This is a genomic window from Martinezella tropici, assembly GCF_008370325.1.
GTDB classification, from domain to species: domain Bacteria; phylum Pseudomonadota; class Alphaproteobacteria; order Rhizobiales; family Rhizobiaceae; genus Rhizobium; species Rhizobium tropici_B.
Genome location: NZ_VNIP01000006.1, coordinates 623,704 through 679,411, shown reverse-complemented (window position 1 = coordinate 679,411; position 55,708 = coordinate 623,704). Strand labels below are relative to the sequence as shown.

General features: G+C 60.5%; 55 protein-coding genes. 31 read left to right on the top strand and 24 right to left on the bottom strand.

The features are described from left to right. Window positions 1–174 precede the first annotated feature (174 nt). The 5 genes from FP026_RS11680 (at window position 175) to FP026_RS11660 (ending at window position 5,423) form a co-directional block, all read left to right on the top strand. Window positions 175–792: a 50S ribosomal protein L25/general stress protein Ctc gene (locus FP026_RS11680; RefSeq protein ID WP_149634778.1), complete on the top strand. Its 618-nt coding sequence runs from the start codon at window positions 175–177 to the stop codon at window positions 790–792. A 247-nt stretch (window positions 793–1,039) separates the two neighbouring features. Further along, window positions 1,040–3,406, top strand: coding sequence for a putative bifunctional diguanylate cyclase/phosphodiesterase (locus FP026_RS11675; RefSeq protein WP_149634777.1), 2,367 nt, complete (start codon window positions 1,040–1,042; stop codon window positions 3,404–3,406). A 14-nt stretch (window positions 3,407–3,420) separates the two neighbouring features. Continuing rightward, entirely contained in the window at window positions 3,421–4,152 is a 732-nt protein-coding gene (locus tag FP026_RS11670; protein WP_149634776.1) for a substrate-binding periplasmic protein, read from the top strand. Between the two features lie 73 nt (window positions 4,153–4,225). Continuing rightward, window positions 4,226–4,942, top strand: coding sequence for an aminoacyl-tRNA hydrolase (gene pth, locus FP026_RS11665; RefSeq protein ID WP_149634775.1), 717 nt, complete (start codon window positions 4,226–4,228; stop codon window positions 4,940–4,942). 1 nt (window position 4,943) lies between these two features. Further along, entirely contained in the window at window positions 4,944–5,423 is a 480-nt protein-coding gene (locus FP026_RS11660) for a GNAT family N-acetyltransferase (protein WP_149634774.1), read from the top strand. Window positions 5,424–5,541: 118 nt separating this feature from the next. Here the strand turns inward: FP026_RS11660 and clpS are convergent, their stop codons facing one another. Then, window positions 5,542–5,853 (bottom strand): ATP-dependent Clp protease adapter ClpS, encoded by a 312-nt coding sequence (clpS, locus tag FP026_RS11655; protein WP_069612856.1) that lies wholly within the window; start codon window positions 5,851–5,853, stop codon window positions 5,542–5,544. Window positions 5,854–6,086: 233 nt separating this feature from the next. Here clpS and ychF point away from each other — a divergent pair, with 233 nt between their 5' ends. Next, window positions 6,087–7,190, top strand: a complete 1,104-nt coding sequence (gene ychF, locus FP026_RS11650) for a redox-regulated ATPase YchF (protein WP_149634773.1) — start codon at window positions 6,087–6,089, stop codon at window positions 7,188–7,190. A 121-nt stretch (window positions 7,191–7,311) separates the two neighbouring features. On the opposite strand, the gene FP026_RS11645 is transcribed toward ychF, so the two are convergent. Further along, entirely contained in the window at window positions 7,312–8,436 is a 1,125-nt protein-coding gene (locus FP026_RS11645; protein ID WP_149634772.1) for a hypothetical protein, read from the bottom strand. A 185-nt stretch (window positions 8,437–8,621) separates the two neighbouring features. On the opposite strand from FP026_RS11645, the gene FP026_RS11640 reads away from it, so the two are divergent. After that, complete coding sequence (locus FP026_RS11640) at window positions 8,622–9,086, top strand: MaoC family dehydratase (protein ID WP_149634771.1); 465 nt, start codon at window positions 8,622–8,624, stop codon at window positions 9,084–9,086. Continuing rightward, a complete protein-coding gene (locus FP026_RS11635; protein ID WP_149634770.1) occupies window positions 9,083–9,550 on the top strand; it encodes a MaoC family dehydratase in 468 nt (155 codons plus the stop codon). Before FP026_RS11640 ends, FP026_RS11635 begins: the two co-directional genes overlap by 4 nt. 46 nt (window positions 9,551–9,596) lie before the next feature. Here FP026_RS11635 and FP026_RS11630 read toward each other — a convergent pair whose 3' ends face one another. The 4 genes from FP026_RS11630 to petA all read right to left on the bottom strand — a co-directional run bounded on the left by FP026_RS11630 (window position 9,597) and on the right by petA (window position 13,017). Next, complete coding sequence (locus tag FP026_RS11630; RefSeq protein WP_149634769.1) at window positions 9,597–10,139, bottom strand: adenine phosphoribosyltransferase; 543 nt, start codon at window positions 10,137–10,139, stop codon at window positions 9,597–9,599. Window positions 10,140–10,255: 116 nt separating this feature from the next. Further along, the gene (locus tag FP026_RS11625; protein ID WP_149634768.1) at window positions 10,256–11,122 is read right to left on the bottom strand and encodes a cytochrome c1; all 867 of its coding nucleotides are present in this window, start codon (window positions 11,120–11,122) and stop codon (window positions 10,256–10,258) included. Window positions 11,123–11,143: 21 nt separating this feature from the next. Beyond that, window positions 11,144–12,424, bottom strand: a complete 1,281-nt coding sequence (locus FP026_RS11620) for a cytochrome b (protein ID WP_149634767.1) — start codon at window positions 12,422–12,424, stop codon at window positions 11,144–11,146. A gap of 14 nt (window positions 12,425–12,438) precedes the next feature. Continuing rightward, on the bottom strand, window positions 12,439–13,017 hold the full coding sequence (petA, locus tag FP026_RS11615; protein ID WP_149634766.1) for a ubiquinol-cytochrome c reductase iron-sulfur subunit: 579 nt from the start codon (window positions 13,015–13,017) through the stop codon (window positions 12,439–12,441). A gap of 468 nt (window positions 13,018–13,485) precedes the next feature. Between petA and FP026_RS11610 the strand changes: the two genes are divergently transcribed. Continuing rightward, window positions 13,486–14,457: an endonuclease/exonuclease/phosphatase family protein gene (locus FP026_RS11610; RefSeq protein WP_149634765.1), complete on the top strand. Its 972-nt coding sequence runs from the start codon at window positions 13,486–13,488 to the stop codon at window positions 14,455–14,457. Between the two features lie 12 nt (window positions 14,458–14,469). Here the strand turns inward: FP026_RS11610 and FP026_RS11605 are convergent, their stop codons facing one another. Both FP026_RS11605 and FP026_RS11600 read right to left on the bottom strand, forming a co-directional pair. Continuing rightward, window positions 14,470–16,332: an ABC transporter ATP-binding protein gene (locus tag FP026_RS11605; RefSeq protein ID WP_149634969.1), complete on the bottom strand. Its 1,863-nt coding sequence runs from the start codon at window positions 16,330–16,332 to the stop codon at window positions 14,470–14,472. A gap of 142 nt (window positions 16,333–16,474) precedes the next feature. After that, window positions 16,475–18,328 (bottom strand): ABC transporter ATP-binding protein, encoded by a 1,854-nt coding sequence (locus FP026_RS11600; protein ID WP_149634764.1) that lies wholly within the window; start codon window positions 18,326–18,328, stop codon window positions 16,475–16,477. Between the two features lie 392 nt (window positions 18,329–18,720). Here FP026_RS11600 and FP026_RS11595 point away from each other — a divergent pair, with 392 nt between their 5' ends. Beyond that, entirely contained in the window at window positions 18,721–19,218 is a 498-nt protein-coding gene (locus FP026_RS11595; protein ID WP_149634763.1) for a tRNA (cytidine(34)-2'-O)-methyltransferase, read from the top strand. A gap of 77 nt (window positions 19,219–19,295) precedes the next feature. Beyond that, window positions 19,296–20,453, top strand: coding sequence for a hypothetical protein (locus FP026_RS11590; protein WP_149634762.1), 1,158 nt, complete (start codon window positions 19,296–19,298; stop codon window positions 20,451–20,453). Between the two features lie 89 nt (window positions 20,454–20,542). Here the strand turns inward: FP026_RS11590 and FP026_RS11585 are convergent, their stop codons facing one another. Further along, on the bottom strand, window positions 20,543–20,800 hold the full coding sequence (locus tag FP026_RS11585; RefSeq protein WP_149634761.1) for a hypothetical protein: 258 nt from the start codon (window positions 20,798–20,800) through the stop codon (window positions 20,543–20,545). 174 nt (window positions 20,801–20,974) lie between these two features. Between FP026_RS11585 and hemF the strand changes: the two genes are divergently transcribed. From hemF to FP026_RS11570, 3 genes are all read left to right on the top strand, one after another. Further along, complete coding sequence (gene hemF, locus FP026_RS11580; protein ID WP_149634760.1) at window positions 20,975–21,886, top strand: oxygen-dependent coproporphyrinogen oxidase; 912 nt, start codon at window positions 20,975–20,977, stop codon at window positions 21,884–21,886. A 189-nt stretch (window positions 21,887–22,075) separates the two neighbouring features. After that, window positions 22,076–22,354: a hypothetical protein gene (locus FP026_RS11575; protein ID WP_149634759.1), complete on the top strand. Its 279-nt coding sequence runs from the start codon at window positions 22,076–22,078 to the stop codon at window positions 22,352–22,354. A gap of 145 nt (window positions 22,355–22,499) precedes the next feature. After that, window positions 22,500–22,685 (top strand): DUF1059 domain-containing protein, encoded by a 186-nt coding sequence (locus FP026_RS11570; protein WP_149634758.1) that lies wholly within the window; start codon window positions 22,500–22,502, stop codon window positions 22,683–22,685. A 129-nt stretch (window positions 22,686–22,814) separates the two neighbouring features. Here the strand turns inward: FP026_RS11570 and FP026_RS11565 are convergent, their stop codons facing one another. Genes FP026_RS11565 through FP026_RS11555 form a run of 3 tightly spaced genes read right to left on the bottom strand, consistent with a single transcriptional unit; the run spans window position 22,815 to window position 25,323 of the window. Continuing rightward, complete coding sequence (locus tag FP026_RS11565) at window positions 22,815–24,071, bottom strand: CCA tRNA nucleotidyltransferase (protein WP_149634757.1); 1,257 nt, start codon at window positions 24,069–24,071, stop codon at window positions 22,815–22,817. After that, entirely contained in the window at window positions 24,068–24,703 is a 636-nt protein-coding gene (locus FP026_RS11560) for a CoA pyrophosphatase (protein WP_149634756.1), read from the bottom strand. Before FP026_RS11560 ends, FP026_RS11565 begins: the two co-directional genes overlap by 4 nt. Beyond that, a complete protein-coding gene (locus FP026_RS11555; RefSeq protein ID WP_149634755.1) occupies window positions 24,700–25,323 on the bottom strand; it encodes a DUF1285 domain-containing protein in 624 nt (207 codons plus the stop codon). Before FP026_RS11555 ends, FP026_RS11560 begins: the two co-directional genes overlap by 4 nt. A 167-nt stretch (window positions 25,324–25,490) precedes the next feature. Here FP026_RS11555 and FP026_RS11550 point away from each other — a divergent pair, with 167 nt between their 5' ends. Genes FP026_RS11550 through FP026_RS11530 form a run of 5 tightly spaced genes read left to right on the top strand, consistent with a single transcriptional unit; the run spans window position 25,491 to window position 32,775 of the window. Next, window positions 25,491–26,504, top strand: coding sequence for an AAA family ATPase (locus FP026_RS11550; RefSeq protein ID WP_149634754.1), 1,014 nt, complete (start codon window positions 25,491–25,493; stop codon window positions 26,502–26,504). A 26-nt stretch (window positions 26,505–26,530) separates the two neighbouring features. Next, window positions 26,531–27,451: a DUF58 domain-containing protein gene (locus tag FP026_RS11545; RefSeq protein WP_149634753.1), complete on the top strand. Its 921-nt coding sequence runs from the start codon at window positions 26,531–26,533 to the stop codon at window positions 27,449–27,451. Beyond that, window positions 27,448–30,273, top strand: coding sequence for a DUF4159 domain-containing protein (locus FP026_RS11540; protein ID WP_149634752.1), 2,826 nt, complete (start codon window positions 27,448–27,450; stop codon window positions 30,271–30,273). The genes FP026_RS11545 and FP026_RS11540 overlap by 4 nt, the downstream gene beginning before the upstream one ends. A gap of 1 nt (window position 30,274) precedes the next feature. Beyond that, window positions 30,275–32,347 carry a hypothetical protein gene (locus FP026_RS11535; RefSeq protein ID WP_149634751.1) on the top strand — a complete coding sequence of 691 codons (2,073 nt, stop codon included), beginning with the start codon at window positions 30,275–30,277 and terminating at the stop codon, window positions 32,345–32,347. 5 nt (window positions 32,348–32,352) lie between these two features. Next, the gene (locus FP026_RS11530) at window positions 32,353–32,775 is read left to right on the top strand and encodes a GNAT family N-acetyltransferase (RefSeq protein ID WP_432444117.1); all 423 of its coding nucleotides are present in this window, start codon (window positions 32,353–32,355) and stop codon (window positions 32,773–32,775) included. Window positions 32,776–32,815: 40 nt separating this feature from the next. Here FP026_RS11530 and FP026_RS11525 read toward each other — a convergent pair whose 3' ends face one another. Continuing rightward, a complete protein-coding gene (locus tag FP026_RS11525) occupies window positions 32,816–33,388 on the bottom strand; it encodes a GNAT family N-acetyltransferase (protein WP_149634749.1) in 573 nt (190 codons plus the stop codon). Between the two features lie 347 nt (window positions 33,389–33,735). On the opposite strand from FP026_RS11525, the gene FP026_RS11520 reads away from it, so the two are divergent. Further along, the gene (locus FP026_RS11520; protein WP_149634748.1) at window positions 33,736–34,725 is read left to right on the top strand and encodes a glutathione S-transferase family protein; all 990 of its coding nucleotides are present in this window, start codon (window positions 33,736–33,738) and stop codon (window positions 34,723–34,725) included. Window positions 34,726–34,740: 15 nt separating this feature from the next. Here the strand turns inward: FP026_RS11520 and FP026_RS11515 are convergent, their stop codons facing one another. Continuing rightward, window positions 34,741–35,232, bottom strand: coding sequence for an NUDIX domain-containing protein (locus FP026_RS11515; protein WP_149634747.1), 492 nt, complete (start codon window positions 35,230–35,232; stop codon window positions 34,741–34,743). 50 nt (window positions 35,233–35,282) lie between these two features. On the opposite strand from FP026_RS11515, the gene FP026_RS11510 reads away from it, so the two are divergent. Continuing rightward, window positions 35,283–36,221 carry a metallophosphoesterase family protein gene (locus FP026_RS11510; protein WP_149634746.1) on the top strand — a complete coding sequence of 313 codons (939 nt, stop codon included), beginning with the start codon at window positions 35,283–35,285 and terminating at the stop codon, window positions 36,219–36,221. A 91-nt stretch (window positions 36,222–36,312) separates the two neighbouring features. Beyond that, window positions 36,313–36,879, top strand: a complete 567-nt coding sequence (locus tag FP026_RS11505; RefSeq protein ID WP_149634745.1) for a tetratricopeptide repeat protein — start codon at window positions 36,313–36,315, stop codon at window positions 36,877–36,879. A gap of 11 nt (window positions 36,880–36,890) precedes the next feature. Here FP026_RS11505 and FP026_RS30190 read toward each other — a convergent pair whose 3' ends face one another. Next, window positions 36,891–37,055, bottom strand: a complete 165-nt coding sequence (locus tag FP026_RS30190; protein WP_188112552.1) for a hypothetical protein — start codon at window positions 37,053–37,055, stop codon at window positions 36,891–36,893. 32 nt (window positions 37,056–37,087) lie between these two features. Between FP026_RS30190 and FP026_RS11500 the strand changes: the two genes are divergently transcribed. The 4 genes from FP026_RS11500 (at window position 37,088) to FP026_RS11485 (ending at window position 40,869) form a co-directional block, all read left to right on the top strand. Next, window positions 37,088–37,600: an RNA polymerase sigma factor gene (locus FP026_RS11500; RefSeq protein ID WP_149634744.1), complete on the top strand. Its 513-nt coding sequence runs from the start codon at window positions 37,088–37,090 to the stop codon at window positions 37,598–37,600. A 3-nt stretch (window positions 37,601–37,603) separates the two neighbouring features. Continuing rightward, on the top strand, window positions 37,604–38,446 hold the full coding sequence (locus FP026_RS11495; RefSeq protein ID WP_188112551.1) for an anti-sigma factor family protein: 843 nt from the start codon (window positions 37,604–37,606) through the stop codon (window positions 38,444–38,446). A gap of 101 nt (window positions 38,447–38,547) precedes the next feature. Continuing rightward, window positions 38,548–38,751 carry a hypothetical protein gene (locus tag FP026_RS11490; RefSeq protein ID WP_149634742.1) on the top strand — a complete coding sequence of 68 codons (204 nt, stop codon included), beginning with the start codon at window positions 38,548–38,550 and terminating at the stop codon, window positions 38,749–38,751. A 273-nt stretch (window positions 38,752–39,024) separates the two neighbouring features. Next, entirely contained in the window at window positions 39,025–40,869 is a 1,845-nt protein-coding gene (locus FP026_RS11485) for an ABC transporter ATP-binding protein (protein ID WP_149634741.1), read from the top strand. A gap of 119 nt (window positions 40,870–40,988) precedes the next feature. Here FP026_RS11485 and leuA read toward each other — a convergent pair whose 3' ends face one another. Together leuA and FP026_RS11475 are read right to left on the bottom strand one after the other, a co-directional pair. Beyond that, window positions 40,989–42,695, bottom strand: a complete 1,707-nt coding sequence (leuA, locus tag FP026_RS11480; RefSeq protein ID WP_149634740.1) for a 2-isopropylmalate synthase — start codon at window positions 42,693–42,695, stop codon at window positions 40,989–40,991. Window positions 42,696–43,023: 328 nt separating this feature from the next. Continuing rightward, window positions 43,024–44,259: a benzoate/H(+) symporter BenE family transporter gene (locus FP026_RS11475; RefSeq protein WP_432444116.1), complete on the bottom strand. Its 1,236-nt coding sequence runs from the start codon at window positions 44,257–44,259 to the stop codon at window positions 43,024–43,026. A gap of 143 nt (window positions 44,260–44,402) precedes the next feature. On the opposite strand from FP026_RS11475, the gene FP026_RS11470 reads away from it, so the two are divergent. Genes FP026_RS11470 through FP026_RS11460 form a run of 3 tightly spaced genes read left to right on the top strand, consistent with a single transcriptional unit; the run spans window position 44,403 to window position 46,744 of the window. Beyond that, complete coding sequence (locus tag FP026_RS11470) at window positions 44,403–45,188, top strand: DeoR/GlpR family DNA-binding transcription regulator (RefSeq protein ID WP_149634738.1); 786 nt, start codon at window positions 44,403–44,405, stop codon at window positions 45,186–45,188. Between the two features lie 22 nt (window positions 45,189–45,210). Beyond that, a complete protein-coding gene (locus FP026_RS11465; protein ID WP_149634737.1) occupies window positions 45,211–46,395 on the top strand; it encodes an MFS transporter in 1,185 nt (394 codons plus the stop codon). After that, entirely contained in the window at window positions 46,361–46,744 is a 384-nt protein-coding gene (locus tag FP026_RS11460) for a VOC family protein (RefSeq protein WP_149634736.1), read from the top strand. The genes FP026_RS11465 and FP026_RS11460 overlap by 35 nt, the downstream gene beginning before the upstream one ends. 222 nt (window positions 46,745–46,966) lie before the next feature. Here the strand turns inward: FP026_RS11460 and FP026_RS11455 are convergent, their stop codons facing one another. Further along, window positions 46,967–47,554, bottom strand: coding sequence for an ATP-dependent Clp protease proteolytic subunit (locus FP026_RS11455; protein WP_149634735.1), 588 nt, complete (start codon window positions 47,552–47,554; stop codon window positions 46,967–46,969). A gap of 232 nt (window positions 47,555–47,786) precedes the next feature. Between FP026_RS11455 and FP026_RS11450 the strand changes: the two genes are divergently transcribed. Continuing rightward, window positions 47,787–48,599, top strand: coding sequence for a DUF2076 domain-containing protein (locus tag FP026_RS11450; RefSeq protein ID WP_149634734.1), 813 nt, complete (start codon window positions 47,787–47,789; stop codon window positions 48,597–48,599). 62 nt (window positions 48,600–48,661) lie between these two features. On the opposite strand, the gene queF is transcribed toward FP026_RS11450, so the two are convergent. Both queF and FP026_RS11440 read right to left on the bottom strand, forming a co-directional pair. After that, window positions 48,662–49,126, bottom strand: coding sequence for a preQ(1) synthase (gene queF / locus FP026_RS11445; protein WP_149634733.1), 465 nt, complete (start codon window positions 49,124–49,126; stop codon window positions 48,662–48,664). Between the two features lies 1 nt (window position 49,127). Next, window positions 49,128–50,042, bottom strand: a complete 915-nt coding sequence (locus FP026_RS11440; protein ID WP_149634732.1) for a cation diffusion facilitator family transporter — start codon at window positions 50,040–50,042, stop codon at window positions 49,128–49,130. Between the two features lie 402 nt (window positions 50,043–50,444). Here FP026_RS11440 and bluB point away from each other — a divergent pair, with 402 nt between their 5' ends. Next, window positions 50,445–51,185 carry a 5,6-dimethylbenzimidazole synthase gene (gene bluB, locus FP026_RS11435; RefSeq protein ID WP_246665310.1) on the top strand — a complete coding sequence of 247 codons (741 nt, stop codon included), beginning with the start codon at window positions 50,445–50,447 and terminating at the stop codon, window positions 51,183–51,185. Window positions 51,186–51,221: 36 nt separating this feature from the next. Here the strand turns inward: bluB and FP026_RS11430 are convergent, their stop codons facing one another. The 4 genes from FP026_RS11430 to FP026_RS11415 form a co-directional block, all read right to left on the bottom strand. Next, entirely contained in the window at window positions 51,222–51,857 is a 636-nt protein-coding gene (locus tag FP026_RS11430; RefSeq protein WP_149634731.1) for a glyoxalase superfamily protein, read from the bottom strand. Window positions 51,858–51,975: 118 nt separating this feature from the next. After that, on the bottom strand, window positions 51,976–52,683 hold the full coding sequence (locus tag FP026_RS11425) for a TIGR02117 family protein (RefSeq protein WP_432444115.1): 708 nt from the start codon (window positions 52,681–52,683) through the stop codon (window positions 51,976–51,978). Window positions 52,684–52,814: 131 nt separating this feature from the next. Next, the gene (locus tag FP026_RS11420; RefSeq protein ID WP_149634729.1) at window positions 52,815–55,004 is read right to left on the bottom strand and encodes an anthranilate synthase; all 2,190 of its coding nucleotides are present in this window, start codon (window positions 55,002–55,004) and stop codon (window positions 52,815–52,817) included. Between the two features lie 267 nt (window positions 55,005–55,271). After that, the gene (locus FP026_RS11415; RefSeq protein ID WP_149634728.1) at window positions 55,272–55,637 is read right to left on the bottom strand and encodes an antibiotic biosynthesis monooxygenase; all 366 of its coding nucleotides are present in this window, start codon (window positions 55,635–55,637) and stop codon (window positions 55,272–55,274) included. Window positions 55,638–55,708: the final 71 nt, after the last annotated feature.

Here is a 55,708-nt window from a genome sequence, read left to right as displayed (position 1 = left end):
AAGCTTCGCATTCCGGGGCGCTTGCACCTTTGGCCGCTTTGTATTATACGCCACGCGTCCGCGTAGACACCCTTGGAGGCAACGCGGATGAGGTAGGCACGCCCTCCTCCAGTTCAGCTGACACGGCACTGGCCGATCGGATGAACTCTCCAAATAACCTCGAAAGGAATAGCTATGAGCCACGAAAGCTACGAGCTCAAGGCCGAGGCGCGCGAACGGGTTGGTAAGGGGTCCGCCCGTGAACTTCGCCGCAATGGTCTCATTCCCGCTGTCATCTATGGTGACAAGCAGGCCCCCATTTCCATCGCTCTCAACACCAATGAGGTGACGAAGCGCATCCATGCCGGCGGTTTCCTCACGACGATCGCAACGATCGACGTCGACGGCAAGAAGATCAAGGTTCTGCCGAAGGACTACCAGCTCGATCCGGTCCGTGACTTCACGGTTCACGTCGATTTCCTGCGCGTTTCCGGCAACACCGCGGTCACCGTCGAAATCCCGGTTCACTTCGAAAACCACGAGAAGTCCCCGGGCCTCAAGGCTGGCGGTGTGCTGAACATCGTTCGCCACGAAGTCGAAGTTCATTGCCCGGCCGATGCGATCCCGGAATTCTTCACCGTTGACCTCTCCGGTCTGAAGAGCGGCGACAGCATCCATATCTCGGCCGTCAAGCTGCCGAAGAACGTGACCCCGGTCATCGCCGACCGCGACTTCACGATCGCAACGATCGTTGCCCCGGCAGCCGGTCTTGCTGAAGAAGAAACAGAAGGCGGCGAAGAAGCCAGCGCCTGATTGGCATCTTCAACCTGAAGCATCGAAACCCGCCTCCCTTTTTTGGGGAAGGCGGGTTTTTCATGCTCGAAAACAAATATTAGAGAAAGTAAAAATATAAACGTCTTGAAATCTATACTATCGTTGATTTCCATTAACCCCAGAATTTCAGCAACATTTAACAGATTCATGAAAATCTACGCGAAAGAGTTGTAGAAAGCGGCACCCCAAGATCCGCCGGTCTATGGCTTGGGGAGCAAACGGAACAATGAGCCATTCGGTCGAAAACAGGTTTTTCGCGATCGTCTGCGGTGCGCTGCTGGTTTTCGTAGCGCCGCTCTTCATCCTTTTTCTTTTCCTGTCGTCCGAACGCGCTGAGAAGGAAATCAAGGATCATATTACCGTCCTGCTCGTCGCCAATGCCCAGGCGCTTGCCAAACCGCTGTGGGATCTGGATGAGGATAGCGTTACCCAGATCAGCGCAACGACGGTCGCCGAAGGCGCAATCGTTCGGGTCAATGTGCGCGATCTCTCCGGCCAGCTCGACGTCACGCAATCCACCATTCCGAAATCCTACAAGGGCAATCTGGAGTCCGTCGCGCGGCCGATCGTCTACAACGGCGTGGACGGCACCAAGAGGCTCGGCACCATCACGGTCTTCTATCCCCAGCTCGGCCTCTTCGATGGTTTGAAGAACGAGGAAATCGTCTTCATTTCCATCTTCATCTTCGCCGTGCTGACGGTCTTCGGCGCGGCGCTGATCGGCAACCGCATTTTCGTCATCCAGCCGCTGATGCGCCTGACGCATGCCATCGAAGCTACGCGGCGGCTCGGCTCTCGCCATCATGTCGACTGGCAGTCGAACGACGAAATGGGGCGGCTCGCCAGCAGCTTCAACGATATGCAGAGCAAGCTGCAGCGCGACGAAACCGAACTGAAGCTTGCCCATCGCCGCGCCACCGATACGTATAATCTGACGCCCGCCATGCTTTTCTCCCTCGACAAGGACGATTGCATCGCCGCCGTCAGCGACTACTGGCTCGCCGCAACCGGCTACGGCCGCGCCGAAGTGATCGGCCGCGAGTTTGCAAGCCTGGTCCTGCCGGAATCGCGGGCGCGATACGCCGAGCGCAAGAACGGCAATCCCGATACCGCCGCCCGTCTTGCGGTCACCGTCAAGTTCCTGTGCCGGAACGGACGGGTGATGGATGTCCTCATTCTGGAGACCACCGCGATCCAGGACGGCCTGTCGCTTTCCGTCATGACCGATGTCACCGAACTTAAGCAGTCCGAGGACAAGAACCTCCGGCAGGCAATCACCGATCACCTGACCGGCCTCCTCAACCGTCAGGGCTTCGAGACCGCGTTGGACGCCAAGATCAACGAGGCCGATCTGCGCAAACGCGAACTTGCCTGCCTCTTCATCGATCTCGACCGGTTCAAGTGGATCAACGACAATATGGGCCATGCCGCCGGCGATGCGGCCCTGCGCGAGCTCGTCTCCCGCCTCCAGACGTGCCTGAAGTCGGGTGACATCGCCGCCCGCCTGGGCGGCGATGAATTCGCGATCCTGCTGCTGGCGGAAAATGCCGAAGCGAGAGCTATGGACATGGCCTCCCGCATCGCCGAGATCTTCGAAGCGCCCTTCCATGGCGATGCGCGCCTCAGCGCCAGCATCGGCATCGCCATTTACCCGCGCCATGCGGCCAATGCCGCCGAGCTGCTGCTGAAGTCCGATATCGCCATGTATGCCAAGAAGCGCGACGGCAAGAACGGCGCACAGATCTTCGACAATGGCATGCTCGACGACTCGCGCCGCCGCGCCGAACTGGAAAGCCATATCGAGGCCGGCCTCGCAGAGGACTGGTTCGAGGCCTATCTGCAACCGGTGGTAAATATCGACGATCGTTCGATCGCCGGCTTCGAGGCGCTGATGCGCCTGCACCACCCGCAGAAGGGTATCCTGCCTCCCGCCCGCATCATCGAGGTTGCCGAAGAGACCGGCTCGATCATTCGCATCGGCAACCGCATCATGGAAAAGGCGATCGCTGATTTCGCGCGCCTATCGCGTCTCGACGGCATGCAGGACACCTACCTCGCGATCAACTTCTCGCCTCTGCAATTCGAGCCCGAACTGCCGCTGCGCATTGCCACTCTGCTTTCGCGCTATGACGTTCCCGCCTGGCGCATCGTCGTTGAAATTACCGAAGCCGTGCTCATGGACGACAATCCGGAGACGCGCATGGTCATCAACGAGATCTGCCGCTACGGCTGCCGCATCGCGCTCGACGATTTCGGCACGGGCTATTCGTCGCTCAGCTACATCAATCGCTTCCCGGTCGATATCATCAAGATCGATCAGTCCTTCATCCGCGCGATCAACGATACCGCATCCGATGTCAGCGCCAAGAGCCGCATGCTCGTCGAAAGCATCACCACGCTATCGCACAAGATGAACTGCACGGTCATCGCCGAAGGCGTGGAAACCGAAGAGGAATGCGCGACCCTGCGCACCATGGGCATCGACTACGGCCAGGGCTATCTGTTCTATCGGCCGATGCATCCGGACACCCTGGCAAAGACGCTCGTCAGCCAGCAGCAGGATTATCCTTCCCCCATAGCACAGGCGTCATAGCGATGAGAAACCGCATGCGAAAGCCGCTGCTCACGATTGCAATCAGCCTGTTTTCGCTATCCCTTTTCTCTCCCGCTCGCGCCGAAACCATTCATTTCACCACCGAGGAATATCCGCCCTTCAACTATCGCGACGGCAAGACGGCTGTCGGAGCCGTCACCGAACAGGTGCAGAAGGTGATGGCCGATATCGGCGCCGACTATACCATCGCCATCATGCCCTGGGCGCGGGCCTATAATCAGGCGCTGGCGGAACCCATGACCTGTGTCTTTGCGACCGCCCACAATGAAGAACGCGATCCGCTCTTCAAATGGGTGCAACCGTTACTGATCGATCGCAATATCCTGATCAAGCATAGCGGCTCGAAGATTGCCGCCACTACCATCGACGAAGCCAGGCAATATCTCGTCGGCACCTGGCGGGAGGATTATACGGAGACGATACTGCGCCGGAACAGTTTCCCGCGCATCGACGTGGGCAGCGATTTCAAGGCCACGCTCAAGAAACTGATGAGCGATCGAATCGACCTGATGCCGATTTCGGAATTCTATTTCGACAAGCTGAAAGCCCAGGGTAATGCGGTGGAGAAGGTGACCATCCTTTCCCAGCAGCCCATGGGGATCGCCTGCCAGAAGGACTTCCCAACCGACCTTTTAAACAGGATGCAGGCTGCGCTGAATGCGCTGATCGCCGACGGAACGCAAAAGCAGATTTTCCTGAAGTACGGCCTCCACCTTGGTGACTGACCGCATCCCGCCTTGACTTTGCCGTCAAATCGCTGTGGTGAAGGGCATCGGTATTTTCCAAGGGGTGAAGCGCATGCTTCTCATCGCGGGCCTCGGCAATCCGGGCGCCAAATATCAGGGCAATCGCCACAATATCGGCTTCATGGCCGTGGATGCGATCTACCGCCGCCACAGCTTTTCGCCCTGGTCGAAGAAGTTCAAGGCGGAGATTGCCGAAGGCGAGCTCGGCGGCCAGAAGGTGCTGCTCATCAAGCCGCAGACCTTCATGAATCTCTCCGGTGAAGCCGTCGGCGAAGCCATGCGCTTCTACAAGCTCCAGCCCTCCGACCTGGTAGTGATCTACGACGAACTCGATCTGCCGGCCGGCAAGGCGCGGCTGAAGACCGGCGGCGGCCATGGCGGTCACAACGGCATCAAGTCGATCGATGCTCACTGCGGCAAGGACTATCGCCGCCTGCGCCTCGGCATCGGCCATCCTGGCGTCAAGGAGCTCGTGCACAATCACGTTCTCGGCGATTTCGCCAAGGTGGATCAAAGCTGGCTGGAACCGCTGTTCGACGCACTTGCCGACAATGCCGACATGCTGGTACGCGGCGAGGATTCGCAGCTGATGAACAAGATCGCGCTTGCCCTGGGCGGCAAGGCGGAAGAAGGCGCCCCGAAGCCACAGAAGAAGGCGCCGGCCAAATCCCATATTCATCAGGCACGCAATCACAGCCAGCCGAAGATCCCGGAAACCGGCCCCATGGCGGAAATGCTGAAGAGGATGTTCGGCAAGAAGGACAATTGAGATGTCGGAGACAGCAGTCGAAGATACCGCAGATATCGTCATTCGGTCGGTCGTGATGGCGGACCTGCCGACGCTGCTTGCACTTTACCGGCACCTGAACGCCGAAGATCCGGTGCTGGAGCTAGGACTGGCGGATAACCGCCTTACGGAAATCCTTGCCCATCCCGGCATGACGATCTTCGCTGCCTTTGACGGCGATACGGCCGTCTCTTCCGTGACGCTGGTCGTCATTCCCAATCTCACGCGCGGCGGCACGCCCTATGCCTTGATTGAGAATGTGGTGACCCACGCCGATTACCGTCGGCGTGGCCTCGCCGGCACGGTCATCCGCAAGGCATTCGCAAGCGCCTGGGAAAGGAGCTGCTACAAGGTCATGCTGCTGACCGGCTCGAAAAACCCCGCAACGCTGCGCTTCTACGCCAATTGCGGCTTTACGCAGGACAAGACCGGCTTCCAGGTCCGCCGTCCCTTGGCTACCTAGAACATTTCCAGGAAAAGTGCGCAGCGGTTTTCCGTCCGGAATGCGTTGAGAAACAAGAAGATAGAGCGTTTTCGCGATTCGAAGAAAAGCGGAAATGCTCTAACGGCAGCAACCGCTCCTATTCTTCCGGCTCGGTCGTGAACATCAACGGGAAACCGGCGCTTTTGGCAAGATCGACCGCCTCCTGCGCCTTCGTCTCGGCAATATCCCGCGCACAGACCATGACCACGCAAGTGCCGAGCTTGTGCGCCGTCATCATGACGCGATAGCCAGTCTCCTCGCTCATGCGGAAGACGGCCTTCAGCACCATGATGACGAATTCCCGCGGCGTATAATCGTCGTTCACGAGAATGATCTTATAGAGCTTCGGCCGCTCGACCTTCGGCTTTGTTTTAGTCTTTGGTTTCAGGACAACGTCATTGTCACTCATCGGCATCACCGTTGACGACAGAGAAAGAGGCTTTGGGTTAATAGCGGAATTATAGTGCAGCGCACTACACCGTTCAAGGACGACAGCGTCTCCCAGGTAATGCAAAGGAGCATTCGAGCGACTTCCGCCTCTCTTTCAGCAGAAAAAAGCCTCCTTGCCCGCACAAGACTTGACCCGCAACGACCCTTCCCCCATAGGCACTGCAAAGATTTTCAAGATATGGACAAGGTGCCATGGGTTTCAAATGCGGTATCGTCGGGCTGCCGAACGTCGGCAAGTCCACTCTGTTCAACGCGCTGACCAAGACGGCGGCGGCGCAGGCGGCGAACTATCCGTTCTGCACGATCGAGCCGAACACGGGTGAAGTCGCGGTTCCCGATCCGCGCATGCGCAAGCTTGCAGACGTCGCCAAGTCGAAGGAGCTGATCCCGACGCGCATCTCCTTCGTCGATATTGCCGGCCTCGTGCGCGGCGCATCGAAGGGTGAGGGCCTCGGCAACCAGTTCCTCGCCAATATCCGCGAAGTCGATGCCATCGTGCATGTGCTGCGCTGCTTCGAAGACAGCGACATCACCCATGTCGAAGGCCGCATCAATCCGGTCGCCGATGCCGAGACGATCGAGACCGAGCTGATGCTCGCCGACCTCGAGAGCCTCGAGCGCCGCACCGAGCAGACACGCAAGCGCGCCACCGGCAAGGACAAGGAATCCATGGCGATGCTGCCGATCATGGACGCGTCGCTTGCATTGCTGCAGGAAGGCAAGCCGGTCCGCACGCTGCTCTCGAAGCTGGATGCCGAAGAAACCCGCATCCTCAAAAGCCTGAACCTGCTGACCTCGCATCCGGTGCTCTACGTCTGCAACGTCGCCGAGGGCGATGCCGTATCGGGCAACGAGCACACAGCAGCCGTCGCCGCCATGGCAAAGGAGCAGAATTCGGAAGTCGTCATCATTTCCGCTGCCATCGAGGCGGAAGTGGCGCAGCTACCGGAAGAAGAAGCCATCGAATTCCTCTCCGCGCTCGGCCTTGACGAAGCCGGTCTCGACCGTCTGATCCGCGCCGGCTACAAGCTCTTGCACCTCATCACCTACTTCACCGTAGGACCGAAGGAAACGCGCGCATGGACCATCGAAACGGGCACGAAGGCTCCGCAGGCCGCAGGCGTCATCCATTCCGATTTCGAACGCGGTTTCATCCGCGCCAACACGATCGCCTATGACGATTATATCGCCTACAACGGCGAAACCGGCGCAAAGGAAGCCGGCAAGGCCCGTGACGAAGGCAAGGAATACGTCGTCCAGGACGGCGACGTCATCCACTTCCGCTTCAACACCTGATTGCTTTTCAGATGCCGGCGCCTAAGCAATTCCAGGAAAAGTGCGAAGCGATTTTCCGTTCGGAATTGCGTTAAACAAAAGGATAGAGCGTTGTCACGATTCGAAGAAAAGCGGAAAAGCTCTATCTCAGCGCCGGCAATCTCGCCTGTATGTCTGCAGGCAACCGCCGCACGATGACACGGCGCAGATCGGTCCAGCCGATGCCGATCACGAGCACGACCAGCCCTACGATCATCAACACCAGGAAGCCGACCTTATCGAGGCCGGCATTGTTGTGCCTGAGGATGGCTGCCGTCGCCAAGCCCAGCGATACGAGGCCGGCGGTCACGAAAGCGCGGCGATCGATGACAAGCCCGATCAGCATCATCACCAGAACCGCCACCAGGACGGTCACCGCCTGCAGATAGCCCCCGAAGAGGGCATCGGTGAGATTGGTGAAGACGATGCCACTGCTGGCGAGCTCGAGGCGCAAGGCCAAGAGGATCGTCGAGTAGAGCAAGGCCGGCGCCGTTGCGAGATGCAGCCAGAAGGCCACGTCGGACCGGCGCGTCACTCTCTGCGGATCGCTGAGATCATAGCGCATTGCCAATGCAAAGCTGCCAAGAGCGGTCACCAGCAAGATCATCATCGTCTGGATGGGGTAATCTGCTGGCACATTCGAAGAGCCAGTTACCGTGCCGGCGACATAGAAGACCGCGGCGAGAAACAGGCCGAACAGCGAAAACAGGAATAAGGCCAGCGACAGCGGCACGCGGTAGCGCCAGTAAAACAATGCCAGCGACAGCGGGAATGGTGCCACCAGGACGATTGCGCCGATCGTAAAATTATCGCTCAGCGTCGGTGTGGAACTCACATAGCTCATCACCATGTAGAAAACCCAGACAACGAGCGCGACGGTCAAGACCACGGCCGGAAGCGCCAGCCGCTGGCGGCGCACCAGGATCTCGGCGAGGACGACGATTGCCAGCAAGGGCGCATAACGGTTCGCCAGCCCCCATAGCCCGATGAGCAGAACGACGAGACCGATGGTGATGAGCACATCGTGAAAGCCTCGCACGAAACGCGGCGCTTCCGTATCTTCCAGAGGATTGGGATCATCCGGAAAACGCGGTGCCGAGAGACCCTGTCCGGTCGGCAACGCACCGATGTTCTTGTCCGCCAGATAGGGCAGCAATCGTTCGGCCTGACTGGAGGAAATGATCCCCGCGCCTGCTGCCTCTTCCAGTGCGACTTTGAGTTCGCTCATTCTAGCTCTCATATCATCTTGCCACGACCCAAGCCTCAACATATCGCCGGCATACAATCAAGGGCTGTCGGCGGCCAATAGACAGTCATCGTCGTCCCTCCCTCATATTGCCCGTGAAAATACTTGCGCCACCACAGCCGGCTATGCCATTGCCGATAAACGAGACGTGGAGGACGACAGAAGACATGACGAAATTCGTCTACGAAGACTTTCAGCCGGGACGAGAATTTCCGCTCGGCCCAAAACATGTAACGACGGCGGAGATCATCGAATTCGCCAAGGAGTTCGACCCGCAACCGATGCATCTGGATGAGGAAGCAGGCCGCGCCAGCATTCTCGGCGGCCTCGCCGCATCCGGCTGGCATACATCGTCCATGTTCATGCGCATGATGTGCGATTCCTACCTCCTCGCCACCGATGCGCAGGGCGCGCCTGGCATCGATTTCATGGAATGGAAGAAGCCGGTTGTGGCTGGTGATACCCTCTCGGGCCGGTCCATCGTCGTCGAGATACGCCCCATGCGTTCTCGTCCCGGCATCGGAATCGTCAAGTTTCGCCACGAGGTCGAGAACCAGCGCGGCGAGCTCGTTTGCCTCGGAGAAAATGCAACGATGATCCGCATGCGCGCCGGCGCGGAGATATCCGCATGAAGATGAGCGAGCTTTATGCCATCGGCGAACGCATCGAAATCGGCAGCCATACCTTCACGCCGGAAGGTATCGTCCACTTCGCATCACGCTTCGATCCGCAGATCTTCCACATGGATGCGGAAGCGGCGAAGCAATCCCTGTTCGGCGGGCTCTGCGCCTCCGGTTGGCATAGTTGTTCCATGTGGATGCGCATTTTCGTGGATTACTGGAAATCCGAAACGGCGAGATTGATCGCCGAGGGCAAGACACCGCCCAATCTCGGCCCCTCGCCCGGCTTCAAGAACCTGCAATGGCTGCGGCCGGTCTTTGCCGGCGACACGATCAGCTATGGTGTCACGATCCTCGGCAGCCGGCCACTCGCCTCGCGCCCCGGCTGGGCGCTCTATACGCTCGCCTGTGACGGCGTAAACCAGCATGGCAACCCGGCGCTGCGCTTCGAAAGCACCGTGCTGGCCTTCGAATAGCGACGGCGGAGCCGTCGTCGCGGCCCCGCTCGTCTGATGAGCACACTCAGTGTCCGGCGAATTCCACCAGCGTATGCACCGGTACATCAAGCTCCTCGAGCTTCTTGCGGCCGCCGAGATCAGGCAAATCGATCACGAAGCAGGCGGCGACGATTTCGGCGCCGATCTGCCGCAGAAGCTTCGTCGCGCCGACGGCGGTGCCGCCCGTTGCGATGAGATCGTCCACGAGAATGACCCTCTCGCCCGGATTGACGGCATCGCGATGCATCTCCATCTCGTCCACGCCATATTCCAGGCTGTAGGCGATGCGGACGATATCGTGCGGCAGCTTGCCCTTCTTGCGGATCGGCACGAAACCGGACGACAATTGATGCGCCACGGCGCCACCCAGAATGAAGCCGCGCGCTTCCATGCCTGCGACCTTGTCGATCTTTGTGCCGGCATAGGGATGCACCAGCGCATCCACGGCGCGACGGAATGCCCTGGCATCGCCAAGCATCGTGGTGATGTCGCGAAAGATGATGCCGGGCTTGGGATAGTCCGGAATGGAGCGGATGCTGGCAGCGAGCTCCGAAGCAATGGTGTTCATGAAGTAAGTACTCTCAGGCTATGATAGGGCCGGCCGCACCCTATCAAGACCAGCGCTCTATACCAACAAAAAAGGCGGCCTCGACGGGCCGCCTTTTCGTTGAAGCATCACAATACTCAGTGAGCGCCGGCCTTGGCATAGACGGAGCGCTTGGTGAGATAGATCAATATCGAGAAGATCAGCAGGAACACCATGACCATGAAGCCGAGATGCTTGCGGTCTTCCAGATGCGGTTCGGATGTCCACATCAGGAATGCAGACACATCGCGCGCATACTGATCGACCGTCTGCGGCGCGCCATCGTCGTAGGTCACCTGCCCATCCGAAAGCGGCTTCGGCATCGCAAAGGTCGCGGCCGCATCGAAATACGGGTTGTAGTGCGAGTTTTGCGGCACCTTGAAACCGGCCGGCGGCTCTTCATAGCCAGTCAGCAGCGAGTAGATATAGTCTGGGCCGCCTTCCTGATACTGGGTGAAGATATCGAAGATGAACTGCGGGAAGCCGCGTTCGACTTCACGCGCCTTGGCAAGCAGCGACATGTCTGGCGGCACCGCTCCGTTGTTTGAGGCCGCGGCAGCCTCGTCGTTCGGGAACGGCGAGTTGAAATGGTCCGACGGCAGTGCCTTGCGGGTGAACATCTCGCCCTGGGGGTTCGGCCCGTCCTGCACTTCATAATTGGCGGCAAAGGCCTTCACCTGGGCTTCCGTATAGCCGAGATCTTCCAGTGTGCGGTAAGCCACCAGCTTCATCGAATGGCAGGCAGAACAGACTTCCGCATAGACCTTGAGACCGCGCTGCAGCTGGGCCTTGTCGTAAGAGCCGAACGGGCCGGCGAAGGTCCAATGCTGCTCGCGCGGCTCCTTCAGCGGATAATGCGGCGTTTCGTTCTCTGCGGCAGGTTTCGTCTCCGCCGCCATGGCGGCTACCGTCAAGGAGCCGCCGATCAGGGCAAGCGAGAGGAGGCCGGCAACAATCTTTTTCATCGTTTTCTTCCTTCCAACCGCTCAAGCGCTCATCGCGACGGCGTCTTTTTTATCGCCGCCCTGCTTTTCAAGAACCGCCTCCGTAATCGAATTCGGAATGCGCCTCGGTGTCTCGACTATGCCAAGCACCGGCATGACGACGAGGAAGAACAGGAAGTAGAACAGCGTCGCGAACTGCGCAGCCGTGGTGTAGATGCCTTCCGCCGGCTGCGAGCCGAGCCAGCCGAGCAGGACGGCGTCGGCAATGAACAACCAGAAGAACAGCTTGTACCACGGGCGATAGACGGCCGAACGAACCTTCGACGTATCGAGCCAGGGCAGGAAGAACAGCACGATGATCGCACCGAACATCGTCAAGACACCGCCGAGCTTGGAATCGATCGGCCCGATGTTGAAGGTGATCGAGCGCAGCATCGCATAGAACGGCAGGAAGTACCATTCCGGAACGATGTGGGCCGGCGTCTTCAGCGGATTGGCCGCGATGTAATTGTCGGCGTGGCCGAGGAAGTTCGGCAGATAGAAGACGAAATAGGCGAAGACCAGCAGGAAGATGGAGACGCCGAGTGCATCCTTCAGCGTCGCATAGGGCGTGAAGGCCACGGTATCCGTCTTCAGCTTGACTTCGACGCCGGTGGGGTTCGTCTGGCCGGTCACATGCAGCGCCCAGATGTGCAGGATGACAACGCCCGCAATCATAAACGGCAGCAGGTAGTGCAGCGAGAAGAAGCGGTTGAGCGTCGGATCGTCGACGGCAAAGCCGCCGAGCAGGAAGGTCTGGATCCAATCACCGACCCATGGGAAGGCCGAGAAGAAGCCGGTGATAACAGTCGCACCCCAGAAGGACATCTGGCCCCAGGGCAGAACATAGCCCATGAAGGCAGTCGCCATCATCAAGAGGTAAATGATCACGCCGAGAATCCAGAGGATTTCACGCGGCGCCTTGTAGGAGCCGTAGTAGAGACCGCGGGCGATGTGGAGATAGACGGCCACGAAGAAGAAGGACGCGCCGTTGGCATGCATGTAGCGCAGAAGCCAGCCGTGGTTGACGTCGCGGACGATCTTTTCGACCGAATTGAAGGCGATCGCCGTATTGGCCGCGTAATGCATGGCGAGAACGACGCCGGTCAGGATCTGCAAAAGCAGCATGACGGCCAGCATGGCGCCGAACGTATAGGCATAGTTCAGATTGCGCGGGACCGGATAGGCGATGAAACTATCATAGACCATACGCGGCAGCGGAAGCCGCGCGTCGACCCATTTTTCGAGCCCTGTGGATGGCTCGTAAGACGAATGACCACTCATGATTCAGCTCCCCCTCAACCGACCTTGATCTTCTTTTCCGACGTGAACGCATACTGCGGTATGAAGAGGTTCTGCGGCGCAGGCCCATGGCGGATGCGACCGGCAGTATCGTAAACCGAACCGTGGCAGGGACAGAACCACCCGCCATATTCCCCTGCCTGACCGAGCGGAATGCAACCGAGATGGGTGCAGACGCCGATCATCACGAGCCAGTTTTCCTTGCCCTCGCCTGCCGAACGGGCAGCATCCGTTGCCTGTGCGTCAGCCGGGAGGTTGGCATTGCGAGCGACCGGATCCTTCAGGTCCGAGAGCTGCGTACCCTTGGCATCGTCGATTTCTTTTTGCGTGCGGTTACGGATGAAGACGGGCTTGCCGCGCCACTTCACCGTCAGGGACATGCCAGGCTCCAGGCTCGACACGTCGACTTCGATGGATGCAAGAGCGAGTGTCGATGCGTCCGGCCGCATCTGGTCGATAAACGGCCACGCGACGGCAACTGCACCCACAGCGCTAGCCATACCTGTCGTCAAATAAAGGAAATCGCGACGAGTCGGCTCGCCGGTGGACTCAACTGTCGTACTATGCTCGCTCAAGGCTGCACATCCTCTTCCCGCAAACCACGGCAAAACCGTGGTACCCCTCTCACTAACGGCGAATCATCGCGACCATAATTCCGCCATAGATTCCTCCGTAACCCGCTGCGTTCTAAGCTTCATCGCAAATTATGTCCAGTCTTGGCAAGGGGAGAGGGCACAATGTCGCGGCAAAATCGCGCTATGGCGTCGCAGGCCCGAAGCTTAAGCTCCCTCTCGCGGCAGCCCGAGGTTAAACGCATGAAAAAACAGTGGATTCACATAGTATTTTTTCGTATCGCATTGCAAAATAAGCAATAATTTCAACGCTGCATTGCAAAAACTGCCACGATCATCGCATCTTCGTTCTATCGTCGGCATGAGCCTTTACCTCTTAAAACCAAATGGATTTGTCTTGCGATTTGTGGACGATTGTCACCGTTGCCTTGTGCCGTCAAAGCATCGGAACATGAAGCACGAGACCTTGCCATGAGACACACGATTTATTGCGTTCTATGCGTTCTCGCCACGCTGGCACTGGGAATCCTTGCGGCGCGCTATGTCGCCGATTCCTGGTTGCTGGCCTTCTTCGAAAGCCTGCAGACCCACATAAGCCTCTTTGCGATCCTGCTTGCCTTGATCACATTCGTCTTCAAGCGTCACTGGTACGCGCTATTCCTGACGGCGGCCGGAACCGTGCTGCTGGTCCATTCGGTCCTCATGCTCCAGGAATATTCGGCATCTTCCCTCGTCGCCTCGGCAGAGGCAGGCGGCGGAAATTTCAGGCTCCTATCGTTCAATATCGAGGACAGCAATTTCGAAAACGGCGCCCGCATCGCCGATTTCGTTATCACCTCGAAAGCCGATGTCGCCGAAATTTTCGAGGCGGGACCAATCCTTTCCGAGATGGACCGTATCACCAAGGTCTATCCTTACCGCATCGGTTGCGGCGTAATGACCACCGACTGCGACTCCTTGCTGTTGTCGAAAAGGCCGTTCCGGAGCCAGCTAATGCGCAGCCTCGGCAGCCTTTGGGACAATCGCTTCATTCTGGCCGCCATCGATATGGACGGCCAGCCCGTGAATTTCGCCTCCGTTCATCTGAGCAAGCCCTATTTCGATGCATTCCACCAGATCGAGCTCGGTCTCCTCGCTGCTGCCCTCAACGACGTGAAAGAGCCATTGATTCTCGCAGGAGACTTCAACGCGTCGGTCATCGCTCCCGACATGCGCGATTTTCTGGCCGCGACCGGCCTTCGCCATGCCTTTCCCGAACCTGCGACCTGGCCGATCGCTTTCGGTCCCTACGGTGTCAGCATCGATCACGTCTTCGCCCGTGCGCCGCTTCGGCTGATATCGGTCAAGCAGATTCGCGACGCGATGGGCTCGAACCATTTTGGCTTGATGACGGAGTTCAGCGTGCCTCGCACCGGTGGTTCAAACGACGCCGCAATCAATTAGGCCCGATGCCAGTCAATCGGCATCCGCCGCGATGAAGCCGCCGGACTGGCGAGCCCAGAGCTCGGAATAGAGGCCACCGCGGGCAATCAGCTCATCATGCGTCCCCTCTTCGATGATCTTACCCTTGTCGATGACGATTAGCCGGTCGAGCTTGGCAATGGTCGAGAGCCGGTGTGCGATGGCGAGAACCGTCTTGCCCTTCATCAGCCTATCGAGGTTGGACTGCAGCACGGCCTCGGCCTCCGAATCCAGCGCCGATGTCGCCTCGTCGAGCACGAGGATCGGCGCGTCCTTCAGCATGACGCGCGCGATCGCGATGCGCTGGCGCTGACCACCTGAAAGCTTGACGCCGCGCTCGCCGACATGGGCGGCATAGGCAGTGCGTCCCTTCTGATCCTCCAGAGCGGTAATGAAGCGATCCGCCTCGGCCTGTCGCGCCGCTTCCACCATCTGCTCGTCCGTGGCATCGGGGCGGCCGAAAAGGATGTTGTCGCGAACGGAGCGATTGAGCAGCGCCGTGTCCTGCGTCACCATGCCGATCGCGCCGCGCAGAGATTCCTGCCGCACGGCGGCGATGTCCTGGCCGTCGATCAGGATACGACCGCCTTCAAGGTCGTAAAAGCGCAGCAGCAGATTGACGAGCGTCGTCTTGCCCGCACCCGAGCGGCCGACGATGCCGACCTTCTCGCCGGCAGCCACATTGAGGGAGAAATTGTCGATGACGCCGCCGCCCCGCCCATAATGGAAGGTGATGTTGTCGAAACGGATTTCCGGGCCGGTGACGGCCAGATCCTTGGCATCGGGCCTATCGACCAGACCGATGGGCTCGGAGATCATTTCGGCCGAATTCTGGATCGTGCCGAGATTGCGCATGATGGCGTTGAATTGTGCCATCATACGGCCGAAGAGCATGTTCAGCCGCAGCACCATGCTGAGCGTGAAGGCGACGCCGCCGGTCGAAATGTAGCCCGAAAGCCAGAGATGGACAGCCAGCGCGCCGATGGTGGTGATCATGACGCCGGAGAGCAGCGCCAGCGACGAACGCACGCCGGTCAGCAACCGCGTAAACGGCATGACGGCCGCTTGAAAGCGGTCGAAGCCATTGCGGATGTAATGGTCGTTCTGTTCTTCGCGGCCGAAGAGCTTCAGCGTCTGAATATTGGCATAGGCATCGACCATACGGCCGTTCAGCATCGAGGAGGCTTCGGCCGCGTTGCGCGCATGCCGGCGAATGCGCGGCACGAAATAGCGCGCAAGCATGGAGAAGACGCCGATCCAGACCGCGATCACAAGCGCGAGCCGCCAATCCAATCCACCGACCAGTGCGATGGTCGAAGCGGCATAGATGATGATGAACCAGACCACCTGCAGCAGCGAGACAACGAGATCGCCCGTCGCCTGCCCTGCCGACCAGACTTTGGTGACGACACGGCCGGAAAAATCATTCTGGAAGAACTCAACCGATTGTCTCGCCACATGCCGATAGGCCTGCCAGCGCACAAGGTTGAGAAAGCCGGGCACGACCACCTGCTCCTCGACCAATGCGCCGAGACTGACGACCACGAAACGCACGACAAGCACGACGAAAACCATGCCGAGCAGCGTCGCGCCGTGGCCGGCAAACAGCCCGCTCCACCCCTCGCCCGGCTTCACCTTGTCGAGAATATCGACCAGATGTCCGACGAACCAGAACAGCGCCGCCTCGAGCATAGCCACGGCACCGCCAAGCACCGCCATTGCCAAGAAGGGACCCTTGGCCTGGCGGACATAATACCAGATGAAGGCGCTAAGCGACCGCGGCGGCCGAAGATCGCCGCTGCGGTAATAGGGATCAATCCAGGTCTCGAAGAGACGGTATACGGAGCGGATGAGCATGCCAGCGATATAGGGAATTTCCCAAGCGACGCAAAGGAAATGGCCGCGTGGCAAAGGTTATATTTTCGTTAGAATTCCGCCGAGCGTCCACCTCTTGCGTCCTGCAAACGGAAAGGGCGGTTTTCGCCGCCCTTTCTCATCTTTATTGCGCTGCCGCCTCGACCTCTTCGTGATCGGCCAGGAAGCCGCCGGATTGCCGGCTCCAGAGTTCGGCATAGATACCGCCATTCTGGACCAGCTCCTGGTGCGAGCCCATTTCGATGATTCGGCCCTTGTCGAGAACGACGAGGCGGTCCATCTCGGTCAGCGTCGACAGGCGGTGGGCGATGGCGATCACTGTCTTGCCGTGCATCAAGGCGAAGAGGTTTTCCTGGATCGCCGCTTCCACTTCGGAATCGAGCGCCGAGGTAGCCTCGTCCAGCACCAGGATCGGCGCGTCCTTCAGGAAGACGCGGGCGATCGCGACACGCTGTCTCTGGCCGCCGGAAAGCTTGACGCCACGCTCGCCGACCTGCGCATCCAGTCCCGTGCGACCCTGCATGTCGACCAGGCCTTCGATGAAGTCCCAGGCATTGGCGCGCTTGGCCGCCTGGATGATTTCCTCATCGGTCGCATCCGGACGGCCATAGGCGATGTTGTCGCGGATCGAGCGGTGCAGCAGCGACGTATCCTGCGTCACCACGCCGATCATCAAGCGAAGGCTGTCCTGCGTGACGCCTGCGATATCGTGGCCGTCGATGGTGATGCGGCCACTCTCCAGATCGTAGAAGCGCAAGAGCAGGTTCATCAGCGTCGTCTTGCCGGCACCGGACCGGCCGACGAGGCCGACCTTTTCGCCGGCGCGGATGTCGAGGCTCAGATCCTCGATCACACCCTTCGCCTTGCCGTAGTGGAAGCGGATGTGGTCGAAGCGGATCGCTCCCTGCTTGGCCGCGATCGGCGAGGCAGCCGGCTTGTCGATGATATCATGCGGCTTCGTCATCATCTCCATGCCGTCATAGACGGTACCGATGTTTTCGAAGAGCGCCGAGACCTCCCACATCACCCATTGCGACATGCCGTTGACACGCATGGCAAGGCCGATGGCAATAGCGATGGAGCCGACCGAGATCGAACCGCTGAGCCAGAACCAGATCGACAGAGCCGAGACGATGAACAGCGCCGCGCAGTTGTTGAAATAGACCGAGGCGTGGAACAGCGTCACCTTGCGCATCTGCTTGTGTACGGTATCGAGGAATTCCTCCATGCCGGCCCTGGCATAGGTCTCCTCGCGGCCCGCATGCGAGAACAGCTTTACCGTGGCGATATTCGTGTAGCTGTCGACCACGCGGCCCGTCATCGTCGAGCGCGCATCGGCCTGCTGCGCGGCGATCTTGCGCAGCACCGGCACGAAATAGGCAACGATCGCGACATAGACGCCGAGCCAGACCAGGATCGGAATCATCAGCCGCCAATCGGCAGCTGCAATGACGAGGATCATCGACAGGAAGTAGGTGACGACGTAGACGAAGACGTCGAGGATCTTCATGACGGTTTCGCGCACGGCAAGCGAAGTCTGCATCACCTTGGTGGCGACTCGGCCCGCGAACTCGTTGGCGAAAAAGGTCATGCTGTGGCGCAGCAGGAAGCGATGCATCTGCCAGCGCGCAATCATCGGATAGTTGCCGAGCAGCACCTGGTGCATGATGAAGCTGTCGAGGATCGCCGCAGCCGGCAAACCGATCAGCACCATTGCCTCCATCCAGAACAGCTTGTGCCATTCCGTCTGCAGGAAGGTCGCCTTATCCGCATGTGTCAGCCAGTCGACGATATCGCCGAGGAACTGGAACAGCGCCACCTCGCCGATCGCGATCGACATGGTGAGGATGCTCATGGCGATCAGCCACGGCAGGGCCGGCTTGGAATAGTGCCAACAGAAGGCAAAGAGGCCCCGCGGCGGCGTATCCGGCACCTCGCTCGGGAATGGATTTAGTCGGCGTTCGAACCAGCTAAACATTGAAATGCTCCAGAGACTCGACCCTTCGACCACCCACTGCACTGAAAGATCGCAGACTCATATGGTGGCCGGGTGATAAAACAACGAGGCCATGCCGGCCGCGTAATGACTTAAAGAAGGGGGGTACTTGCGAATACGCGCCTTGTAGCGCCCGTCAGATCCGTGGATTCACGGCCCGGAGGCGCATCATCACAAACAAGATATCCATCTGAGCCTCCTTCTTTCGCAAGTTGTAGAGCGCTCGTCTTTTAGCGCGACTTTTTTTGTTTGAAAAGCGAAATATGCCTGAAAAATGGGCTAAATCCTTCAATTCTGTTTATGAGAGGCATCACAGAAATGAAGGGCTCGCGAAAAACGAAGACAAATCCAGCCGGTTTCGCTAGTTGCAGCGCATGACCAAGCTCCGCATCGCCCTCTATCAGCCCGACATCCCTGGCAACACCGGCACGATCCTGCGGCTTGCCGCCTGCCTCGGCCTCGGCGTCGACATCATCGAGCCGGCCGGCTTCGACATATCGGACCGCAATCTCAAGCGCGCCGGCATGGATTATCTTGCCGCCGTCAGCCTGACCAGGCACGTCAACTGGGAACGCTTCGAGGCGTGGCGGCGGGAAAGCGGACGGCGGCTGGTGCTTGCCTCGACGAAGGCGGCACAGCGCTACACGGATTTTGCTTATCGCGACGACGATATTCTCCTCTTCGGCCGCGAAAGCGCCGGCGTGCCGGAGCATGTGCACGAAAAGGCCGATGGCCGCGTCCTGATCCCCATGGTCGAGGGCCAACGCTCCATCAATGTCGCGATGTCGGCCGCCATGATATCGGGTGAAGCCTTGCGGCAAACGCAATGGCTGCCAGGCCTCACATCGAGCCTGAATATCGCACCCGAATAGGCGTTGGCACGCCGGATAAAGTGTGAGAAGCTTCTCTCTGGAATGCTCTAACTCAGGCAACCTTGGCGAGGTGACCCATGTTCCAGACGGCATTCACGCTTTCCCTGACGCAGTTCGCACGTACATTGAGCCTCCCCGAACGGCTCCAGCATTCCCCTGTGCGCAATCTCGCGCTTGAAGGCCTTCGCCAGCGCAACCTCGCTCTCGATGCGCTGTTTTACGACGTCACGGTCATCACGCCGGAGGAAGCCTTCTACATCAGTGACTCGCTCGCCGCCGAAGGCGCGATCATGATCGTTCCGCCCAGCGGTCTTGGGGCGCTCACCCTCTGCGAAACCATCGATGAATTCGTCTTGCGCGGTGGCGGTGATGCCCGGGCGCTCGCAGTCGCCGGCATCGGCGGTTCCGCGCTCGGCGCGGCCGCCTTTGCCCGCAACGTGGCCGATGCGATCGACGCACCGGTCGCAGTCGTCGTCTCGGGCTATGGTATCGCCGATGTCATCACCGAAGCCTTCGGCGGATTGTTTTTCTTCGGACACCTGAAAGGCCTGCGGCCCTTTCTCGAAAGCCTGGACGACCTTGCCGGCCGCCCCAAGGTCGGGGCGCAGGCTGAGGCGACAGCTGCCCGCGCCAGTCTCGATACGAGAACCGTGCAGGCGCTTCTCGCAGACTCCCGCTTTTCCTTCCGCCTGCTGACGGGCCATTCCAAGGGAAACCTCGTGCTGTCAGCCGCACTGCATAACCTCTGGAAACAGGACGAAATGCGGGTCGCCGAACTGGCGCGACATACCAAGATCGTGACGATCGGCACACGCATCGCCATGCCCCCGATATTCACCGATGTCGTCGATGTCATGGGCGAGTGGGACTGGTTCGGCGAGATCAATTCCCGACGGTTCATCCACGCCGATCAGCACGTCGCGCATGCATGGCATCACACGAACACCGACTTAGGCGGCCACCTGCCGGTAACCATCACGCTGATGGAAATTCTTGCGGCATCGCCCATCGTCGAAGATCAGAAGACCGGGGAACGCCAAGCTGCGAACCTAGGTGCCGTGGCCGAACCGCCGGCAATGCCAGAGACAAGGTCTCCCTCACCTCCGGCTCCGGGCAGCGGCAACGCGACTACGATCGAAAAGGTCAAGAAAGCTTTCTCCGCCGGGCCTATGCCAAGCGCTCAGCCGCCCGCATTCGGCCGGTCGGATGAGGCACAACCACCCGAGCCGCATTGAGCGGGTGACGCATCGCCAGCCAGCCGCGGGGAAACGAGAACGCACTTCGGTGGCTATCACCCGCCGATGCGGGCACCATGTCGTTCAGGTCAATCCGCTGAGGGCAGGCGCCGCATGGTGAACTCGATGCGATCGCCGTCGACCTGACGCCAGCTTTCGACTTCGGTCCAATAGGCAGCTTTCGGGAATTCATCAAACCATTCGCGCGCCTTTTCACGCGCTTCGGGGCGGCTTAGACAAAAGGTCTCGCGAACGAATTCGCTCTTCCCGCCTGCAGGATGTTCCTGCCGGTAACGGAATATTCTGCGTCTCAACCCATCCAGGGGCGGCGGTGCAGGTATCCTCATGATAAAACCTCGCCTTTGAGAGAGGGAACATAATACCGCATTGTGAAATTTGCGAGTCGATTCTCCTGCGACGTTGCTGCACTGGCTGCGCCGCAATCTTGCTGATATTCCAACTCACGATACATACAGTGCGAATCGCGGGCCGCCGGCTGCTCGCACCGTCGGAGAGCATGCATGGAACGACCCAATCTTCCCAAGGGATTACCCGAGGATATTGAAGAAAAGAAAGAGGCAGCACGACACTGGTTCGAAGGTCTGCGCGACACGATCTGCGCGGAATTCGAGCAGCTGGAGAACGAGCTGACTGGTCCCCTTTCCGACCAGGAGCCCGGCCGCTTTGTGGCCAAGGACTGGCAGAGGGACAAGGGTCAGGGCGGCGGTGGCCGCATGTCGATGATGGAAGGCCGGGTCTTCGAAAAGGTCGGCGTCCATACCTCGACCGTCCACGGCGAATTCTCTCCAGACTTTCGAAGCCAGATTCCAGGCGCCGAGGAAGATCCCCGCTTCTGGGCCTCTGGACTGTCGCTGATTGCCCATCCTGTCAACCCGAACGTGCCGACCGTGCACATGAATACCCGCATGGTCGTCACTACGAGCCAATGGTTCGGCGGCGGTGCCGACCTGACACCGATGCTCGATCGCCGGCGCACCCAGGAAGATGCAGACAGCGCGCTCTTCCACCGCGCCATGCAGATCGTCTGCGACCGTCACGCCGTCGCGGACTATCAGCACTACAAGAACTGGTGCGACGAATATTTCTTCCTGAAGCACCGCAACGAGCCGCGCGGCATCGGCGGCATCTTCTTCGACTGGCTGCATTCTTCGGAAGAAGCCGGCGGCTGGAATGCCGATTTTGCCTTCACCCGCGACGTCGGCCGCGCCTTTACGATGGTCTACCCGCGCATCGTCCGCTCCAATTTCAACGAAACATGGACGGAGGAGGACCGCGACGAGCAATTAATTCGCCGCGGGCGCTATGTGGAGTTCAATTTGCTGTACGATAGGGGTACAATATTCGGATTAAAGACGGGCGGCAATGTGGAGTCCATTCTTTCGTCTCTGCCGCCGGTGGTGCGTTGGCCCTGACGCAGGTCGCGCAAGAGTGGCGGCGCTTTGCGATAACGACATGCAAAAAGCAGGCGATGCGGAGTGTATTGGGCGAATCTGGAAGCGACACGCTTTAGATATCCGACGGGAGTTGATCGGATAATGCCCTAAAATCGGCGGGGGAGTGCCTAAGTGACCTAATGCTCGTTTCAATCGGAGGAGGTTGTAATGGCAGCAGAGAAACACGTCACGGAAGCTTCGAAAGAGCAGAAACTTTCACGCACGGTCGATAGTCCGGAATTTGTCGTCCGGCTGGCCGAAGATATGCGGATCCGCAGCGGATCCGACCTGCCGCTATCCTGCTTCGTCGAGCAGGTGAGAATGCAGCTGGCGGGTAAATCGCCGAACGACATCGCCCGCTTCGCGGCCGACCGTTCGGCAAGACAGCCACCGGTTACGAAGTATCAGTCGTCGGACTGCTTCAAATCCTGGGCGATGCCGGATTGAAATCCGGAAGACAGCCGCCGGCAAGCGGGAGGCTTGCCGCCGGCAGAAACTTTTTTCCGCCCACCGCGTTTAGCCTCATGTCCTTCGGCCCCTATGCCTGTGGCATGGAGGGACCGAAAACTATTGGAGAGATGAGGAGGAAGATATGCGACTGTTCGAATGTGGTACGCTGGTGCCCGGCTGCTCCTGGCATACTCGCGCCAAGGACGATGCCGAAGTGGTTCGCCGCGCCGTCGAGCACATGCGCGAAGCGCATGGCGAAACGATCATCCGCGAAAACATGGTCGACAATATCAAGGCCCGCATTCGCGACGAAGCCAATGCGGCCTGATTAAAGCATGTCGCGCAAAAGTGCGTCGCGGTTTTGCGATAACGACATGCGAAAAATCAATAGCTTAAAGCGCACGGAGTGAATCTGAAAGATCGCGACGCGCTTTAAAGCCAACAACGGGCCTCGATATCACGCGGCAGTCAATTCCTTCAGTCGGGCGAGAAGGCTCGCCCGGTTCATCTTGAAATTTCCGTCGAGCCATTCCTGCTCGAGCTTGCCAAGAAGTTCACCCACACGCGGCCCGGCGGCGACCCCTGCGGCCAGTGCATCCGCGCCGCTGAGCGGGAAAGCGGGTCTTTTCCATTTTGCCGCTCGTTCCAGCAGCTTACCCAGCCGCGCGGCACGCCCCATTTCCTCGAAATCGCTCTCAGCCTTGCTCCGCGTAATCACCAGCGCCAGCTTCAGGCGAACCGCGATGCCCGATGGGTCGTAGCGATAAAGCAGGCGGTCGAAGGCCGCTTCGGAAATATCGTCCTTGACCACGGGCGCATTCGCCCATGCCTGGAGATAGGCGCCTTCGGCTTTTGAAAGACGTAACCGCTCGGCAAGCTTTGCAAGTCTTGCGGCATCCGGCGGCACGATGGCGGCAAGCCGCAGCAGCGGCTCCGCCGGCCAGCCGAGCGCCTGCTCGGTGGCGACAAGCCCCGGAATGGCGTCTATGCCCCATTTCTCGGTTTCCGGCAGCACTTCGGTCAATATGCCGATCTGGCGCATCCAGAGCAGCGCCCTGCCCGGATCCTGAGCCGCCAGAAGCTTCTTCATTTCAGACCAGACACGCTCGGCCGAGAGTGTTTCGATCTTAGATCGTGCCGCGGCACAGGCGCGCAAGCCGTCCGCATCCGGTCTGCCGCTGCCGTAATAGGCGAAGAAACGGAAGAACCGCAGGATACGCAAGTAATCCTCGGCGATCCGCGTCGCCGCATCGCCGATGAAGCGAATATTGCGGCGCTCCAGATCGGCCAGCCCGCCGACGAGATCCACCACCTCGCCATCAGCGGACGCATAGAGCGCATTGATGGTCAAGTCGCGCCGCTCGGCGTCCGCCTGCCAATCACGGCTGAAAGCGACGCGGGCGCGGCGCCCATCCGTCTCCACATCGCGCCGCAAGGTGGTGATTTCGAACGGTTTTCCATCGATGACGAGGGTCACGGTGCCATGTGCGATGCCCGTCGGCACCGCCTTGATCCCCGCCGCTTCGGCTCTTTCGACGACGGCTTCCGGCAAGAGAGTGGTCGCGATGTCGATATCGGCAACCGGCAGCCCCATCAGGCTGTTGCGCACCGCCCCGCCGACGACACGCCCCTCACCACCATCGGCATCGAGCAACGACAGCACCCGCTGCAGCGCCTTATCGCGAAACCAGGCCTCACCGGCAACGGACGTCATGTATAGAGCCTTTCATAAAGCGTGCGGACGATGCCCGCGGTAATGCCCCATATCATGCGCTGACCGTAAGGCATGCGGTAGAAATACCGTTCGCTCCCCTGCCAGAGCATCGTGTCGGTGACATGGTGGCTGGGATCCATCAGGAAGGAGAGCGGCACCTCGAAGGCATCCTCCACCTCTGTCGGATTGAGAGTCAGATCGAAGCCGGGCTTCACGACCGCAAGAATGGGCGTAATGCGAAAACCCGTGGCGGCCAGATAATGCGGCAGCCGCCCGACAGGCTCGATGAAGATATCCGCCAGCCCGATCTCCTCGCCCGCCTCGCGCATGGCGGCCATTTCCGGCGAGGCATCTTCCGGATCGATGGCGCCGCCCGGAAAGGCGATCTGGCCGGAATGCTTGCGCAGGGTGGACGTCCTCAGTGTGAAGATGACCTTGGCATCGTCGCCGCTGTCGATGACCGGTATGAGTACCGCGGCATCCTTCAGCTTCAGGTCCGCGACCTGCGCGATGGTCTCCGGATTAAGCAGATGATCGCCGTGATCGCGCCAGGCGAGATCGATCGGGCCGCCGCTCTGGTTGAGGGCGCGGCGCCGGAATTCATCCGCGGAATAAAGGGGAAATTCACTCATCGAGTCAGCGCATCCAGTTCGGCAACCGGCATGACGGGGAAGATCGTACCCCCGGAGCGCACGCAGAACATCTCGCGCCCGGCAATTTCAACGGGTTCGCCGAGTTCGACGAGATCATACATGACCGCGCGCGTCACCAGAGCCTCGAGACGTCCGCGGACATGCAGGTAGGGCTTCAACTCGTCGTTCTCACCGCGGATGACGAAGCGGATAGGATGATCCCTGCCCGCCTCGACGACATCGCCGACATTCGTTCGGAATGTCAGCACGCGCTTGCCGTCGCGCTCCGTCACGCTCATCTCGACAGCCACAAAAGGCGCGTCGACGACGCGAATACCGACCTTTTCCACAGGCGTGACGAGATAGGTCTTCTCATCGGCATCCTTGCGAAGGACGGTGGAAAACAACCGTACCAATGGCGCGCGGCCGATCGGCGTGCCCAGATAAAACCAGGTGCCGTCGGCCCTGATTTCCATGTCGATATCGCCGCAGAACGGCGGATTCCAGCGATCGACGGGCGGCAGACCCTTTTTACGGCCGCCACTATCGCCAGCCGCGCGCGAAATCAGCGCCGCGAGGCTCGCGGCGTCGCCCGTTGCCTTGATTTCCTCGGTTGCCATTCTTCTGTCCCGGTTGGTCGTTAGTCACGAATATGACAGTTCTCACGAGATAGTCATTTGAAACGTGCTTGTCAGCCGTCTTGGTGGCGATAAGTTGTATTGATTATGAGGCAAATGTGTAACGTCTGCGAATCACGCGCACCGTTTTTCTGCCATTGGAGACGCAAATGGGCATGATCAAATCGTCCGAAACGAGCCTCGACGAGCAGGCAATCATCGCATCCGCCGAAAAGGCGCTTGGCGATATTGCCGCCGTCCGCCAGGAAGTGTCGAAGGTCATTTTCGGCCAGGAAAGCGTCGTGGAAAACACGCTTCTAGCCGTGCTCGCCGGCGGTCACGCACTGCTCGTCGGCGTGCCGGGCCTTGCAAAGACCAAGCTCGTGACTACGCTCGGCGCAGTCCTTGGCCTAGCCTCCAACCGCGTGCAGTTCACGCCCGACCTGATGCCCTCGGATATTCTCGGCTCCGAAGTGATGGACCAGGACGAGAGCGGCCGCCGCTCCTTCCGTTTCGTCAAGGGTCCGGTCTTCGCGCAATTGCTGATGGCCGACGAGATCAACCGTGCCTCGCCACGCACGCAGTCGGCCCTGCTGCAGTCCATGCAGGAATATCACGTCACCATCGCCGGCCAGCGTTATGACCTGCCGGCTCCATTCCATGTCCTCGCGACGCAGAATCCTTTGGAGCAGGAAGGCACCTACCCGCTGCCGGAAGCCCAGCTCGACCGTTTCCTGCTGCAGGTCGACGTCGATTATCCCGAGCTTGCCGACGAGCGCCGCATCCTGCTGGAAACAACGGGCTTGAGCGAAGCCACACCGCAGGCGGTTATCGATGCCGAGCGCCTGTTGGAGATCCAGCAGCTGATCCGGCAGATGCCTGTTAGTGACGGCGTGGTCGATGCGATCCTGTCGCTGGTGCGTTCCGCCCGTCCGGGCCAGGGCAATGCTTCGACGGACAAGCACGTCGCCTGGGGTCCCGGCCCACGCGCCGGCCAGGCCATGATGCTGTGCGCCCGCGCCCGCGCGCTCTATGAAGGCCGCCTCGCGCCGTCGATCGACGATGTGCATGCGCTGGCCGAACCCATATTGGAACACCGCATGGCGCTGACCTTTGCGGCCCGTGCCGAAGGCATGTCCGTGCGCGACGTCATTGCAGGGCTGGTCAAGCAGTCGAGACCATGAGCCGGATGTCGAGGAGAGTATAGCGCGTGGCATCCATCGGACAGATCGTCAGACCGACCTCAGGCAACGATGCCCTCTCCCGAGCCCGTAGTCGCGCCGCACTCGTGCCGGACTGCCTTGTCGAAGCCAAGCGCATCGCCAATACTGTCATCGCCGGCTGGCACGGCCGGCGCAAGCGCGGGATCGGCGAGAATTTCTGGCAGTTCCGCCCCTATACCGAAGGTGAAAGCCTTTCGCGCATCGACTGGCGGCGCTCGGCCCGAGACGACCATACCTATATCCGCGATCATGAATGGGAAGCCGCGCACACGATTTGGCTCTGGGCCGATCTGTCGCCGTCCATGATGTACAAATCGACCTACGGCCACGCCTCCAAGGAGAGCCGTGCGCTCGTCCTGATGCTGGCGCTGGCGGAAATCCTTTCCCGCTCCGGCGAACGCATCGGCTGCCCCGGCATCATGGAGCCGGTTTCCACCCGCAACGCCGCCGAACGGCTGGCGGCAGCCCTGATGCACACACCTCTCGAAGGCGGTCTGCCGCAGACGGCGATGATCCGCGGTTGGAGCGATATCGTGCTGATCGGCGATTTTCTCGACGATGCCGACAGCGTCATGGGCAGGATCGGCCCCTTGGCGCGCCGGGGTTTGCGCGGTCATGTGATCGAAGTGGCCGACCCTGCCGAGGAGCTCTTTCCCTATAGCGGGCGGACCGAATTCAGCGATCCAGAGACGGGTTCGAAGCTAATTGCCGGCCGCGCCGAAAACCTGCGCGACGACTATCGACGCGCCTATCTCGCCCGCCGCGAAAATCTCGGCCAGTCGCTGCGTCATCTCGGCTGGACCTTCGTCAGCCACCGCACGGACCGGCTGGCCTCCGAAGCGCTGGTCGCGGTGCACATGTATCTTTCCGGCATGCCCGCCAGGGTAGCCTCCGGAGGGCAGCCATGAGCGGTCTCTCCTTCGCATTCGCCTCTCCCGCCATCCTCGGCGCCTTGATCCTGCTTCCCGCGATCTGGTGGCTGCTGCGCTTGACGCCGCCGCAACCGCGAACGGAGGTCTTCCCGCCGCTGCGCATTCTGGCAGCCATCCTCAAACGCGAGGAAACGCCGGCGCGCAGCCCGTGGTGGCTGACGCTGCTGCGCATGCTGCTGGCCGCCCTCGTCATCCTCGCCATCGCCAATCCGATGTTCAATCCGCGGACCAATACGCTGTCGAGCGGCGGTCCGCTGGTGCTGATGATCGACAATAGCTGGGCGAGCGTCTCCGACTGGGAGCGTCGTGTCCGGACGGCTGACGCGCTGATCGACGATGCGGATGCCAAGAGCATTCCCGTTTCGATCGCCTTCACGGCCGAACAAGGCAACGATGCGACGCCGGGTGCTGCGACATCGGCGCGTGACAAGCTGCATGCCATGAACCCGCGGCCGCTGGTGCCTGATCGCGAGCGCGCTGCCGACGCTGTGAAGGCGGCGCTCAACGGCACAAAGCCCGGCACGATCGCCTTCATCTCCGATGGCGTCGAGAGCAAGGACAAGGACGACATCGTCAGCCGGCTCGCCGCGCTGCAGCCAAGCGAGCTGCGGCTGATCGAAGGCGATGGTCAAAACATCATTGCAATCACCGGCGCGACCAATACCGCCAACAACATGACCGTCACCGCAACGCGGCTGAATGGCACCGCCCCGGTGCGCCTTGGGCTGACCGCGCAGGACAACCAGGGGCGGCCGATCGCCGCCGGTTCGCTTGACTTCGCCGGCGGCCAGACCGTTGCCACCGGCTCCATTGCCGCTCCTTTCGAGATGCGCAATGATTTCGCCCGCATAAGCCTCGACCGGCAGGCGAGCGCCGGAAGCGTCTATCTGCTCGACGATGGTTTTCGGCGCCGGCGCGTGGCGCTTCTTTCCGGTCAGGCCGCCGACGAATTCCAGCCGATCCTGTCGCCACTCTATTATATCCAACGCGCCCTCCAGCCCTATGCCGACCTGACCCAGCCGAACAGCGCCGATCTCGCCAAATCGATCCCGGAGCTGCTCACCGGCAATCCCTCGGTCATCATCATGGCCGATGTCGGCCGCTTGCCGCAGGAAACCTACGCGCCGCTACAGAAGTGGATCCAGAATGGCGGAACGCTCGTCCGCTTCGCCGGCCCACGCCTTGCCGCAGCACCCGCCGACGATCCGCTCGTGCCCGTGACGCTACGGCAGGGCGAACGTACCTTCGGCGGCGCGCTTTCCTGGGCCGAGCCGCAGCCGCTCACCGATTTCCCCTCCTTCGGCCCCTTCGCCGGCATGCCGAAGCCCAAGGATGTGCTCATCAAGCGGCAGGTTCTGGCCGAACCGACACCGGATCTGGCCGAGCGCACCTGGGCAAGCCTTGCCGACGGCACGCCGCTGGTGACCGAAAAGCAGATGCAGGCAGGCCGCATCGTTCTCTTCCACGTCAGCGCCGAACCGCAATGGTCCGACCTGCCGATATCAGGCGATTTCGTCGAAATGTTGCGCCGGATCGTGCAGCTGTCCCATGCCGGCGGCGTCACCCCGGCGGACGGGGCCGCAGCCAAGGGAAGCGAAGCAATGCCGCCTTACCGGCTTCTGACCGCAAAGGGCGTGTTGACCAGCGAAATCGGCAGCGCGCGCCCGCTGGAGCCGAACAGCAAGAGAGCGCCGATCACAAGTTTCGACAATCCGCCCGGTCTCTACGGCTCCGAAGAAGGCTTTGTCGCCCTGAACACGCTGCCCAGCGGCACGCAACTGAAACCGCTGGATGCATCGGCCGCGGGCTCGGCTGCACGGGAGGGCCTTATCGGCGGAGAAGCCTGGTCGGCAAAGCCGATCCTCTTCACCCTCGCCTTCCTGATCCTGCTGGCTGACAGCATCATCGTATTGTTCATGAATGGCGCCTTCCCGCGCCTCGGCAGATCGGCAAAGACGATGGCTGGGGGCGCAGCGATGCTGCTGCTGGCGGCCTCGCTTGCCATCTTCCTGCATCCGGCAATCGCGTTGGCCGATGATGCAAAACCCGGCGACGACACCATTTTTTCACGGCTGGACAAAACGCATCTTGCCTATGTCGTGACCGGCGAAACGGAAGTCGATCATATCTCAGAGCGCGGTCTTGCCGGGCTTTCCGACTACCTCACCTATCGCACGACACTCGAGCCCGGGCCTCCGGTCGGGCTGGACCTGACCAAGGACGAATTGGCCTTTTACCCCCTCATCTACTGGCCGGTTTCAGCGACCGCACCGATGCCTTCTAACGACGCCATCAACCGCATCGACGCCTATATGCGCAATGGCGGCACCGTGCTGTTCGATACCCGTGACGCCATCGACACGATGGGCGATACCTCGACGCCGAGCCCGAACGGCCAACGGTTGCAGCAGATCCTCGCCAATCTCGATATTCCGCCCTTGGAGCCGGTGCCGGCGGGACATGTGCTGACCAAATCCTTCTATCTTCTGTCGAGCTTCCCCGGTCGCTATGCCGATAGTCCGCTTTGGGTGGAGGCGCGGCAGGATATGCGCCGCGACGCAAATGCGGTCGCGACCTCCGACGGCGTGACGCCGATCATCATAACGGGCAATGATCTTGCCGGCGCTTGGGCCGTCGATGAAAACGGTTCTCCGCTGCTGCCGACCGTGCCGCCGGACGAAACCCAGCGCGAATACGCCTACCGCACCGGCGTCAACATCATGATGTACATGCTGACCGGAAACTATAAATCCGATCAGGTCCACGTTCCGGACATCCTGCAGCGCTTGGGGCAGTAATATGAATATCGGTTTCGCCCCATTCCTCCCCTGGCCTATCCTAGCCGCTCTGGCGGTGCTGACGCTCGCCATTGCCGCGCTTGCGATCTTCAGGCGCCTTCGCGGCGGCTGGATCCGTGCCCTGGCAGGCATTGCCCTCTTGGCCGCGCTCGCCAATCCCGTGCTGATGCAGGAGGATCGCGAGCAGCTGACGACCATCGTCCCAATCGTGGTCGACCGCAGTCTAAGCCAGCAGACACCGGAACGCTCCAAGATGACGGATGACGCTCTGGCGATGCTCAAAGACCGGTTGGCACAATTCCCGCGCATGGAGCCGCGCATCGTCGAGGTGCGCGATCCGGCGGAAGCAGAATCTCCATCGACGCGGCTTTTCTCGGCGCTGTCCTCGGCAATCGCGGACGTGCCGCCCGCCCGCATCGGCGGCGCCATCTTCCTCACCGACGGCCAGATCCATGATATCCCCGGTGTCAACCAGCAACTCGGCTTCGACGCACCCATCCACGGGCTGATCACAGGCAAGCCGGGCGAATTCGATCGCCGCATCGAAATCGTGCGCGCGCCTCGCTTCGGCATCGTCAACGACGAGCAACAGCTCGTCTTTCGTGTCGTTGACGATGGCAAGAGCCCAGGTGTCACGGCAGCGGTCACGGTCAAGATGAACGGTGACGAAATCGCCACGCTGCAGGCAACGCCCGGCCAGGACACGCCCTTCAGCTTCAAGGTGCCCCGCGCCGGCAACAATGTCCTCGAATTCGCCGTCGCCGAGGTGCCTGGCGAGGTCACGGCGATCAACAATCGCACCGTCCAGCTGATCGAAGGCATCCGTCAGAACATGCGTGTTCTGCTCGTCTCGGGTGAGCCGCATGCCGGCGAGCGCGCCTGGCGCAACCTTCTGAAATCGGACGCCTCGGTCGATCTCGTGCACTTCACCATCCTGCGTCCGCCGGACAAGCAGGATGGCACCCCGATCAACGAATTGTCGCTGATCGCCTTCCCGACGCGCGAGCTTTTCGTCGACAAGATCAATTCTTTCGACCTGATCATTTTCGATCGCTACCAGGACCGTCAGAACGTCCTGCCGACGATTTATTATGATTACATGGCGCAATATGTCGAAAACGGCGGCGCCCTGCTCGTAGCCGCTGGTCCGGAACATGCCGGCGGCAGTTCGATCGCGCTGACGCCGCTAGCTTCCGTGCTCCCAGCCGAGCCGACGGGCCAGATGATCGAGAAGGCCTTCTATCCGCGTCTGTCGGACCAGGGCCGGAAGCATCCCGTGACACGCGGCCTGGATGGATCCGACACCGAGCCGCCGCATTGGGGCCGCTGGTTCCGCAGCGTCGATGTCGAACGGCCGCAGGGACAGACCGTGATGGTCGGCGCGAATAACAGTCCCTTGCTGGTGCTGAACCGCGTTAGCCAGGGCCGTGTCGCCATGCTGCTTTCCGACGAAGGCTGGCTCTGGGCGCGCGGCTTCGAAGGCGGTGGTCCGCACGTGTCGCTCTATCGCCGCATCGCCCATTGGCTGTTGAAGGAGCCGGCGCTGGAGGAGGAAGCTCTGACGGCAAACGCCGCCGGCCGCACGCTGCAGGTGACGCGCCAGACCATTGGCAACGATCCCGGCCCCGCCACGATCAAATCGCCATCCGGCAGGACGCAGACCTTGCCGCTGAAGCAGACGCAGCCGGGTCTCTATCAGGCCGAAAAACACATGGATGAAATCGGGCTCTATCAGATCGCCAACGGCAATCTGTCGACGCTTGTCCATATCGGCGCCATCGATGCTCCAGAATTCAAGGCGATGATCTCGACGGCCGAGACGCTGAAGCCGCTGGCGCAGAAGACCAAGGGTGTCGTCACCCGGGTTGCCGGCGCCAATGCCGGCGTCACCGTACCGCAGGTCCTGCCGGTGCGCGGCGCCGTTCGCGTCGCCGACAACCAGCGCCTGACCATCCGCATGACCGACGAAACCGTGCTGAAGGGCATCAATACCCTGCCCCTGTTTGCGGGTTTTGCCGGCCTTGCCGCCCTCCTCTTTGCCTTCTCCGCCACATGGTGGCGCGAAGGACGGTGACCGTGATGAAAATTGACGTGACCGATGCCCCAAGCGAAAGCGAACTCGCGGCCATCGGCGAGGGATTGACCGCCTTCAATGCCGCCGATGTCGGTCCCTCCGAGCGCCGTCCCCTAGCGGTTCTGATCCGCGACGAGACCGGCAAGACCATTGGCGGGATTTCCGGCTACACCGCCTGGGGATGGCTGTTCACCGCATGGCTCTTCGTGCCGGAAAGCCTGCGTGGGCAGGGCATGGCCGGAAAGCTGCTGGACGCGGCGGAAACGGAGGCAAGCGCGCGCGGCTGCTTTGGAGCCTGGATCGATACGTTCAATCCTCAGGCATTGCGGGCTTATCAAAGACAGGGCTATGCGATTTTCGGTGAATTGCCGGATTTCCCCGCTGGCAGAAGCCGCTTCTTCCTGCAGAAGAAGCTATCGCCCCGCTGATACCTGGCGGGGCAATAGTTTTCGTTTTCAACGCAAAGCCTTAAACGGCGATCGCGGTCAATTGCATGCCGTCGTCCTCGTCCTCGTCTTCCGTCGTAACAGCCTGAGCCGAATCATCGCGCCATGCGATCGAGCCGTGCAGCCGCGCATGCACGTCGGCTACGGTTGGGACGACCAACACCCGATTGGGATCGACGGGACCGGGGAAAGTCAGCGCATTATAGGCAACCTTCTCAAAGCCGAGCGGGCCATAGTAAGGTGGATCGCCGACGAGGATAATGGCTTCCGAACCCTTGCGCCTGGCGGCCTCGACGGCAATCCGCACGAGCTCGCGGCCGATGCCCTTGTTCTTGTGGGAGGGGCGTACGGCAAGCGGGCCGAGCAGATGGCCCTTGACCGATCCGGCAAGCACCGGCGTCATCCGCACGGAGGCGATCGTCTCGCCATCGTCGGCGCAGATGAAGGACAGAGAACGGTCATGCGGCCCCTGTTCGCGAATGCGAGCCGCAGCGCGCGTAAACCGGCCCGGGCCGAACGCTTCTTCGTTGATGATTTCGATGACGGCGTCGTGCGACGCATCCTCAGTGAGGTAGACCAGATCGTGCTTGTACATTAGACCAGTGAAACCAGATAGACGGCCATATTGTTCCCGAAAGCGCTCGTGGAGCGTTCAAGATCATCGGCGTCGTCGCAGGCTTCTGGCTACTTTCATGACAAGGGTCCTTAAACTGTGAAAAGCCGGATAGCAGGAAATATCCGGCGCGTCCAATGCAAAATACATGATGGCGTTTATTGATGCGAGATCGTGTCCACATCCTGGCTTTCCACGCATAACGCCGGCGTCCGAAGCGTGCCCGCCATGCATGCGACGCAGTGTTCATCATTTACCGCCTCGAAATCCAGCGGACATGCCGTATCTCTTCTGTAAATTGTCAGCAGTTTTCCCGAAAGGATCGAGCAATGGGCATGTTGGTGGACGGCGTCTGGCATGACGTCTGGTACGATACCAAAGAAACGAAGGGCCATTTCAAGCGCGCCGCGTCGCAGTTCCGCAACTGGGTGACCGCGGATGGCAGCGCTGGCCCGACCGGCACCGGCGGCTTCAAAGCAGAAGCTGGGCGCTATCATCTCTATGTATCGCTCGCCTGCCCCTGGGCGCACCGAACCCTGATTTTCCGCAAGCTGAAGAAGCTTGAGGAGCTGATCTCCGTCTCGATCGTCGATCCGCTGATGTTAGAAAATGGCTGGGAATTCAAAGGGAAGGACGGAGGCACGGTCGACCATCTCTTCGGCGCGGGCAAGCTCTGGGAGGTCTATGTCAAGGCCGATCCAAATTATTCCGGCCGGGTGACCGTTCCCGTTCTCTGGGACAAGCAGACCGGTACGATCGTCAACAACGAATCGGCCGAAATCATCCGCATGTTCAATACCGCCTTCGATGGCTTGACCGGCTCAAAGGCGAATTTCTATCCCGCCGATCTCAGCGCCGATATCGATGCGTTGAACGAGCAGGTTTACGACACAGTCAACAATGGCGTCTACAAGGCCGGCTTTGCGACAGCCCAGGAAGCCTACGGGGAAAGTGCCCGACGCCTCTTCGAAACCCTCGATATGCTGGACCAGCGGCTTTCGACGAAGCGCTATCTGTTCGGAGACCGGCTGACAGAAGCCGACTGGCGGCTGTTCACGACGCTCGTCCGCTTCGATGCCGTCTATGTCGGCCATTTCAAATGCAACATCCGCCGCATCGCCGATTATGCCAACCTCTCGGCCTATCTGCGGGACCTCTATCAGATTGCCGGCGTTGCCGAGACGGTGAACCTGACGCATATCAAGAACCACTATTATCGCAGCCACAAGACGATCAATCCGACAGGCATCGTGCCGATCGGCCCCGATCTGGACTTCGATCGTCCGCATGGCCGCGAGCGATTGGCAAAAGCCGCGTGACTTGAATGCCGGTGGCTACCAGTGATTGGAAGGAGCTTCCGCTCCTTCCAATTCTCTCAGCCTGCGACAGGTTGCCTTCGTTGTTCCGGGCGGCAGCGCATCGAGCGCAAAGAAGCCGCTTTCGACGATCTCGCGATCCGGCTTGCGCGGCGCGGTCTGGGTGACCTCGACACGATAGAAAACGACGTGGTCCCGTTTGCTGGTGCGATTGTTGAAATAGACGTGGAAGAGCTGCGGCTTGCCCGAAATCACCAGATTGCCTTCCTCGCGCAGCTCCTTCTCGAGCGCCTGCTCCACCGTCTCATGACGCTCGACGCCGCCACCGGGCATATGCCAGCCGGCGATATAGGAATGCCGCACCAGGAAAACTCTCCCCTCCCCATCGAAGCAGGCGGCGCGCACGCCAAGCGTCATGCTGCGCGTCAGGCCGAAATAGACATGCAGCGCCCGGCCGAACAACCGCACCGCCAAACTCTGCTTTTCGTCCCTCGAAATCTCGTCGCTCATGCGTGAAACCCAATACCCCGATCCGCAATGACGTTGGGGATGTATTTGTTTTGACAATAGAGTGGGCTATGTCTCATCCCATGTTCAAGCTCGCGCATATTTCCGATGTTCACCTTGGTCCGCTGCCACGCCTTTCGATCAGAGAACTCGCCTCCAAACGCATTACCGGATTTGTGAACTGGCACCGGAACCGGCGCAAGCACCTTTTTGGCGGTACGCTCGATCTCCTTCTTGACGACATCAAGGCGAAGCAGGCCGATCATCTGGCCGTAACCGGCGATCTCGTCAATCTTGCGAGCGGCATGGAGATCCAGACCGCAGCCGCGTGGCTGAAGACAGTCGGCGATCCCTTTCATACCTCCGTCGTTCCCGGCAATCACGATGCCTATGTGCCCGGCGCATATGAAAAGTCCATGCGCGCCTGGTATCCCTATGTCAGGGGCGACCGCGCTCCGGCCGAATGGCAGCAAGACCAGCGCATTTTTCCCTATATGCGCATCCGGGATCAGGTAGCGCTGATCGGCTGCTCGACCGCCGTCGCCACGCCGCCTTTTGCCGCCAGCGGCTTCTATTCCGCCCGCCAGGCGCGCGAGACGGTGAACATTCTGCGCGCGGCCGGAGATGCGGGGCTCTTTCGCGTGGTCATGATCCATCACCCGCCGATTCGCGGCGCGACCAGCTTCTACAAGCGCATGATCGGCATCCGCCGCTTCGCGGCGGTCCTCTCGACGGGCGGCGCGGAGCTGGTCCTGCATGGGCACACGCATCTCAACACCTTGCATTGGCTGCGCGGCCAGATGGGCCTGGTGCCGATCGTCGGGATCGCTTCCGCCTCGCAAGGAGTTGGCGGCTTGAAGCCGCGCGCTGCCTACAATCTCTTTACGATCGACGGTCGTCCGGGCGCCTGGGAGTTGAAGGCCGAACGCTACAGCCTCAACGACAACGGCGATGGTGTCGATCCGGAAGGCATCGATATTCTGGCGACATGATCGGCATTTTAGGATGTCACGCGCATCGTTTCGTTGGCGTTTTCTAAGATACGGAGCTACAATCGTGCTATCGGAATCCTGGGAGGATTGGATGGGTTTCAAGGCCGCGATGAAAAGCTCCTCGACTGTGGCGATCGCTGCCGGATTCTTGTTTGCCGCCAGCCTGCAGGCCGTCGCCGCCGGCTCCGAAAGTGACGAAACGGCCCCGCCACCTAAGAGCAACACCACGACCAAATGCACTGACGGCAAGGTTTGGGACAAAGACAAGAAGGAATGCGTAAAGCCGAAGCAAAGCGGCTTCAATGACGATCAGCTCTTCCAGGCGGCGCGGGAATTCGCCTATGCGGGCCAGTATGATAACGCCATCACCGTCTTGAAGCTCGCAAGGGACCAGGACGATCCCCGCATCCTCAATTATCTCGGTTATGCCAATCGCAAGGCGGGCAGAATGGAGCTCGGCATGAGCTACTATCGCAAGGCCCTGCAGCGCGATGAGAATTATATCCTCGCGCGCTCCTATATGGGACAGGCCCTTCTCGAGCAGGGCGATGTTCAGGGCGCGCGCGTCCAGCTGGTCGAGATCCGCGATCGCGGCGGCGAAAACACCTGGGCTTATCGCTCGCTGCTGCAATCGCTCAAGGGCCAGATCACCTATTGAGGCAGTGTGGGTCAGCGCATACGCAGATCACCGCCCAGAGAAAGACAGTTAAGTGCGAGTGTTTTGAAGGCTTGCGAAACGGCACGGAAATGGTTCATACCAACACAGGACGAACATTCTGCTCGCATCACCTTTTCCAAGGGAAAGATCACTATTTGCGGAAGCACGTCGTCCATGTGATAACCTCCAACGCTTCTTTGGAAAGACCATGCCAACGCCGGTAGCAGCCATCGATATCAGACGCGATCTGGTCGGCCTTCTTCCGAAGCTTCGCCGCTTCGCGGTGACGCTGACCGGCGATCTGACCGAGGCGGACGAGCTCGTCCAGAGCGTCTGTCAGCGCGGCATCGCCAAGTTCCATCTGTGGAACAGCGGCGGCAAGCTGGAGAGCTGGCTCTACACCATGGCTCGGCATCAATGGGTCGACGAAGCGCGGCGCCACAAACTGCGCCCTGCCGGCAAGGGCAATGCCCTGGAACAGGGCGACCCGGCATCCGGAACACATTTAAATCCGGTTGAAGCCGGAGAAGCGCATCGCCTCGTCACATCTTTGCCCGAAGGACTTGCCAGTGTCTTCCTGCTGGTCGATGTCGAAGGGCACAGCTATAAGCAGGCGGCCGATATCCTCGGCATTCCGCTGTCGGCGGTGATGTCGCGACTCTCCAGCGCTCGTCTTTACCTTGCCTCTCAAGGTCACAGTCGCTCGCCTCGAAGGTTTTAAGCATTGCAGGACATGAAAAAAACGCCGCTCGAAGTCCGCTTGTCCGCCTTCATGGATGGCGAAACGAGCCGAGAAGAAAAAGAAGAGCTGGAAAAGCTCATCGCTTCCGATCCGAATGCACAGCGCATATTCGATGAGCTGAGGCACGGTTCCGATGTCGGCCGCAAGGCTTTCGACGAGGTTTTGAAAGAGCCCGTGCCGCTTGCGCTCGTTCGTTCCATCAAGAGCGCCCAGCCTCCGAAGACTCGCGACCCTTCTCCCCGTCTCGCCAGGCCATCCCTGAAATTGGCGCCGAACGGCAGGCAGTCGCTGGCGGCAGCCCTGATCCTCTTCGCGGTCGGCGGCGGCATCGGCTATCTTCTGGGCACGCAACCTGCCAATGCGCCGGAGGCGGCACCCGTCACCCCGGCCCAGGTCGCGACGCGAAACTGGCTGGATGACATAGCCGCCTATCATCGCATCTATTCGCGCCAGCCGCGCCATATGGTCGAACTGCAGGCGAGCGAACTGGATGAAATAAGCAAGTGGCTGGGCAGCACGGTCGGCGTCAAATTCAATTTCCCGGATCTGGCCGCCGATGGCCTTGTCTTCCAGGGCGCGCGCATGTTCATCGCCGGCGGCAAGCCCGTCGGCCAGCTGATCTACAAGAACCTCGATGGCGATGTCGTCGCCGTCTGCTTTACCAAAGCCGACGGCGTCGCCAACGACACCGATTTCAGCGAGACCATCAAGGACGATATCAGCATCGTATCCTGGCATCGCGATGGCGCGACCTACGCCGTCGTCGGTCCTTCCTCGGATGCGATGCTTGACCAGATCGCCAACAGGGTATCGTCGGAGATCTGACCGCCCCCTCTCCTTCTTTGCAGCTTGCGGCCGAACGCTCGCCGATGGATAATGATCCTGCGGCAATCATACGAGTCCGATATTCTTGCTGGAGTTTCGACATGTCCGACGTTCTGCTGACCATTCCGGAAATCGACAGGCGCATTGCGGTGATAAGGGAAAATCTTCGCGAGCTGATCGAGCAGGCCGCCGCCTTCTCCGGCGCAGCCGACGAAGAACGGACGTCGGAGCGGATTGCCGAACAGGAAGAAGAGCTCGAGCGCCTGACAAAGCAACGCGATGAGCTTACCAAGGGCAAACCCTGAGCAAGAGACACCACTGAAGCACATGTCCCGGACGATTTCGAAGCAGGCCGCTTGGGCGCGGATGGCGCTATGAGTCGCAACGCTGAACGATGACGGTACAATTGCTGCTGACATTGGCGCCGATACACGCTATAGAGGTTGCAGCGACCTATGAGGAGAGCACTCGGATGAAAAATCACGGCACAGGAAATCACCGCTGAAAAGCAGTGCCGTGAAGGGCTGCTTTATCGGCCCGATCATCAGATTGCTATCTTTCGCCCGCGGAGGGCACTCATGTTTCGTCGCTTTGAAGAGCTTGTCGATCCATTTCAGGATCATGACGGGCCCCAACCACCATCCAACGCCCGGCACTATCTCCTAACCAATCTTCGCCCGTTCCGCACGGTCATGGCGATGAGCCTCAGCCTGACCGTGATCGGCGCCGTCATCGAGATCTGGCTCATCGGCTATTCCAGCCGGCTGGTGGATAATCTGGCCATCGCTCACCGGGAGGATTTCTGGGCATCCGAAGGGTTGGGCCTGCTCGCTGCGGCCGCCCTTGTGCTGATCGGACGGCCCCTTGCCGGATATCTCCGCGAAAGCCTTGATGACATCGCATTCCGGCCGAATGCCGAGACCTTGTTTCGCTGGCGCGCCCATCGTCACGTCCTTCGGCAATCCGTCGGCTGGTTTCGCCAGGATTTTTCCGGTCGCATTGCCAGCCAGGTGCGCGACATCGGTACAGCGGCAACAGGCGCCGCCTATGCCGTGCTGCACACGCTGTCTTTCGTCACAATCTACGTGGCCGGCTCGCTCTGGCTGATGGCCTCGATCGACCCGCGCCTGATTTGGCCCCTCGCCGTCTGGCTCCTCTGCTATCTCGGCCTGATGGCCTATGTCATCCCTCGCCTGCAGAAGGCTTCCGCGCAATACCAGGGAGCCTATGCCGAATTGACGGGCATGCTGGTGGACAGCTATGCCAATATCGACCTCATCAAGCTTTTTGCCGATGCCAAGGCGGAAGACAAAGAAGCCCGTCGTCGTTTCTCTCAAACGCGCGAAACATTCGTCCGGGTGCAGAGGCTCGAAGTGCTTGTCAATTCGAGCATGCTCTTCCTCGGCAGCTTCCTCATCGTCGCGCTCGTTGGCTATGCCGTCGTCCTCTGGCAATCCGGCGGCGCGCAGCTGGGGCTGATCGCGGCATCGCTCGCGCTGAGTTTCCGCATAACCGGCATGGCCGAATGGATGCTGGATGCGGTCTCCTCGCTCTTCGCCCATCTCGGCGCCATGCGGCAATCACTGTTGACCGTCTCGCAGCCGCTCGCGATTACCGATGCGCCGGACGCCAAACCGCTTGCCATCACCAAGGGCGAGATCGTCTTCCGGCAGATCACTCATCACTACGGCAAGGGAGATGGCGGGCTGGACGGCGTTTCGCTTCGAATTGCGGCAGGCCAGAAGGTCGGCCTTGTCGGCCGCTCCGGCACCGGCAAATCGACGCTGGTCAATCTGCTGCTTCGCTTCTTCGATCCGGAGGGCGGCATCGTCGAAATCGATGGGCAGGATGTTCGGCAGGTGACGCAGGATAGTCTGCGCCGGCAGATTGCCGTGGTCGGCCAGGAGGCATCGCTCCTTCACCGCTCCATCCGCGATAACATCGCCCATGGCAACCCTCGCTTCACGGAGGATACTATTCTCGCTTCGGCCGAGAAAGCGGCCGCGAGCGGCTTCATAGCAAAGCTGCGGGATCAGCAGGGACGCACGGGCTTCGACGCCCATGCCGGCGAACGCGGCGTCCAGCTCTCCGGCGGTCAAAGGCAACGCGTGGCGATCGCCCGCGCCATCCTCAGGGATGCCCCGATCCTGGTGCTCGACGAGGCAACCTCCGCCCTCGATTCGGAAGTCGAAGCCGAAATCCAGGATACGCTTTATGGCATCATGGAAGACAAGACCGTGATCGCCATTGCGCATCGCCTGTCGACCATCGCGCGTATGGACCGCATCGTCGTGCTGGACCAAGGACGTATCGTCGAAGACGGCACGCATTCGGAGCTGATCGCCCGAAACGGCATCTACGCGACACTGTGGTCCCATCAATCCGGCGGCTTCATCGAAGATGACGAGCCGGCAGTCGACTGACGCGCAACAAAAAGTCCCCTCGAAATGAACTGCCCCCCGAAAGTTGGACACCAACCTTCGGGGGGCAGTTCAGGATCGGGGGGCTTTTTTAAATCAGCAGTGCAGAGGCCGTTTCAGCCTTACGCCGCCTTTATGGCGAGCACACGGTTCGCCGCCGAGACGATCGCCTCGAGAGACGCCGCGACGATATTGGTGTTGATGCCGGCACCGAAGAGCTTACCGCCCGGATAGGAGACCTCGACATAGGAGATCGCCGAAGCGTTGGAGCCATGCTGCAGCGAGTGCTCGGAATAATCCTCGACGGACATCGGGATGCCGAGATAGATCGAGAGCGCATTGATGAAGCCGTCGATCGGGCCGTTGCCCCTGCCCTCGATGCGCTTCACCTCGCCATTATCGGTGATTTCGGCCGCGACGATGCGCTGCCCCCTGTGCTCGGGGTCGGCGAAGGTGTGATGGTCGGCGAAGCGGAGCCGCGCATCGGGCTGGGTCACATAACGCTCGATGAAATGCTCATAGATACGCTTGGACGGCAATTCCTTGCCTTCTTCGTCGGTGATGCGCTGGATCTCCTCGCGATATTCCACCTGGAGATTGCGCGGCAGGTTCAGGCCGTAGTCCTGCTGCATGATGTAGGCGATGCCGCCCTTGCCGGACTGCGAGTTGATGCGGATGATCGCCTCATAGGTGCGGCCGACATCCTGCGGGTCGATCGGCAGATAAGGCACTTCCCAGATGGGATCGTTGGCGACCTTGGCGGCCTTCATACCCTTGTTGATCGCATCCTGGTGCGAACCGGAGAAGGCCGTGTAGACCAGCTCGCCGACGTAAGGATGACGCTCGCCGATCGCCATCTGGTTGGAATATTCGAAGACTTCCTTCATGCGCTCGATGTTGGAGCAATCGAGCTCCGGATCGACGCCCTGCGTGAACATGTTCAATGCCATGGTGACGACATCGACATTGCCGGTGCGCTCGCCATTGCCGAACAATGTGCCTTCGACGCGATCGGCGCCCGCCATCAGCGCCAGCTCGGCGGCAGCGATGCCCGTGCCTCGGTCATTGTGCGGATGCAGCGAGATGATCAGGTTTTCGCGGTTGTCCAGATTGCGGCACATCCATTCGATCTGGTCGGCATAGACGTTCGGCGTCGCCATTTCGACTGTCGACGGCAGGTTGATGATCAGCTTGTTGTCAGGCGTCGGCTTCATGACGTCGATGACGGCGTTGCAGATTTCCAGCGCCACATCCAGCTCGGTGCCGGTGAAGCTCTCCGGCGAATATTCGAAGCGATAGCCGCCGCCTGCCTTGGCAGCCATGTCGCTAATCATCTTGGCCGCATCGACGGCGATCTGCTTGATGCCCTGTACATCCTTGGCAAACACCACGCGGCGCTGCAATTCGCTGGTGGAATTGTAGAAGTGGACGATCGGCTTGTTGGCGCCTTCCAGCGCCTCGAACGTGCGGGTGATCAATTCCGGACGGCACTGGACGAGAACCTGCAGCGACACATCATCAGGCACGTTGCCCTGCTCGATACACCAGCGGGCGAAATCGAAATCGGTCTGCGAAGCCGAGGGGAATCCGATCTCGATTTCCTTGAAGCCCATATCCAGCAACAGCTGGAACATGCGCGCCTTGCGATCATGGCCCATCGGATCGACGAGCGCCTGATTGCCGTCGCGCAGGTCGACCGAGCACCAGATCGGCGCCTTGGTGATCACCTTGGACGGCCAGGTCCGGTCGGGAATATTGATTTGGGGATAGGCGCGGTATTTTACCGCTGCTTCGGGCATGCCTTTGGGGGAATGGCTGTTCGCGTCCATGGTCTCGTCTCTTCCTTTCCCGTCATTTTATCCCGCGTCTTAGCCGATCGGATGCGGCTTGGCGATGATAAATGCGGACCCTTTGCGGGTATGCTGTCGATTTTAGGGTAAGTCGCGAGGAGCGATGGCCAGCGGGCTTTTCGGCCGCCGGGCGCTCCTCAAAGGACCCGGCAACCGCGCGTAAGGCCGAGGAGGAGAAGCGAAGTAAGGGCGCGCGTATTGTCACGCAGGGCAATGCGCCCACGTGCAATCTGCTCAGAAATCTTTGCGCCTGTCAGCTTCATGGCCGCGCTTATAGCCGCCGGATCAAAAAGAAGCAACCCCCTGCTCACTTCTTCAGCATCTGCACGCCGCGCGACAGCGCCAGCATCAATCCGCCGGCAATCAGTCCCCAGAAAGCGCCGGAAATCCCGCCGAAGGAAACGCCTGATGCGGTCACCAGAAAAGTGATGGCGGCGGCTTCGCGGGATTCCGGCTGCTGGAAGGCGTTCAAGGCAGAGTTGGACAGCGCGCCGACAAGCGCCAGGCCGGCCACCGCCTCGATGAGAACAGGCGGCGCGAGCGCCACGAAAGCCGTCACCGCGCTCGCCAGCAATCCGAAGACGATATAACCGGCTCCTGCGACGATCGCCGCCCAATAGCGCCGCTTGGGATCGGCATGCGCATCCTGTCCGGCGCACATGGCGGCCGTGATGGCTGCAAGATTGACCGCGTGGCCGCCAAAAGGAACGGCAAGAAGCGAGAAAACACCTGTCACGGCAAACAGCGGACCCGGCTTCGGATCATAATCATGCACCTTCAGCACGGCGATACCGGGAATGTTCTGCGACGCCATCGTCACGATGAACAGCGGCAGCGCAATGGACACGATGCCGGCAAGCGTGAAGACCGGCTTCACGAATTCGACCGTCGGCAGCAGCGATTGTTCCAGCGACGCGAACGCGCCGTCCGGTATCTTGACGCCGAAGGCCAGCACCAGCGCAAAGGCGGCAAGTGCCGCCGGCACAGCCCAAAGCCGCTTGAACGAGCCAACGACGATCCAGGCAAGGATGATTGGCAAGCCGAAGGCAGGATTGAAGGCGATCGCCTTGACTGGCGCGAAGCAAAGGCCGAGCAGGACACCCGCCAGCATGGCGTTGGCAAGCGGCGCTGGGATCGAGGCCACCGCTCGTCCAAAAGGCCGGAACAGCCCGGCAATGACGATCAACAGACCGCAGATGAAGAACGCACCGATAGCCGCCGGAAAGCCGCCCTCGATCGCCCCTGCACTGGCGAGCAGTGCGGCTCCCGGCGTCGACCAGGCAATGCTGATGGGCAATCTCGTCACCATGCTGAGCACGATGGCGCAAACACCCATGGCGACCGAAAGCGCTGTCAGCCCCGATGCCGCCTGGGCGTCCGTGGCACCCACGACCTGCAGGCCGTGGAAGACAACCGCGAAGGAACTGGCAAAGCCGACAAAGGCCGTGAGGCATCCCATGAACAGGCTTTGGATGGAAAAATCTTTGAGCATGGCGGCGGAGACCCGGGGCGCGCGAGGATCGATTGAGCGCGCATGGAGCATCACAAGCATGGGACGTGCAAGTGCAGTTTTCGGGCGAAATGACGTCGCAAGGTCGAATCGATCGCCATATATGTCGAGCACGATTCAAATCGTGTATAAATGTGCAAATTGACTCTCTTATTTATGCACGTTAATACATGATTATGAGCAATTCACTCCCATTGTCCCGCCGGGATGTCATCGAAGCACGGCTTGCAGAGGGGCGGCAAATCATCGCCGCATCGTTGGCTGTCGAGTTCAACGTGTCCGAAGATGCCGTGCGCCGGGATCTTCGAGCGCTTGCCGCCGAGGGCAAATGCCGGCGCGTTTATGGCGGCGCCCTTCCCCTTCTGACGTCCTCGCGGCCTATCTCTGACCGGATCGGACAGGCATCCGACCGCAAAAGAGTGCTGGCGCAGGCGGCCGTCGCGATGATCGAGCCGGGCGAATTCCTGTTTCTCGACAGCGGCAGCACCAATCTCGCAATGGTCGATCTTCTGCCGAAGGACCTGGGAGCGACCATCGCGACGAATTCCATCGATATCGCCAGCGCCGTCATGAAACGCGGCGATATTCCGCTCGTTCTGATCGGCGGCGCGGTCGATCCCGTCGTCGGCGGCAGCGTCGATGCATCCGCGGTCGCGGCCATCGAAGCCATGAACATCGACCGCTGCTTCCTGGGTGTCTGCGCCGTTTCCGCAAGAAACGGCATCAGCGTGTACGAACATGCGGACGCGATCTTCAAACGGACGCTCCTCAAGAGAAGCGCGGCTCGCATCGCATTGATTACCTCGGAGAAGTTTCACGAACGCGCGCCGCACCGGATCGGCGGCGCTGGCGATATCGATTGGCTTGTTGTCGAGGACGATCTGCCTGCCGATGACGAGAAAGCGGCCGTCGAAGCTGGCTTCTCGCTCGTGAAGGCGAGCAACGTCACCTCATCCTCCTGATCTCGAAAGACAAGGAATAACCATGCAATCCACGGATCGGCCGGAAACCCGGCTGGCAACACGACTTGCTTTTCTGGTCGGGGGTTTTGCCCTCGCCTGCTGGGCTCCGCTCGTCCCATTCGCCAAGGCTCGCCTCGGGGTCGATGACGGCGTGCTGGGCATGCTGCTGCTTTGCCTCGGCCTGGGCTCGGTGGCGGCGATGCTGGCGACCGGCATGCTGAGCGCGCGATATGGCAGCAAGCCGATCATCATCGCCAGCGGCCTCGGCCTCGCGCTCACTTTGCCGACACTGGCCGTGGCCGGCACGCCGTTCACGCTCGGCATCGCGCTGGCGGCCTTCGGCGCCTGCTTGGGATCACTCGACGTTGCCATGAACATCCACGCCGTCGAGGTAGAAAAAGGCGCGGACCGGCCGCTGATGTCCGGCTTCCATGCGCTCTTCAGCATCGGCGGCTTCATCGGCTCCCTGCTCGTCACGCTATTGCTGTCGATCAAGGCCGGCCCCCTCGCCGCCACGCTTCTAAGCTCGGCCGTGATGGTCGTCGCCATGATCGTCGCATGGCCACGGCTGCTGCGGACCGTCCCAGCGGAGGACGCGCCGCTTTTCGTCATGCCACGCGGCTTCGTGCTGCTGTTGGCTGCGCTGGCAGCAATCACCTTCCTCGTCGAAGGCGCGATCCTCGATTGGAGCGCCTTGCTGCTCACCACGCAGAGCCAAGTCGATACGAGCCATGGCGGCCTCGGGTACATGCTGTTTGCGATTGCGATGACGGCGGGCCGCCTGAGTGGCGATGCCATTACCGCAAGGATCGGAGACAGGGCGGTCATGCTGTGGGGCGGCATCGTCGCGGTGGCCGGCTTTGTCATCCTCCTCCTCAGCCCGATCACGATCCTTGCCATGAGCGGTTTCCTGCTGATCGGTCTTGGCGCCGCCAACATCGTGCCGGTGCTCTTTCGCAAGGGCGGCGCGCAAAAGGTCATGCCGGCGGGCCTTGCCGTCGCAGCCATCACCATGACGGGATATGCCGGCGTGCTCGTCGGACCCGCCGGCGTCGGTTTCGCGGCGGATCATCTTGGCCTGCCCGGCGCCTTCTGGATGCTCGCTCTATTGCTTTGTGTCGCACCCCTCTGCGCCGGCATCGTTACCCGCAATCAGGAACAGGGAGAGGCAGATGCGCATCGCTCATACCGCTCTATGGACGCGTGACCTCGATGCTACAGCCGATTTCTGGAAGACCTATTTCGGCGCGACCGTCGGCGAACCCTATCAAAGCCTGCGCCGCCCGGGCTTCATCTCCCGTTTCGTCCATCTGGCCGGGAGTGGCGATCAGATCGAACTGATGACCGGCCCCTGGCTTGCCGCCGACAAGCAGAATGAGCGCATCGGCTGGGATCATATCGCCGTGTCGCTTGGAGATCGGGCATCCGTCGATGCACTGGCCGAGCGATGCCGGGCGGATGGCTGCCTGAAATCCGCGCCCCGCACGACAGGCGACGGCTTCTACGAGGCAGTCATCACGATGCCGGATGGAACGCCGGTCGAGATCACCGCTTAGGCGACGGTCGGCAAACTCCGCAGGGTTCGCAGCTCGAGCCCCCCAATTCGCCGCCCCGGAAACGTTGCAATCTCCTGGTGGCGAAGGCTGGCGGCGACTCTCCCGCCGCCAGCTCTTTCTCTTCGGTCGAAGCGAACGAATCCCGTCATCTCAAAACAAAGCCCTCGCCTGCCTTTCGGCAAGCGAGGGCGCTAAATTCGATCAAGCAAAACCCGCGTTGGATCAGATGTCCGCCTGCGAGGTCACGATGCGCGAGACCAGACCATAGGCTTTGGCTTCCTCGGCGGAGAGCCAGTAGTCGCGGTCCGTGTCCTTGGTGATCTTTTCGAGCGGCTGGCCGGTAGCTTCCGAGAAGATCTTGTTCAGGCGCTCGTTCATCTTGATGATCTCGCGTGCCTGGATTTCGATGTCGGAGGCCATGCCGCGCGTGCCGCCGGACGGTTGGTGCAGCAGGAAGCGCGTGTTCGGCAGGCAAATTCGGCGCTCTTTCGGAGCGGAGACATAGATCAGCGCACCGGCGGAAGCGACCCAGCCCGTGCCGATCATCCAGACCTTCGGCTTGATGAACTTGATCATGTCATGGATGGAATCGCCTGACTCGACGTGGCCGCCGGGCGAATTCACATAGATGCGGATGTCCTCGTCGCTGGCGGCGGCAAGGGCAACGAGCTGCGAGCAGACCTTCTGCGCCAGTTCCTGCGTGATGCCGCCATAGATGAAGATCGAACGCGACTTGAAAAGATTCGCCTCCGCGTCCTTGCCCAACGGCAGCTCGGTCTTCTTGTCTTCCTGTTCGTCTTCGTCGTTCATTCAACTCTCCAGCATGATGCGTCGTTCACCGCACATAGTGCGACTCAATGCGTAAAACAATGCCGGAAAAAGACAAGGCGGGAATAGCACATCGGAACCTGGCGTTATGGTTGCGGATTACCGAAATGTAACTTGAATGGCTTTGAAAAGCCGAGATTGGTTCCTACGTCAGATCAGCGCGGTCGAGGATCGCGCCCAGAATTTACAGCAACAGATAGCCAAGGAGGCCATCATGTCGCCTGAAGAACGTCAACTGCTCACCTCTCTCTTCGATCGCGTGCGTACCGCATCCAATACCCAGCGCGATGCCGATGCCGAGGCCTTCATCAACCAGTCGGTCCGCGACCAGCCCTATGCGCCCTATTTCCTGGCACAGGCCGTCATCATGCAGGAACAGGGCATGAAGGCTGCGGCCGATCGCATCCAGCAGCTCGAGGCGCGCGTACACGAGCTCGAGCAGCAGGGCGCCGATAATCACCAGCCGGGCCAGAGCGGCGGTTTCCTTGGCGGGATCGGCTCGCTTTTCGGTGGCGGCCAGCAGCAACGCGCCGCCGCACCGCAGGGCGGCAATCCGCAGCAGCAGGGCCGCCTTTATGACGACTATGCCCGCAATGCGCCGCAGCCTGGCCCCTGGGCCGGCCAGCCGCAACCGCAGCCGTCAGGCCCGTGGAGCCAGCAGGCAGGCGCACCTTCGGCCGGCGGCAGCTTCCTGCGTGGTGCGCTTGGCACGGCGGCCGGCGTCGCCGGTGGCGTGATGCTGGCGGAATCACTTTCCAGCCTCTTCAGCCCGCATCTGGGCGGCACTGGCGGCGGCCTTTTCGGCGGCAATGCCGGCAGCGGCCTCTTCGGGGGCACGGCAGCCAACGCAGCCGAACAGCCGGTGCAGGAGACGATCATCAACAACAACTATTTCGGCAATGACGATAATAGCGATCAGAATGATCAGAGCGCGGCCGATTACGCCCAGGATGCTGCCCAAGACGCTCAGGACGACGATTATGATGACTCGTCCTATGACAATGGCGACGACAACTCGTTTGCCTGAGCCGCAGTCTCATCGCATCTAGCAGAAAAGCCGCCATCTCCGGATGGCGGCGGCTTTTTCATTCAGCCTCGGCCGCGATAGGGCTGAACGCCCTGGTCCGGCAGCCAAACGCCTTCCGGCGGCTTGCCGGTCTGCCAGAAAACGTCGATCGGAATGCCGCCGCGCGGATACCAGTAGGCACCGATGCGCAGCCACTTCGGCTGCAGCAGATCCACCAGGCGCTTAGCAATATAGATCGAACAATCCTCGTGGAATGCGCCGTGATTGCGGAAGGAATGCAGGAAGAGCTTCAGCGACTTCGATTCGACCAGCCATTCGTTCGGAATATAGTCAATGACGATATGGGCGAAATCCGGCTGTCCCGTCATCGGGCAGAGCGAGGTGAATTCGGGCGCCGTAAAGCGCACGACATAATCGGTGCCGGCATGGCCGGACGGCACCTTCTCCAGAACGGCCTCTTCCGGATTGGTGGCCGTTTCCGTCTGGTTGCCGAGCATCGACAGGCCGGATACATCGGTCTTTGGCATCTCAGGTCTCCTTGATCACTTTGACGCGGATACCATGGGCTTTCTCGCCCTCCGGCTCCACATGAATGGTTATTTCGGCGCCCGCATGGATCGCCCGTATGGCATCTTCAAGGCGGTCGCAGATGCGATGCGCATCGCGCACCGGCATGGCGGCGGGCACGACCATGTGAAAATCGACGAATGTCACAGCACCTGCCCTGCGCGTCTTCAGATCATGAACGCCAAGCGACCCCTCGGCATTCTTGGCGATCGCATCCTTGATGGTCTCCTCTTCCTCCGGCAGTACAGCCTTGTCCATAAGTCCGTCGATGGAACTGGAGATGACCTTCCAGCCCTGGTAGAGAATGTTGATGGCGACGAGAATGGCAAGCACGGGGTCGAAGATCGGCTGGCCGGTGCCGAGCGCCAGCAACAGGCCGATCAGCACGCCGATGGAGGTATAGACATCGGACATGATGTGCTGACCGTCCGCCGTCAGTGCCGGCGAGCGGTGCGTCCTTCCGGCTCGGATCAAGGTCAGCGCCCAGGCGCCGTTGATGACGCCGGCGACGAAGTTGATGGCGAGACCGAGTACAGGCGCCTGCATCGGCTGCGGATTGCCGAGATGTCCGACCGCTTCCTGCACGATCATCAAAGCAGCGACGACGATCATCGCCCCCTCGGTAACGGCAGATAGATATTCCGCCTTGTGGTGCCCGAAGGGATGGTCGTGATCGGCCGGCTTCTGCGCGTAGCGGATGACGAAGAAGGCAATGAAGGCGGCGACAACATTGACGAGCGATTCAAGCCCGTCGGACAGGAGCGCCACCGAGCCCGTCAGCCACCAGGCCAGCATCTTCAGTCCCATGACGCCGAGCGACAGAGGGATACCCCAAAGGGCGAGCCGCCTGATCGTATCGTTTCCGTGACTGCTCATGCCCTTCTCCGATGTCTTCACGCCTGCTCATGCGAATGAATTGCAAGAAAGGCGCCGTTGAAATGCAAAACCGCCCGCGCGAATTTCGCGCAGGCGGCTCATTGTCGGTCCATATGCGACACAATGCCGAGTTTGTCAAAGGAGGCTGCCATTTTCCGCACGACAATTCGCCCTCGATACACGGCTTGAACGAAGCACGGTCTTGGAATGCACGCCAGAGCATGAGCAAGATTTGGCGCAAGCCGCCGTTCCGCGACAATAGGAAGCCGATTACACGCTCGCCTGTGGAAAATCATGCTGGTAATTTCGTCCGTGATTGCGCACTAAGCTGGGCCTCAGCCTGATGTGCAAGGTTCCGGTACCGCCGATGAACCGCCGCCCTTTATGAAACCATGGTTGAATATGCCCTCTTCTAAAAACGCTGCCGACGCCGCACCTCTCACTGCTGACATCCATGCCAGCGCTTCGGAGCATCTGGTTGCCGCCGGCGCATTCTCTGAAGAGGAGCGCAACGCCGTTTATCGTGCCATCGAGACTCGCCGCGACGTGCGCGACCAGTTCCGCTCCGATCCCCTGCCAGACGATCTCGTCAGGCGCTTGCTTGAAGCGGCCCATTGCGCGCCGTCGGTCGGATTCATGCAGCCATGGAACTTCATTCTCATCCGTCAGCCAGAGACGCGCGAGCGCGTATGGCAGGCATTTCACCAGGCCAATGAGGAGGCCTGCGCGATGTTCGAGGGTGATCGTCGCGCGCAGTATCAGCGGCTGAAGCTGGAGGGCATCCGCAAGGCGCCGCTCAGCATCTGCATCACCTGCGACACCAAGCGCGGCGGCCCTGTCGTGCTCGGCCGCACGCATAATCCGGACACCGATGTCTATTCGACCGTCTGCGCCGTCCAGAATCTCTGGCTTGCCGCAAGGGCCGAGGGCGTCGGCATCGGCTGGGTCAGCATCTTCCACGAGGACGCCATCAAGGCGATCCTCGGCATTCCGGAGCATGTGAAGATCGTCGCCTGGCTCTGCGTCGGCTATGTCGACGAGCTCTACGACATGCCGGAGCTTGCCGTGAAGGGCTGGCGCGACCGCCTGCCGCTCGACAAGCTCGTCTTCGAGGAAGGCTGGCAGGATTGCGAGGACATGTAAGGACCGCCCTCAGGCAACCTTCGACCACCGCAATCGTCAAGATCTGAACGCGACGAACGAGATCACGTTGCCATCCGGGTCGCGTACATGGAAATCCGTACCGCCCCAGGCCTGCTTGGTGAGCGGTTGCGCGAACTCCACGCCCCTCCCCTTGAACTCCTCGAACAAGCCCTGGACATTCGAAACCTCGATCGACGCCAGGATCAGCGACCCCTCTTTCGCCGCAGCAGCTGCAAAATAGGGTTCATAGACGAGCCGCAAGTGGATCCAGATGCCATTACGCGACACGGCACCATAGAATGGCGGCAACCCATGCAGGAACTCCGCCATGAAACCCAGCTTGTCCCGGAAAAAGGCCGCGCTGGCCTCCACATTCCGCACCAAAAGGATCGGAACGACACTCTTGAAAACCGGTGGCTCCGCCGATGCAGCCGGCGTCTTTGCCGCATCCACGGCCACGGCCTTCAACTCGGCCCAGCTCCTGTGGCCCGCTTCGACTGCGACGATCTCCTGCGCCAGAGTTAGGGGAAACTTCATTGCCAGGATCTCGCGATCCGTCAGCGCCTTGAAACGGTCGAGCATTCGCACCCTCCCGCCAATGGAATAGTCGCGCTCACGGTGCCAGCGCATCAAGAGCTTGGCTTGTTTACGGTAGGTGTCGAGGGTTGGCATAGGCAGACTCCTGCTGAGTGATATCAGCGGGCAGGCCTAGCCCTTTCGGCCCCATGCCGATGTGCCCCACAGGAACGAAGTAAAGATTAGGTTACGGCCTGCGGCAAGTCAAACCGCCTCATGGCAGGGCATAGCTTGCAGCAAAACGCTGATCCTCATTGTGCAGACGTAGAGACATGCGCAGCATCATAGGCAACGCCGTCCAAAAGCCCGAGGTCAGGCCCGCCTGTCTCAATGCCGCAGCCGTCCATGTATTGCATCCCATCAACGCGTTGAAATAACCCCGGGCTTCGAAGAACGCATCGTTCGGTCCGTAGTTGCTGCCAAGCAGTGCCACCGGCCCGCCATCTGACTGTTCGAAACTGGCAAGAATGAACTGTTTGAGCCGCTCCAGCCCTTCGGCATCTATGTTGACGACCGTGACAGCCGAGGCATCCAGCGGAATATCGCCCGCCAGCTCGGCATGGATGACGGAACGATCGAGAGCAAAGCTCTTCAACACGGGACCTGCCTTCAAGTCAGCCCACGTTCGCGTTTCCGTATAAAAGCTTCGGCCGCCCCAGCCGAAGATGAGATAGCGCAGGTTGGGATTATCGAGATCGAGCCCGGCTGTCCGCAGGAAGGCGAAACGGCTCAGGAGATCACCATCGACGGGAATGGCAATATCCGTATGGATCGGGTTGCTGAGCATGAGGACTTGCTGGGAACGCTCGGGTCGAGCAGCCGGCGCGTCATGCCAGAGCGGCCGTGGCACGACAACGCCGAGACCGGCAAGCGTCGCGACGATAAGTGCAGCGAAGAAAATACCCTTGAATATCCTTAGGATCACCGACCGAAAGCCCCCAGCGACAGGAATTTTCTCCAGCGGTTTGGTGCCCCTTTCAAGGCAGAAAAATGCCCCATGCACTTTTCCCGAGTGCATGAGGTACCCAAATTCCGGGACTACAGGCTCTTGCCTCAGGCGGCCTTCGTCTTCGCCCGCCGCGCCAGATGCGCCACGACATTCTCGATCATCCGCATGCCGGCATCGCCACCGAGCGTCATGATCGATTCCGGGTGGAACTGCACGGCGGCGATCGGCTCCTTCACATGCTCGATGCCCATGATCGTGCCGTCCTCGCTTTCGGCCGTGATCATGAAGTCGCGCGGCAGGCTCGACGGATCGGCAAAGATCGAGTGATAGCGACCGACCGTCACCTCGCGGCCGAGACCGGAGAAGACCAGGCCGGGCTCCAGCACACGGATGCGCGAGGGCTTACCATGCATCGGGATCGCCAGATGGCGCAGTTCCCCACCATAGGCTTCGGCCAACGCCTGCAGGCCCAGGCAGACGCCGAAGATCGGCAGGTTGCGCGCCCTCGCCTTCTTGATCGTCGCCTTGCAATCGAAATCCTTCGGATTGCCGGGGCCTGGCGACAGCACGACCAGATCCGGATCGAGCCGGTCGAAGACCTCTTCCGGCACCGGCGTACGAACGGTAGACACCGTGGCGCCCGTCTGGCGGAAGTAGTTGGCAAGCGTGTGGACGAAGCTGTCCTCGTGGTCGACGAGCAGGATCTTCACGCCCTTGCCGACGGAAGCGACGTCGCGTTGCTGTTTGCCGGAATTGCCGGTCTTGGCGTCACGGATGGCGGAAAGCATGGCGGAGGCCTTCAGTTCGGTTTCGGCTTCTTCTTCCTCGGGGATCGAGTCGTTGAGCAGCGTCGCGCCTGCCCGCACCTCGGCAATACCGTCCTTGATGCGAACGGTGCGCAGCGTCAGGCCGGTGTTCATGTCGCCGTTGAAGCCGACCATGCCGATCGCGCCGCCATACCAGGCGCGCGGGCTCTTTTCATGGCTCTCGATGAAGCGCATCGCCCAGAGCTTCGGCGCGCCGGTGACGGTGACGGCCCAGGCATGGCTCAGAAAGCCGTCGAAAGCATCCATATCGTCGCGCAGGCGGCCTTCGATATGGTCGACCGTGTGGATGAGGCGCGAATACATCTCGATCTGCCGGCGGCCAATGACCTTGACGGAACCCGGCTCGCAGACGCGGCTCTTGTCGTTGCGGTCGACGTCGGAGCACATGGTTAGCTCGGACTCGTCCTTCTTGGAATTCAGCAGCTTCAGGATCTGCTCGCTGTCGGCGATCGGATCGTCGCCGCGCTTGATCGTGCCCGAAATCGGGCAGGTCTCGATGCGGCGGCCGGATACGCGCACGAACATTTCAGGCGACGCGCCGACGAGATATTCCTGATTGCCGAGATTGATGAAGAAGGAATAGGGCGAAGGATTGATCGCCTTCAGGCGCTTGGAAATATCGGATGGCTTGCTCTCGCAGCGCTCCATGAACTTCTGGCCGGGTACGACTTCGAAAAGGTCGCCCTTGCGGAAGCTCTCTTTCGCCTTGACCACCAGTTCGGCATATTCGCCGGGGCGATGATCGCTCTTCGGCGGAATAGCATCGGTGTGCCGGAACGGCTCGGGCGCGATCTCGCCCGACTTGCCTTCCGTCGATACGTCGCCCTTGGCGAAATCGTACCGGTCGATCCAGGCCTTGGCGGAATAGTTGTCCACCACCAGGATTTCGTCCGGCAGGTAGAGCACCATGTCGCGCTGGTCGTCCGGGCGCTTGAGCTTCAGATCGATCGCGTCGAACTGGAACGCCAGATCGTAGCCGAAGGCGCCGTAGAAGCCGATGCTGGCATCCGCCTGCGAGTAGAAGAGATCGGTCACGGCGCGCAGCACGGTGAAGACCGTCGGCATCTTCGAGCGCTCTTCCTCGGTAAAGACGCGATCCGGCGTCTTGACCGTCAGATCGAGCCGGCGGGCCGTGAAAGCGCCGAGCACCAGCTCGGGAACCGTCTTCAGCTTCTCCGCGATGAAGCCGAGAATGACTTCGCCGCGCTCGTTATAGGCTTCGATCCAGACATCGCGCCCATTGCAGGAAAGACCGAGCGGCGGATCGACGATGGCAGTGTCCCAACGCGTGTAGCGGCCAGGATATTCGTAGTTGGAGGAGAAGACGGCGCCGCGGCGCTCGTCGAGCTTGTCGATATAGGACGAAACCGCATCCGCATAGGGCGTCGGCCGGCGCTGCCGGGTGACGGTGATCCCGCCCTTCGTCTCGTAGATTTCCGCACCATCATCCCGAAGGATCGTAACCATTGTTCCTCACTCCGTTGTCGGCCCGGATGACAGGCGGCCAATATAACAAAAAAGCCGCCTCGAAATCTCGGGCGGCTCACTCGTCGTCTTTGAACACGATTGGTCGAGGCCGCCTCAGCGTGCCCACCACCAAACTGCAATGTTGTTCAAGGACATGTTCATGGCGGGAATTGTTAGCGTGAGATGCCGCGATGCGCAAGCGGAAGATGGAAGGAAAGTTTTCCGGTATGGGAAAGCAGTCTCCGCCTGCGATCGATTAAGGCATCGCTAGACGCGACCACTTTCGGAATGGCCGAGCTTCGGCAGAACCAGATCGCCAACGGTGTAGGTATGGAATTCGCTTGTCGAAACGTCGTCGAGCCTGCGGAATTTCTCGACAAAGACCCGATCGGAGAAGAATTCGTCGACATTGCCGGCGCCTTTGATGGCTTCGATATTCACAACCGTCGGACCGTCCGTGCTCTTGGCGAGATTGCTCCAGAGGAATCCTTCCTTCCGTTCGGCGACATAGTGAACGACATCCTGGATCACCCGGAAGGCTTCTTCCTGCTTGCCGGGATGAACGTGGATGACATTGACGATGAAGGTGGTCGGCTGCGGCTGGGCGATGAAATGTGCGGAGTTCGTATCCATTACGGTTCCCTCTGGAAAAGCGGCGTCATTGCCGCGCCGGCACTGGATATCGGGATTGAGATAGCGGATAA

What these genes read in the sequence shown, in the direction of transcription:
- FP026_RS11560 (WP_149634756.1), bottom strand. Translation starts at nt 24,703, where the DNA reads ATGAGTGAATTTCCCCTTTATTCCGCGGATGAATTCCGGCGCCGCGCC.
- FP026_RS11525 (WP_149634749.1), bottom strand. Translation starts at nt 33,388, where the DNA reads ATGTACAAGCACGATCTGGTCTACCTCACTGAGGATGCGTCGCACGAC.
- FP026_RS11595 (WP_149634763.1), top strand. Translation starts at nt 18,721, where the DNA reads ATGACCAAGCTCCGCATCGCCCTCTATCAGCCCGACATCCCTGGCAAC.
- leuA (WP_149634740.1), bottom strand. Translation starts at nt 42,695, where the DNA reads ATGGACGCGAACAGCCATTCCCCCAAAGGCATGCCCGAAGCAGCGGTA.
- FP026_RS11440 (WP_149634732.1), bottom strand. Translation starts at nt 50,042, where the DNA reads ATGAGCAGTCACGGAAACGATACGATCAGGCGGCTCGCCCTTTGGGGT.
- FP026_RS11535 (WP_149634751.1), top strand. Translation starts at nt 30,275, where the DNA reads ATGAATATCGGTTTCGCCCCATTCCTCCCCTGGCCTATCCTAGCCGCT.
- FP026_RS11505 (WP_149634745.1), top strand. Translation starts at nt 36,313, where the DNA reads ATGGGTTTCAAGGCCGCGATGAAAAGCTCCTCGACTGTGGCGATCGCT.
- queF (WP_149634733.1), bottom strand. Translation starts at nt 49,126, where the DNA reads ATGCCAAAGACCGATGTATCCGGCCTGTCGATGCTCGGCAACCAGACG.
- FP026_RS11470 (WP_149634738.1), top strand. Translation starts at nt 44,403, where the DNA reads ATGAGCAATTCACTCCCATTGTCCCGCCGGGATGTCATCGAAGCACGG.
- FP026_RS11485 (WP_149634741.1), top strand. Translation starts at nt 39,025, where the DNA reads ATGTTTCGTCGCTTTGAAGAGCTTGTCGATCCATTTCAGGATCATGAC.
- FP026_RS11670 (WP_149634776.1), top strand. Translation starts at nt 3,421, where the DNA reads ATGCGAAAGCCGCTGCTCACGATTGCAATCAGCCTGTTTTCGCTATCC.
- FP026_RS11680 (WP_149634778.1), top strand. Translation starts at nt 175, where the DNA reads ATGAGCCACGAAAGCTACGAGCTCAAGGCCGAGGCGCGCGAACGGGTT.
- FP026_RS11450 (WP_149634734.1), top strand. Translation starts at nt 47,787, where the DNA reads ATGTCGCCTGAAGAACGTCAACTGCTCACCTCTCTCTTCGATCGCGTG.
- hemF (WP_149634760.1), top strand. Translation starts at nt 20,975, where the DNA reads ATGGAACGACCCAATCTTCCCAAGGGATTACCCGAGGATATTGAAGAA.
- FP026_RS11465 (WP_149634737.1), top strand. Translation starts at nt 45,211, where the DNA reads ATGCAATCCACGGATCGGCCGGAAACCCGGCTGGCAACACGACTTGCT.
- FP026_RS11600 (WP_149634764.1), bottom strand. Translation starts at nt 18,328, where the DNA reads ATGTTTAGCTGGTTCGAACGCCGACTAAATCCATTCCCGAGCGAGGTG.
- FP026_RS11590 (WP_149634762.1), top strand. Translation starts at nt 19,296, where the DNA reads ATGTTCCAGACGGCATTCACGCTTTCCCTGACGCAGTTCGCACGTACA.
- FP026_RS11640 (WP_149634771.1), top strand. Translation starts at nt 8,622, where the DNA reads ATGACGAAATTCGTCTACGAAGACTTTCAGCCGGGACGAGAATTTCCG.
- FP026_RS11660 (WP_149634774.1), top strand. Translation starts at nt 4,944, where the DNA reads ATGTCGGAGACAGCAGTCGAAGATACCGCAGATATCGTCATTCGGTCG.
- FP026_RS11530 (WP_432444117.1), top strand. Translation starts at nt 32,353, where the DNA reads ATGAAAATTGACGTGACCGATGCCCCAAGCGAAAGCGAACTCGCGGCC.
- FP026_RS11565 (WP_149634757.1), bottom strand. Translation starts at nt 24,071, where the DNA reads ATGACGTCCGTTGCCGGTGAGGCCTGGTTTCGCGATAAGGCGCTGCAG.
- FP026_RS11610 (WP_149634765.1), top strand. Translation starts at nt 13,486, where the DNA reads ATGAGACACACGATTTATTGCGTTCTATGCGTTCTCGCCACGCTGGCA.
- FP026_RS11635 (WP_149634770.1), top strand. Translation starts at nt 9,083, where the DNA reads ATGAAGATGAGCGAGCTTTATGCCATCGGCGAACGCATCGAAATCGGC.
- FP026_RS11645 (WP_149634772.1), bottom strand. Translation starts at nt 8,436, where the DNA reads ATGAGCGAACTCAAAGTCGCACTGGAAGAGGCAGCAGGCGCGGGGATC.
- FP026_RS11490 (WP_149634742.1), top strand. Translation starts at nt 38,548, where the DNA reads ATGTCCGACGTTCTGCTGACCATTCCGGAAATCGACAGGCGCATTGCG.
- FP026_RS11585 (WP_149634761.1), bottom strand. Translation starts at nt 20,800, where the DNA reads ATGAGGATACCTGCACCGCCGCCCCTGGATGGGTTGAGACGCAGAATA.
- clpS (WP_069612856.1), bottom strand. Translation starts at nt 5,853, where the DNA reads ATGAGTGACAATGACGTTGTCCTGAAACCAAAGACTAAAACAAAGCCG.
- bluB (WP_246665310.1), top strand. Translation starts at nt 50,445, where the DNA reads ATGCCCTCTTCTAAAAACGCTGCCGACGCCGCACCTCTCACTGCTGAC.
- FP026_RS11605 (WP_149634969.1), bottom strand. Translation starts at nt 16,332, where the DNA reads ATGCTCATCCGCTCCGTATACCGTCTCTTCGAGACCTGGATTGATCCC.
- FP026_RS11630 (WP_149634769.1), bottom strand. Translation starts at nt 10,139, where the DNA reads ATGAACACCATTGCTTCGGAGCTCGCTGCCAGCATCCGCTCCATTCCG.
- FP026_RS11515 (WP_149634747.1), bottom strand. Translation starts at nt 35,232, where the DNA reads ATGAGCGACGAGATTTCGAGGGACGAAAAGCAGAGTTTGGCGGTGCGG.
- FP026_RS11460 (WP_149634736.1), top strand. Translation starts at nt 46,361, where the DNA reads ATGCGCATCGCTCATACCGCTCTATGGACGCGTGACCTCGATGCTACA.
- pth (WP_149634775.1), top strand. Translation starts at nt 4,226, where the DNA reads ATGCTTCTCATCGCGGGCCTCGGCAATCCGGGCGCCAAATATCAGGGC.
- FP026_RS11675 (WP_149634777.1), top strand. Translation starts at nt 1,040, where the DNA reads ATGAGCCATTCGGTCGAAAACAGGTTTTTCGCGATCGTCTGCGGTGCG.
- ychF (WP_149634773.1), top strand. Translation starts at nt 6,087, where the DNA reads ATGGGTTTCAAATGCGGTATCGTCGGGCTGCCGAACGTCGGCAAGTCC.
- FP026_RS30190 (WP_188112552.1), bottom strand. Translation starts at nt 37,055, where the DNA reads ATGGACGACGTGCTTCCGCAAATAGTGATCTTTCCCTTGGAAAAGGTG.
- FP026_RS11570 (WP_149634758.1), top strand. Translation starts at nt 22,500, where the DNA reads ATGCGACTGTTCGAATGTGGTACGCTGGTGCCCGGCTGCTCCTGGCAT.
- FP026_RS11475 (WP_432444116.1), bottom strand. Translation starts at nt 44,259, where the DNA reads ATGCTCCATGCGCGCTCAATCGATCCTCGCGCGCCCCGGGTCTCCGCC.
- FP026_RS11620 (WP_149634767.1), bottom strand. Translation starts at nt 12,424, where the DNA reads ATGAGTGGTCATTCGTCTTACGAGCCATCCACAGGGCTCGAAAAATGG.
- FP026_RS11550 (WP_149634754.1), top strand. Translation starts at nt 25,491, where the DNA reads ATGGGCATGATCAAATCGTCCGAAACGAGCCTCGACGAGCAGGCAATC.
- FP026_RS11455 (WP_149634735.1), bottom strand. Translation starts at nt 47,554, where the DNA reads ATGAACGACGAAGACGAACAGGAAGACAAGAAGACCGAGCTGCCGTTG.
- FP026_RS11625 (WP_149634768.1), bottom strand. Translation starts at nt 11,122, where the DNA reads ATGAAAAAGATTGTTGCCGGCCTCCTCTCGCTTGCCCTGATCGGCGGC.
- FP026_RS11420 (WP_149634729.1), bottom strand. Translation starts at nt 55,004, where the DNA reads ATGGTTACGATCCTTCGGGATGATGGTGCGGAAATCTACGAGACGAAG.
- FP026_RS11555 (WP_149634755.1), bottom strand. Translation starts at nt 25,323, where the DNA reads ATGGCAACCGAGGAAATCAAGGCAACGGGCGACGCCGCGAGCCTCGCG.
- FP026_RS11540 (WP_149634752.1), top strand. Translation starts at nt 27,448, where the DNA reads ATGAGCGGTCTCTCCTTCGCATTCGCCTCTCCCGCCATCCTCGGCGCC.
- FP026_RS11415 (WP_149634728.1), bottom strand. Translation starts at nt 55,637, where the DNA reads ATGGATACGAACTCCGCACATTTCATCGCCCAGCCGCAGCCGACCACC.
- FP026_RS11430 (WP_149634731.1), bottom strand. Translation starts at nt 51,857, where the DNA reads ATGCCAACCCTCGACACCTACCGTAAACAAGCCAAGCTCTTGATGCGC.
- FP026_RS11500 (WP_149634744.1), top strand. Translation starts at nt 37,088, where the DNA reads ATGCCAACGCCGGTAGCAGCCATCGATATCAGACGCGATCTGGTCGGC.
- FP026_RS11575 (WP_149634759.1), top strand. Translation starts at nt 22,076, where the DNA reads ATGGCAGCAGAGAAACACGTCACGGAAGCTTCGAAAGAGCAGAAACTT.
- FP026_RS11520 (WP_149634748.1), top strand. Translation starts at nt 33,736, where the DNA reads ATGGGCATGTTGGTGGACGGCGTCTGGCATGACGTCTGGTACGATACC.